The 56,813-nt window shown below is 39.7% G+C and carries 62 protein-coding genes (1 of these 62 running past the window's edge); 55 read left to right on the forward strand and 7 right to left on the reverse strand.

What is annotated here, in order from left to right; all coding sequences use genetic code 11:
• The first annotated feature begins 395 nt into the window (after positions 1 to 395).
• From D0T50_RS07945 to D0T50_RS07985, 9 genes are all read left to right on the forward strand, one after another.
• The gene (locus tag D0T50_RS07945) at positions 396 to 776 is read left to right on the forward strand and encodes a hypothetical protein (RefSeq protein ID WP_163222993.1); all 381 of its coding nucleotides are present in this window, start codon (positions 396 to 398) and stop codon (positions 774 to 776) included.
• A 142-nt stretch (positions 777 to 918) separates the two neighbouring features.
• On the forward strand, positions 919 to 1,299 hold the full coding sequence (locus D0T50_RS07950) for a hypothetical protein (protein ID WP_203558210.1): 381 nt from the start codon (positions 919 to 921) through the stop codon (positions 1,297 to 1,299).
• 154 nt (positions 1,300 to 1,453) lie between these two features.
• Positions 1,454 to 1,834, forward strand: coding sequence for a hypothetical protein (locus tag D0T50_RS07955; RefSeq protein ID WP_163222995.1), 381 nt, complete (start codon positions 1,454 to 1,456; stop codon positions 1,832 to 1,834).
• Positions 1,835 to 1,905: 71 nt separating this feature from the next.
• Positions 1,906 to 2,358 carry a hypothetical protein gene (locus D0T50_RS07960; protein WP_163222996.1) on the forward strand — a complete coding sequence of 151 codons (453 nt, stop codon included), beginning with the start codon at positions 1,906 to 1,908 and terminating at the stop codon, positions 2,356 to 2,358.
• A gap of 40 nt (positions 2,359 to 2,398) precedes the next feature.
• On the forward strand, positions 2,399 to 2,938 hold the full coding sequence (locus tag D0T50_RS07965) for a DUF5043 domain-containing protein (protein WP_163222997.1): 540 nt from the start codon (positions 2,399 to 2,401) through the stop codon (positions 2,936 to 2,938).
• Positions 2,939 to 3,208: 270 nt separating this feature from the next.
• Complete coding sequence (locus tag D0T50_RS07970; protein ID WP_163222998.1) at positions 3,209 to 6,262, forward strand: TonB-dependent receptor; 3,054 nt, start codon at positions 3,209 to 3,211, stop codon at positions 6,260 to 6,262.
• An 11-nt stretch (positions 6,263 to 6,273) separates the two neighbouring features.
• Positions 6,274 to 8,166 (forward strand): RagB/SusD family nutrient uptake outer membrane protein, encoded by a 1,893-nt coding sequence (locus D0T50_RS07975; protein ID WP_163222999.1) that lies wholly within the window; start codon positions 6,274 to 6,276, stop codon positions 8,164 to 8,166.
• A gap of 196 nt (positions 8,167 to 8,362) precedes the next feature.
• The gene (locus D0T50_RS07980) at positions 8,363 to 9,808 is read left to right on the forward strand and encodes an alpha-L-fucosidase (RefSeq protein ID WP_163223000.1); all 1,446 of its coding nucleotides are present in this window, start codon (positions 8,363 to 8,365) and stop codon (positions 9,806 to 9,808) included.
• A gap of 12 nt (positions 9,809 to 9,820) precedes the next feature.
• On the forward strand, positions 9,821 to 10,735 hold the full coding sequence (locus tag D0T50_RS07985) for a hypothetical protein (protein WP_163223001.1): 915 nt from the start codon (positions 9,821 to 9,823) through the stop codon (positions 10,733 to 10,735).
• Here D0T50_RS07985 and D0T50_RS07990 read toward each other — a convergent pair whose 3' ends face one another.
• From D0T50_RS07990 to D0T50_RS08005, 4 genes are read right to left on the reverse strand one after another with little or no spacing between them, the layout of a single operon-like run.
• Positions 10,736 to 15,055 carry a hybrid sensor histidine kinase/response regulator transcription factor gene (locus tag D0T50_RS07990; RefSeq protein ID WP_163223002.1) on the reverse strand — a complete coding sequence of 1,440 codons (4,320 nt, stop codon included), beginning with the start codon at positions 15,053 to 15,055 and terminating at the stop codon, positions 10,736 to 10,738.
• Between the two features lie 54 nt (positions 15,056 to 15,109).
• A complete protein-coding gene (locus D0T50_RS07995) occupies positions 15,110 to 16,468 on the reverse strand; it encodes an efflux transporter outer membrane subunit (RefSeq protein ID WP_163223003.1) in 1,359 nt (452 codons plus the stop codon).
• Positions 16,465 to 19,659 (reverse strand): efflux RND transporter permease subunit, encoded by a 3,195-nt coding sequence (locus D0T50_RS08000; RefSeq protein ID WP_163223004.1) that lies wholly within the window; start codon positions 19,657 to 19,659, stop codon positions 16,465 to 16,467. Before D0T50_RS08000 ends, D0T50_RS07995 begins: the two co-directional genes overlap by 4 nt.
• A 13-nt stretch (positions 19,660 to 19,672) precedes the next feature.
• Complete coding sequence (locus tag D0T50_RS08005; protein ID WP_163223005.1) at positions 19,673 to 20,776, reverse strand: efflux RND transporter periplasmic adaptor subunit; 1,104 nt, start codon at positions 20,774 to 20,776, stop codon at positions 19,673 to 19,675.
• 174 nt (positions 20,777 to 20,950) lie between these two features.
• Between D0T50_RS08005 and D0T50_RS08010 the strand changes: the two genes are divergently transcribed.
• Positions 20,951 to 21,790 (forward strand): AraC family transcriptional regulator, encoded by an 840-nt coding sequence (locus tag D0T50_RS08010; protein WP_163223006.1) that lies wholly within the window; start codon positions 20,951 to 20,953, stop codon positions 21,788 to 21,790.
• A 98-nt stretch (positions 21,791 to 21,888) separates the two neighbouring features.
• Here the strand turns inward: D0T50_RS08010 and rd are convergent, their stop codons facing one another.
• Positions 21,889 to 22,053: a rubredoxin gene (gene rd, locus D0T50_RS08015; protein ID WP_163223067.1), complete on the reverse strand. Its 165-nt coding sequence runs from the start codon at positions 22,051 to 22,053 to the stop codon at positions 21,889 to 21,891.
• Positions 22,054 to 22,092: 39 nt separating this feature from the next.
• On the opposite strand from rd, the gene D0T50_RS08020 reads away from it, so the two are divergent.
• From D0T50_RS08020 to D0T50_RS08035, 4 genes are read left to right on the forward strand one after another with little or no spacing between them, the layout of a single operon-like run.
• Complete coding sequence (locus tag D0T50_RS08020; protein ID WP_163223007.1) at positions 22,093 to 24,180, forward strand: ATP-binding protein; 2,088 nt, start codon at positions 22,093 to 22,095, stop codon at positions 24,178 to 24,180.
• Positions 24,181 to 24,188: 8 nt separating this feature from the next.
• Positions 24,189 to 26,879 carry a calcium-translocating P-type ATPase, PMCA-type gene (locus D0T50_RS08025; RefSeq protein WP_163223008.1) on the forward strand — a complete coding sequence of 897 codons (2,691 nt, stop codon included), beginning with the start codon at positions 24,189 to 24,191 and terminating at the stop codon, positions 26,877 to 26,879.
• A complete protein-coding gene (locus tag D0T50_RS08030; protein ID WP_163223009.1) occupies positions 26,876 to 27,511 on the forward strand; it encodes an HAD family phosphatase in 636 nt (211 codons plus the stop codon). The genes D0T50_RS08025 and D0T50_RS08030 overlap by 4 nt, the downstream gene beginning before the upstream one ends.
• Positions 27,508 to 28,431: a bifunctional riboflavin kinase/FAD synthetase gene (locus D0T50_RS08035; protein ID WP_163223010.1), complete on the forward strand. Its 924-nt coding sequence runs from the start codon at positions 27,508 to 27,510 to the stop codon at positions 28,429 to 28,431. Before D0T50_RS08030 ends, D0T50_RS08035 begins: the two co-directional genes overlap by 4 nt.
• Before the next feature lie 380 nt (positions 28,432 to 28,811).
• On the opposite strand, the gene D0T50_RS08040 is transcribed toward D0T50_RS08035, so the two are convergent.
• Positions 28,812 to 29,753, reverse strand: coding sequence for a HEAT repeat domain-containing protein (locus tag D0T50_RS08040; RefSeq protein WP_163223011.1), 942 nt, complete (start codon positions 29,751 to 29,753; stop codon positions 28,812 to 28,814).
• 129 nt (positions 29,754 to 29,882) lie between these two features.
• On the opposite strand from D0T50_RS08040, the gene D0T50_RS08045 reads away from it, so the two are divergent.
• The 36 genes from D0T50_RS08045 to D0T50_RS08220 all read left to right on the forward strand — a co-directional run bounded on the left by D0T50_RS08045 (position 29,883) and on the right by D0T50_RS08220 (position 49,469).
• Complete coding sequence (locus D0T50_RS08045; protein WP_163223012.1) at positions 29,883 to 30,191, forward strand: DUF3467 domain-containing protein; 309 nt, start codon at positions 29,883 to 29,885, stop codon at positions 30,189 to 30,191.
• A 119-nt stretch (positions 30,192 to 30,310) separates the two neighbouring features.
• Positions 30,311 to 30,721, forward strand: coding sequence for a 30S ribosomal protein S12 (gene rpsL, locus D0T50_RS08050; RefSeq protein WP_163223013.1), 411 nt, complete (start codon positions 30,311 to 30,313; stop codon positions 30,719 to 30,721).
• A gap of 143 nt (positions 30,722 to 30,864) precedes the next feature.
• Positions 30,865 to 31,341, forward strand: a complete 477-nt coding sequence (gene rpsG, locus D0T50_RS08055; protein WP_163223014.1) for a 30S ribosomal protein S7 — start codon at positions 30,865 to 30,867, stop codon at positions 31,339 to 31,341.
• Between the two features lie 45 nt (positions 31,342 to 31,386).
• On the forward strand, positions 31,387 to 33,504 hold the full coding sequence (fusA, locus tag D0T50_RS08060) for an elongation factor G (RefSeq protein ID WP_163223015.1): 2,118 nt from the start codon (positions 31,387 to 31,389) through the stop codon (positions 33,502 to 33,504).
• A gap of 77 nt (positions 33,505 to 33,581) precedes the next feature.
• The gene (gene rpsJ, locus D0T50_RS08065) at positions 33,582 to 33,887 is read left to right on the forward strand and encodes a 30S ribosomal protein S10 (protein WP_163223016.1); all 306 of its coding nucleotides are present in this window, start codon (positions 33,582 to 33,584) and stop codon (positions 33,885 to 33,887) included.
• Positions 33,888 to 33,908: 21 nt separating this feature from the next.
• Positions 33,909 to 34,526, forward strand: coding sequence for a 50S ribosomal protein L3 (gene rplC, locus D0T50_RS08070; protein ID WP_163223017.1), 618 nt, complete (start codon positions 33,909 to 33,911; stop codon positions 34,524 to 34,526).
• Complete coding sequence (gene rplD, locus D0T50_RS08075; RefSeq protein ID WP_163223018.1) at positions 34,526 to 35,164, forward strand: 50S ribosomal protein L4; 639 nt, start codon at positions 34,526 to 34,528, stop codon at positions 35,162 to 35,164. The genes rplC and rplD overlap by 1 nt, the downstream gene beginning before the upstream one ends.
• Positions 35,165 to 35,166: 2 nt before the next feature.
• Positions 35,167 to 35,457, forward strand: coding sequence for a 50S ribosomal protein L23 (gene rplW / locus D0T50_RS08080; RefSeq protein WP_163223019.1), 291 nt, complete (start codon positions 35,167 to 35,169; stop codon positions 35,455 to 35,457).
• 5 nt (positions 35,458 to 35,462) lie between these two features.
• Positions 35,463 to 36,287 (forward strand): 50S ribosomal protein L2, encoded by an 825-nt coding sequence (gene rplB, locus D0T50_RS08085; RefSeq protein WP_163223020.1) that lies wholly within the window; start codon positions 35,463 to 35,465, stop codon positions 36,285 to 36,287.
• Positions 36,288 to 36,307: 20 nt separating this feature from the next.
• Positions 36,308 to 36,577, forward strand: coding sequence for a 30S ribosomal protein S19 (rpsS, locus tag D0T50_RS08090; protein ID WP_163223021.1), 270 nt, complete (start codon positions 36,308 to 36,310; stop codon positions 36,575 to 36,577).
• Positions 36,578 to 36,614: 37 nt separating this feature from the next.
• A complete protein-coding gene (gene rplV / locus D0T50_RS08095; RefSeq protein WP_163223022.1) occupies positions 36,615 to 37,019 on the forward strand; it encodes a 50S ribosomal protein L22 in 405 nt (134 codons plus the stop codon).
• A gap of 6 nt (positions 37,020 to 37,025) precedes the next feature.
• Positions 37,026 to 37,748, forward strand: a complete 723-nt coding sequence (rpsC, locus tag D0T50_RS08100) for a 30S ribosomal protein S3 (RefSeq protein WP_163223023.1) — start codon at positions 37,026 to 37,028, stop codon at positions 37,746 to 37,748.
• 22 nt (positions 37,749 to 37,770) lie between these two features.
• A complete protein-coding gene (gene rplP, locus D0T50_RS08105) occupies positions 37,771 to 38,205 on the forward strand; it encodes a 50S ribosomal protein L16 (protein ID WP_163223024.1) in 435 nt (144 codons plus the stop codon).
• A gap of 6 nt (positions 38,206 to 38,211) precedes the next feature.
• Positions 38,212 to 38,409 carry a 50S ribosomal protein L29 gene (rpmC, locus tag D0T50_RS08110; protein ID WP_163223025.1) on the forward strand — a complete coding sequence of 66 codons (198 nt, stop codon included), beginning with the start codon at positions 38,212 to 38,214 and terminating at the stop codon, positions 38,407 to 38,409.
• Complete coding sequence (rpsQ, locus tag D0T50_RS08115) at positions 38,406 to 38,675, forward strand: 30S ribosomal protein S17 (protein ID WP_203558212.1); 270 nt, start codon at positions 38,406 to 38,408, stop codon at positions 38,673 to 38,675. Before rpmC ends, rpsQ begins: the two co-directional genes overlap by 4 nt.
• 2 nt (positions 38,676 to 38,677) lie before the next feature.
• On the forward strand, positions 38,678 to 39,043 hold the full coding sequence (gene rplN, locus D0T50_RS08120; protein ID WP_163223026.1) for a 50S ribosomal protein L14: 366 nt from the start codon (positions 38,678 to 38,680) through the stop codon (positions 39,041 to 39,043).
• 19 nt (positions 39,044 to 39,062) lie between these two features.
• Positions 39,063 to 39,383 (forward strand): 50S ribosomal protein L24, encoded by a 321-nt coding sequence (gene rplX / locus D0T50_RS08125; protein WP_163223027.1) that lies wholly within the window; start codon positions 39,063 to 39,065, stop codon positions 39,381 to 39,383.
• Positions 39,383 to 39,940: a 50S ribosomal protein L5 gene (gene rplE / locus D0T50_RS08130; protein WP_163223028.1), complete on the forward strand. Its 558-nt coding sequence runs from the start codon at positions 39,383 to 39,385 to the stop codon at positions 39,938 to 39,940. Before rplX ends, rplE begins: the two co-directional genes overlap by 1 nt.
• A gap of 3 nt (positions 39,941 to 39,943) precedes the next feature.
• Entirely contained in the window at positions 39,944 to 40,213 is a 270-nt protein-coding gene (gene rpsN / locus D0T50_RS08135; RefSeq protein ID WP_163223029.1) for a 30S ribosomal protein S14, read from the forward strand.
• Between the two features lie 55 nt (positions 40,214 to 40,268).
• Positions 40,269 to 40,664: a 30S ribosomal protein S8 gene (gene rpsH, locus D0T50_RS08140; RefSeq protein WP_163223030.1), complete on the forward strand. Its 396-nt coding sequence runs from the start codon at positions 40,269 to 40,271 to the stop codon at positions 40,662 to 40,664.
• 17 nt (positions 40,665 to 40,681) lie between these two features.
• The gene (gene rplF / locus D0T50_RS08145; RefSeq protein WP_163223031.1) at positions 40,682 to 41,236 is read left to right on the forward strand and encodes a 50S ribosomal protein L6; all 555 of its coding nucleotides are present in this window, start codon (positions 40,682 to 40,684) and stop codon (positions 41,234 to 41,236) included.
• A 23-nt stretch (positions 41,237 to 41,259) separates the two neighbouring features.
• Complete coding sequence (rplR, locus tag D0T50_RS08150; RefSeq protein ID WP_163223032.1) at positions 41,260 to 41,604, forward strand: 50S ribosomal protein L18; 345 nt, start codon at positions 41,260 to 41,262, stop codon at positions 41,602 to 41,604.
• Between the two features lie 5 nt (positions 41,605 to 41,609).
• Positions 41,610 to 42,125 carry a 30S ribosomal protein S5 gene (gene rpsE / locus D0T50_RS08155; RefSeq protein ID WP_163223033.1) on the forward strand — a complete coding sequence of 172 codons (516 nt, stop codon included), beginning with the start codon at positions 41,610 to 41,612 and terminating at the stop codon, positions 42,123 to 42,125.
• A gap of 9 nt (positions 42,126 to 42,134) precedes the next feature.
• Positions 42,135 to 42,311 carry a 50S ribosomal protein L30 gene (gene rpmD, locus D0T50_RS08160; RefSeq protein WP_163223034.1) on the forward strand — a complete coding sequence of 59 codons (177 nt, stop codon included), beginning with the start codon at positions 42,135 to 42,137 and terminating at the stop codon, positions 42,309 to 42,311.
• Positions 42,312 to 42,341: 30 nt separating this feature from the next.
• The gene (rplO, locus tag D0T50_RS08165) at positions 42,342 to 42,788 is read left to right on the forward strand and encodes a 50S ribosomal protein L15 (RefSeq protein WP_163223035.1); all 447 of its coding nucleotides are present in this window, start codon (positions 42,342 to 42,344) and stop codon (positions 42,786 to 42,788) included.
• A gap of 4 nt (positions 42,789 to 42,792) precedes the next feature.
• Positions 42,793 to 44,148, forward strand: coding sequence for a preprotein translocase subunit SecY (secY, locus tag D0T50_RS08170; protein WP_163223036.1), 1,356 nt, complete (start codon positions 42,793 to 42,795; stop codon positions 44,146 to 44,148).
• A 12-nt stretch (positions 44,149 to 44,160) separates the two neighbouring features.
• Positions 44,161 to 44,961: a type I methionyl aminopeptidase gene (gene map / locus D0T50_RS08175; protein WP_163223037.1), complete on the forward strand. Its 801-nt coding sequence runs from the start codon at positions 44,161 to 44,163 to the stop codon at positions 44,959 to 44,961.
• 1 nt (position 44,962) lies between these two features.
• The gene (gene infA, locus D0T50_RS08180) at positions 44,963 to 45,181 is read left to right on the forward strand and encodes a translation initiation factor IF-1 (RefSeq protein WP_163223038.1); all 219 of its coding nucleotides are present in this window, start codon (positions 44,963 to 44,965) and stop codon (positions 45,179 to 45,181) included.
• An 8-nt stretch (positions 45,182 to 45,189) separates the two neighbouring features.
• Complete coding sequence (ykgO, locus tag D0T50_RS08185; protein WP_002558051.1) at positions 45,190 to 45,306, forward strand: type B 50S ribosomal protein L36; 117 nt, start codon at positions 45,190 to 45,192, stop codon at positions 45,304 to 45,306.
• 35 nt (positions 45,307 to 45,341) lie between these two features.
• Positions 45,342 to 45,722 (forward strand): 30S ribosomal protein S13, encoded by a 381-nt coding sequence (gene rpsM / locus D0T50_RS08190; RefSeq protein ID WP_163223039.1) that lies wholly within the window; start codon positions 45,342 to 45,344, stop codon positions 45,720 to 45,722.
• A gap of 11 nt (positions 45,723 to 45,733) precedes the next feature.
• Positions 45,734 to 46,123 carry a 30S ribosomal protein S11 gene (gene rpsK / locus D0T50_RS08195; RefSeq protein WP_007212088.1) on the forward strand — a complete coding sequence of 130 codons (390 nt, stop codon included), beginning with the start codon at positions 45,734 to 45,736 and terminating at the stop codon, positions 46,121 to 46,123.
• Between the two features lie 113 nt (positions 46,124 to 46,236).
• A complete protein-coding gene (gene rpsD / locus D0T50_RS08200) occupies positions 46,237 to 46,842 on the forward strand; it encodes a 30S ribosomal protein S4 (RefSeq protein WP_163223040.1) in 606 nt (201 codons plus the stop codon).
• Between the two features lie 11 nt (positions 46,843 to 46,853).
• Positions 46,854 to 47,846, forward strand: a complete 993-nt coding sequence (locus tag D0T50_RS08205) for a DNA-directed RNA polymerase subunit alpha (RefSeq protein ID WP_163223041.1) — start codon at positions 46,854 to 46,856, stop codon at positions 47,844 to 47,846.
• Position 47,847: 1 nt separating this feature from the next.
• Entirely contained in the window at positions 47,848 to 48,333 is a 486-nt protein-coding gene (gene rplQ, locus D0T50_RS08210) for a 50S ribosomal protein L17 (protein ID WP_163223042.1), read from the forward strand.
• Between the two features lie 105 nt (positions 48,334 to 48,438).
• A complete protein-coding gene (locus D0T50_RS08215; RefSeq protein ID WP_163223043.1) occupies positions 48,439 to 48,858 on the forward strand; it encodes a hypothetical protein in 420 nt (139 codons plus the stop codon).
• 77 nt (positions 48,859 to 48,935) lie between these two features.
• Positions 48,936 to 49,469: a DUF4159 domain-containing protein gene (locus D0T50_RS08220; protein WP_163223044.1), complete on the forward strand. Its 534-nt coding sequence runs from the start codon at positions 48,936 to 48,938 to the stop codon at positions 49,467 to 49,469.
• 52 nt (positions 49,470 to 49,521) lie between these two features.
• Here D0T50_RS08220 and D0T50_RS08225 read toward each other — a convergent pair whose 3' ends face one another.
• Entirely contained in the window at positions 49,522 to 51,336 is a 1,815-nt protein-coding gene (locus tag D0T50_RS08225; protein ID WP_163223045.1) for a MutS family DNA mismatch repair protein, read from the reverse strand.
• 114 nt (positions 51,337 to 51,450) lie between these two features.
• Between D0T50_RS08225 and D0T50_RS08230 the strand changes: the two genes are divergently transcribed.
• The 5 genes from D0T50_RS08230 to D0T50_RS08250 form a co-directional block, all read left to right on the forward strand.
• Entirely contained in the window at positions 51,451 to 52,083 is a 633-nt protein-coding gene (locus D0T50_RS08230; RefSeq protein WP_163223046.1) for a DUF6563 family protein, read from the forward strand.
• A gap of 117 nt (positions 52,084 to 52,200) precedes the next feature.
• Positions 52,201 to 54,189: a urocanate hydratase gene (locus D0T50_RS08235; protein ID WP_163223068.1), complete on the forward strand. Its 1,989-nt coding sequence runs from the start codon at positions 52,201 to 52,203 to the stop codon at positions 54,187 to 54,189.
• 13 nt (positions 54,190 to 54,202) lie between these two features.
• Complete coding sequence (gene ftcD, locus D0T50_RS08240) at positions 54,203 to 55,105, forward strand: glutamate formimidoyltransferase (RefSeq protein ID WP_163223047.1); 903 nt, start codon at positions 54,203 to 54,205, stop codon at positions 55,103 to 55,105.
• Positions 55,106 to 55,114: 9 nt separating this feature from the next.
• Positions 55,115 to 56,371, forward strand: coding sequence for an imidazolonepropionase (gene hutI, locus D0T50_RS08245; RefSeq protein ID WP_163223048.1), 1,257 nt, complete (start codon positions 55,115 to 55,117; stop codon positions 56,369 to 56,371).
• A 32-nt stretch (positions 56,372 to 56,403) separates the two neighbouring features.
• Positions 56,404 to 56,813 carry the 5' portion of a cyclodeaminase/cyclohydrolase family protein gene (locus tag D0T50_RS08250; protein ID WP_163223049.1) on the forward strand. It continues 220 nt past the right edge of the window, so 410 of the gene's 630 nt are visible here — the first part of the coding sequence; it begins with the start codon at positions 56,404 to 56,406; its stop codon lies off the right edge, out of view.

A 56,813-nucleotide genomic window follows, 5' to 3' on the forward strand; every position in this document is an offset into this window, starting at 1 on the left:
GCTCACTGTAGGAACGATGTACTGATTTTTGCATAAACAATTAAATATTATGCAGAAAAAACGTGTAAACCTAATCCCGTATAAGACATTAACGTTTTTAGTTGACTACTTTCAGTCTTATTAATAGAGTTGGTTGACTCGGTTTATACTTAGTTATAAATAGGGTTGACCTTTTTCATTGCTTATTGATGAATGACTTTTGGTGATTAATCCTCCTTTTGTGACTTTTTTTGTCCTATTTAGATATATAATCTTCCTATTTTTGTTTCTTCATTATTCATAAAACTTTGTCTGGATAAAACACCCACTAAATGTAAATAGTCATGAAAACAATTATTATTTTATTTTTCACATTACTCTGCACTTACAATATAAATGCACAGAGTTATCGTTCTATGAACGAATTTGGAACTGATACTATCGCTTATATGCGACACAATTTTGTTGAGCGCAAAGCGCAATATATTAATCAGCCATTAAGCAAGCTTTTAAGCGATTATGAGTTGGGATTGGTCTTTGACCCAACGAGAACTTATCCTTATAAAACGACTGAAACAATCCGAATTGATGGAGCTATTTTACAATATCCCACTCCTCCTCAATATAAAGAACCATATGCTTTTTTGATAATCAATTTCAAAGCACCTCATTTACCTCGGGTAGAAACATACAATAATATGATAAACCCTGATGACAGTAATGAGTGGGCAGAGAAGTTGAAGAACTGTATTGTCTCGGATATTGAACTAGTTATTGGTCCGTTTGGTCCTAACTAATTTGTTATGATGAATGCACCTCAAGAGTTTATTTTTTTTGGGGTGCATTATCCACTAAATGTAAATAATCATGAGAACATTTTTTATTTTATTTTTCACATTACTCTGCACTTACAATATAAATGCACAGAGTTATCGTTCTATGAGCGAATTTGGTACTGATACTATCGCTTATATGCGATACAATTTTGTTGAGCGCAAAACGCAATATATTAATCAGCCATTAAGCAAGCTTTTAAGCGATTATGAGTTGGGGTTGGTTTTTGCCGCATCTGAAACTTTTCCTTATAAAACGACTGAGACAGTCCGAATTGATGGAGCTATATTACAATATCCCACTCCTCCTCAATACAAAGAACCATATGCTTTTTTGATAATCGATTTCAAAGCACCTCATCTGCCTTGGTGGAACACATACAATAATATGATAAACCCTGATGACAGTGATGAGTGGGCAGAGAAGTTGAAGAACTGTATTGTCTCGGATATTGAACTAGTTATTGGTCCATTCCACCCTAATTGATTATGTTGATAAGTTGCAATAGAAACTCCCCTGAAGTTTAGATGGGCTTTAGGGGTGCACTATCCACTAAATGTAAATAATCATGAGAACAATTTTTATTTTATTTTTCACATTACTCTGCACTTACAATATAAATGCACAGAGTTATCGTTCTATGAACGAATTTGGAACTGATGCTATTGCTTATATGCGATACAATTTTGTTGACCGTAAAGCGCAGTACATAAATCAACCATTAAGTAAACTTTTAGGAGATTATGAATTAGGATTAGTTTTTTATCCATCAGAAACTTATCCATACAAGACAACTGAGACTGTCCGAATTTATGGAGCTGTCCTAAAATATCCCACTCCTCCTCAGTATAAAGGACCGTATGGTGTCTTGATGATTTATTTCAAAACACCTCACCTGCCTTGGTGGGATACATTTAATAGTATGCTAGACACCGATGACGATGCAGAGTGGGCAGAGAAGTTAAAGAACTGCATTGTTTCGGATATAGAACTGGAAATTGGTCCCTTTGGCCCTAACTAATTTGTTATGATGAATGCACCTCAAGAGTTTATTTTTCTTTGGGGTGCATTATCTGTAAAATGTAAATAACAATGAGAAGTATAATTATTTTATTTTTCACATTACTCTGCACTTACAATATAAATGCACAGAGTTATCGTTCTATGAGCGAATTTGGTACTGATACTATCGCTTATATGCAATACAATTTCGTTGAGCGCAAAGCGCAATATATTAATCAGCCATTAAGCAAGCTTTTGGAGGATTATGAGTTGGGATTGGTCTTTAATCCATCGAAAACTTATCCCTATAGGACAACTGAAACAGCTCGTATTTACAGAGCCTTTGTAAAATATCCTATTCCTCCTCAATACAAAGAACCACATGGTGTATTAGCAGTTTATTTTAAGACTCCTCATTTAGCTTGGTTAGACATATACAATAATATGATAAACTCTGATGATAGTGATGAGTGGGCAGAAAAGTTGAAGGACTGTATTGTCTCGGATGTAGAGCTATATATTGCTCCGTTTGGACAAAACTAAGATGTAAAAGTGTAACACTATCTGCCAAATACAAATACTCATGAAAACAATTATTTTATTAATAAGTATCTTGTTCTGTGCGAATCATACATTTTCGCAGACGAATTATTACAGTACAACCAAGACTTTCTATGAGAGTGGTTATACTTATCAATGTGACCTGAATGCGTCTAAACAAGTTAAGTTATATAATAAAAATAACACCTTAACTTATGTTGACCAAGTTTATAAAGCTACAGGTAAGTTTTACACTGGATTAGGACATGACCCCTATCCACTTGAAGATGATACTTGGACAAAGCAAAGATGCCATTCTATTGTAAACAATGCTTTCTCGGTCGTAGAAAAGCAACGAGTAAAAGGATATTTATTAAGCATCGCTATGTATATCAGCCCTGATACAGGAAGAGTTATAGAAGTTGATTTTACATTTATTTCTATTCACCCCTTTGCTACAATCCCCATATCTGTATATAGAAATATTGAGAATGAAATAAAACAAAACATCTGGTTCACACCTACAGTTGAAGGAAAGAAGTTGAACTATATCTTGCGATCTTGGTTACAAGAAGTAGAGTGATGTTTTGTATTAACTGTAGTATTATTTGATGAGACAATTTCTTGTTATAATAATTAATGTGTTCTTCTGTGTGGGTATCTTCAACAGTAAACATTTCCTGTCTTTCCTAATTTCCCACTGGTAATAACTGATATTTGGCGATTAATCCTCCATTTGCGGTTTTTTTTGTCCTATTTAAGATATATAATCCTCCTATTTTTGCCTTACTCATTATTGATTTAATGAAAGCCAAGAAACCTCATTATTAATTAACTTTATAAATCAAAAAGTATGGCAAAACAATTGAAACTAATTTTCTTCTTCTGCTTACTTGGCATCTCAACGGTGTATGTCAATGCGCAACAAAACACGAAGAGAACAATTACAGGAACAATCCTCGATGACCTTGGGGATCCGCTCGTTGGAGCAACCGTAGCTGTGCCGGGTACCTCCATTGGTACAGCGGCAGATATTGACGGAAAGTTTACACTTTCGATACCTACAGAAACCAAAACTGTTAAGGTATCATTCGTTGGTTACGAAACACAAAACGTTTCGGTAACTAATAAGAGCACAATCAGTGTCACATTGGCTTCGAGCTATATGCTCGATGTGGTAGAGATTGTGGAAATTGGATATGGATCGGCAAAGCGAGGCGATTTAACCGGAGCAATTACCTCTGTTAGAGCCGGAGACATTACAGCCACTCCTACCAGTAATATTATGGAAGCTCTGCAAGGACGTATTGCCGGTGCCGATATTATGAAACCTTCGGGCGAAATTGGTAGCGGTGTGGATATTCTTCTGCGTGGTAATCGCTCTATTTATGGTAGTAACTCGCCGCTGTTTATTATCGACGGTGTGCAAGGTGCCGACTATAATCAGATAGACCCATATGACATTGAAACGATGGATGTGTTAAAGGATGCATCTTCTACTGCCATCTATGGTGCGGCAGGTGCCAATGGGGTAATTATTATTACGACTAAACGCGCTAAAGAAAGTAGAGTTAGAGTAAACCTCAATGCATATCATAGCTTCTCGGGCGAAGCCAATTTTATTCACGGTATGACCGGCAATGAATATTTGAAATATCAAAGAGAGTTCTATCGTACACGAAATGGCGAATACCCTGAAACAATGGAGCAACTGTTTTCAAATGAAGATAAGCGGGCAGCTATAGAGAATGGACAGTGGATTGACTGGGTTGATGAGGCAACCAAGGGCAATTCGTCAAAGGATTATCTTAGTCTATCAATCAATGGTGGTAGCGATCGTGCGAAGATTTATTCTTCTATTACCTATGAAGGGCAAAATGGATTGCTGCCCAATGAGAATCAAAACAGATACGGGTTCCGTTTGAATGGTGATTATAAGGTAAATAAGATGCTGAAAGTGGGTCTTACCTCTTCGGTTACTTATACTATTCGTAATAACAGAGGGAAAAACATCTTCACAAAAGCAATTGCTGCCGAACCATTAGGATTGGTTTATGATGAATATGGCAACCTCAATGAGTATGTGTATCCGGGTAGTGCTACTATAATGGGTGACTTTATGAAAGACCAATACTCGGACAATACACGTAGTACTTACGTTAACGCCAGTGGATATGCTGAATTTAAGCCTATCAAAGATTTAACGTTCCGTTCTCAAATAGCTACTGTTTTAAGCAATTCGCGCAACGGTAAGTACGTAGGTGCGCGTTCTCTACAAAATGTGGAAACAGGCTATATTACTCCTTATGCTTACATAAAAAACAACTACAGCTATGGCTATAGTTGGGAAAATGTGTTAACTTACAACAAAACCTTCCTCAAAAATCATAACGTAATACTAACAGGTATTACCTCTTGGAGTAAACATCAAGGAGATTGGAATGATATGCGTGCGCATAAATTCCCCTTGGATTCGTATCAATTCCATAACATGGCATCGAGCGAGAACCAAGCAATAAAATCGGGCTACACTCAAAAGCAAACCATGTCGTATGCACTTCGTTTTAATTACTCCTATAAAAGCAGGTACCTATTTACATTTACCACCCGTTGGGATGGTGCTTCGCACTTAGCAGAAGGTCATAAGTGGGATGCATTCCCCGCTGGAGCTATTGCTTGGCGTGTTTCCGATGAAGCTTTTATGGAAAGTACAGAAAGTTGGTTGGGCAACCTGAAATTACGTGCCAGTTACGGGGTTACCGGTAACTCGGGAGGTATGGGTGCTTACGCTTCGCAAACAGGTGTTACTACCTATCAAAAAGTATCGGCAGATGGTGAAGTGGTATCTAATTCACAAATGGTTTCTCCATATGCAAATCCGGCGATAGGTTGGGAAAAGTCATACACGTTAGACCTTGGTGTGGATATTAGCTTATTTAGAAATCGCATCAACCTGACTTTTGATTATTATAACACGGATACTAAAGACCTGCTCTTTCAGCGTAAGCTGCCTATAACTTCGGCACTGACCGCATGGGGTTCTCCGCTTAATACATGGCAGAATATCGGTGAAACAAACAACCGTGGTTTTGAAATAGAGTTGAAAACATCCAACATCAGAAATAAAGACTTCGAGTGGACTACCGCTCTTTCGTTCTCGAAGAATAAAGAGAAAATAGTAAGTCTGCCCGATGGCGATTTGCTTGATTCCAGATTGTTTGAAGGACAACCAATAAGGGTATTCTATGATTATAAATACTTAGGTGTTTGGTCTGAAGCAGAAGCAGAAGAAGCTGCAAAATACGGTGTACGTCCGGGAGCTGTAAAGATTCAAACAATCCCTCACGTTACAATTGATGCCGATGGTAATGAAGTCAGCGACAATGGTGTTCATAATTATAGCTCTAACTACGACAAACAAATCTTAGGATCCAGAACTCCCGATGGAATTGTTGGTTTCAATAATACTTTCCATTACAAGAATTTTGATTTAAGCATCTACGCCGTACTTCGTTGGGGGCAAATGATTGAGAGTAAAGCTTTGGGTTGGTTCTCTGCAGGAAGTGACAATCAACCTGCCGGTACTAAGTATTGGACTCCCGAGAATCAAAATACTTACTTCCCACGCCCGGGAGTTTACGCTGGTATTGCTTCTACCGGTATTGAGTCCTTGAAATTTATAGATGGATCGTATGCGAAGATTAAAAACATCACGTTGGGATATACTGTTCCAAGGAAATGGCTAAAAAAAATAGGTGTAGAAAAACTACGTGTGTATGGAACAGCATATAATTCGCTCATTCTTCCTTTCAAGAGTGAACTAAAGAAAACCGACCCTGAGAATAACGGTTCAGATACGTTCCCACTGTATAAGGAATATGTTATTGGTGTTAATGTATCATTTTAATCTGTACAATTATGAAATTCAATATAACAAAAAAGATATTACCATTGCTCCTGCTTGGAGCAAGCATGAGCTACACATCGTGTACGCTGGATGAAACAAACCCGTCGGGCTCTACACTCGAAACCGTATCAGCCTCTACCATTACAGGTTATGAGGGTATTCTGAATAATATTTACTTTGGTATGCAACGCCGTATGTACGGCTATGGAGAATGGACAACCTTCACCGAAGCCGGAACGGATCTTTGGACTCCTCCTCGCGGATTTGCCAGCAACTATTTCAATTACGGCATGGGTGGTGGATGGAATACCAATATGATGCTGAACTTCTTGAATCCGGCATACGACGGTGTCGGTAGTTGTAACGTAGCTATTAAGTATGCTCCGTTAGCTCCTTATGCCACCGATGCGGAAAGAAATGCGAAAGTAGCCGAAGCTCACTTTATGCGGGCTATCTATTATTACAATTTGGTGGAACAGTTTGGTGGTATTACATTACACCTTGAACCAGCAACCAAAGTAGACCTGCATCCGTCGAAGAACGAGCCTATGGAGATTTACGAAAAATGTATTATCCCGGACTTAGAGTTTGCTGCGGAGTGGCTTCCAACAGAAGAATGTACCACACGTCCATCGAAGAAATCGGCTATGGGATTCCTTTGTAGAGCGTATCTGCAAACAAGAGAGTATGGTGACCACCCGGAATATATGAATAAAGCGCTTGAACTTGCTAAACGTATGATAGCAGATTGCGAAGGTGGTGGTAGCCAATATGGTGTGCAAATGTATGCAAATCTGGAAGATGTTTTCTCGCAGGAAAACAACTATGGCAATACAGAAGCTCTATGGAAACATCGCTTCGTAAGTGGTGGTAGTAGCAACAATGCGTGGATACTTAACGAAAACAATAAATTGTTTAACTGTTTAGCTAAACAATTTGGTGTGGCCATGCAAATGTCGAAGAATGAACACTCGGGAAACAGACTGGCAGGAAAAACCGACCATGAGATATGGGGTACTCAATACGACGGTGGATTTATGCCTAGCGGGCATCTACTTAAATTGTATGTGCAAGCAGATGGCACACTAGACCCTCGTTACTATGGTTATTTCCAAACAAGTTGGTACTCTAACAAGGACAAAGGTGGTGGATGGAGTGATAGTTATATTAAGACGTATGATAAAGATAAAACGTCAGAAGGTATCTATTACCCCTATACAGACCCAACAACCGGTGTTGTTACCTATAAATATACACGTATAGAATTTGATGAACTTGCCATTAGATTTATACATCCATCTGAACCCGATTATGCAGAGATGCTGGCAAACAAAGATGGTGCTACAATCTTAATTGTGGATTATAATGATGTGTATGCAGCAGATGGCTATGTAAAACAGGAATATACGCGCAAAAATGATGGCGAAACAGTGGTTAATCCTTGGGCGTACTTCTACCCGGGAATGACTAAATTCAATAGTAATAATTTTATAAGAACCAATAGTTCGAAATTAGAGCGCGTAGGTAATTTGAATAGTACCTTTATGATGCGTACTCCTGAAGTTTACCTGATTGCTGCCGAAGCAGATATCTATGTGAATGGTGGAGCTAATGCGATGGGTTATATCAACAAAGTACGTGCACGTGCAGGAGCCAAAGCATTGACTGGAACTGCCGATATTCAAACGGTTCTTGACGAACGCGCCCGTGAGTTATGCGGTGAATATGTTCGCTTCTACGACCTTAAACGCACCAAGAAACTTACCAAAGCTTATTTGTTGCAAACCAATCCGGGAGTAGGGCAATACTTTGATGATAGTAAGCACATGCTTCGCGAATTCCCATCAGGATTCCTCGAAACCTTACAAGAGGGCGGATGGTACTATCAAAATCCGAATTATTAAGCAAAGTGTGATATATAAATGGGTTTAAAGATTAGTTTTTAAGATAAACAAGTAAATAGGTGTTAGCGTTTTCTTAATAGATTAGATTTCGGAAGGTTAGTCCTTGTTTGAAAGGATTGACCTTCCATTTTTATAGTACAAAAACAATAGATATTCGTTATTCTTATATAAGTGATAAACAATACAATAATATACCATGAAACTAACAACAGTTCAAAAATGTGTGGCGGCATTTGCCGTTAGCTTGCTAACTTCTTCCTGTTTTTTGTTTGCACAGCAAACAAATCCCTACACACCCGATTGGGCTTCGCTCTCCAGGCACACTCCGGTGCCCGAATGGGTGCGCGATGCCAAGTTTGGTATCTATTGCCACTGGGGAGTTTACTCTGTACCCGCCTATGGTAATGAACAGTATTATCGCTATATGCACTGTGATTCTACCTCTTCGCAAACATTGATGAATGGACACATTCGCCATGCCGAGCTCTATGGACCACTTACGGAGTTTGGTTATCATGATTTTATCCCTATGTTCAAAGCCGAAAAATTTGATGCTGCCGAGTGGGCTACACTCTTCAGGGAGAGTGGTGCGCGCTTTGCCGGCACTGTTGCAGAGCATCACGACGGGTTCTCGATGTGGGATAGCAAGTACACCCCTTTCAATGCCAAGAACATGGGGCCTAAACGCGATGTGATTGGCGAGTTGGGTAAAGCCATTAAAGCACGTGGCATGAAGTTTTTTACTTCGCTGCATCACGAAAATAATTATACGTATATAAAAGTTAAACCCGAATGGGCTGCCAATAATCCGAAATATGCCAAGATGTATGGTTGTCTCATGCCTCATGGCGAGTGGCTACAAATGTGGTTGGATAAATGCAATGAGGTAGTTACCAAATACAGTCCTGATATTGTGTACTTCGATGCGTGGATGGACGAAATACCCGAACAATACAAACTCGATTTCCTGGCTACCTACTTTAACCATGCGGCAAAGACGGGGCAGGAGGTTATCTTTACCTATAAGTATAAAGAATTTCCGCGTAGCATCGGTATGCTCGACCATGAAATGAGCAATCCGAATCAAATAGATAGTATCCCGTGGTTGTGCGATTATACCATCGGCACCGGTTATCACTATTCGTGGGGGTATGTAAAAGGAATGGAGTATCGCTCGCACAAAGACATTATTCACAAACTGATAGAGGTGGTGAGTTGCAATGGACAGTTTTTGTTGAATCTTTCGCCGATGGCCGACGGGTCGTTTCCGCAAGAGCAAAAAGACATCGTGGCTAATGTAGGTGTATGGATGTGGTCGTATGGCGAATCTATTTATGGAACACGTCCTTATGTGGCAGCAGGCGAGATAACTGCAGGTGGTAAACGGGTACATTATACCACAAAAGATAAAACTATTTACGCCATCTTCTTGGACTGGCCCGAAAGACTAACACCTACATTGCTAACGAAACTTACGCCCGAAAACATGAAAGGAGAAGTAAAGAAAGCCACGCTGCTGAGTGTGAAGAAGGACTATGACTGCTCGTTTGTGCAAACAAAAGACGGACTTGTACTTACACTGCCGAAGAATGCGCGTTTATCGTCGGATGTGGCGCAAGTGGTGAAATTGGAACTGGAATAAAATTATTAAATTATGAGAACATCATTTATTGTTACACTGCTGATTGGGTTTTTGACGTTACCGTATATTTCTGTAAAAGCACAAGAAAGAGAGCCCGAACTGAAAGTTACGTCGGCATGGGAAGGAGTCGGCGAAAGCAAAACCCTCAATATAAAAGCTACGCTTCTTAAACCTGGTATATATAGTATTTTGTTCAACTTTACGGAACTCAATAACATAATGCAAGCACCCCAAGAATTGCGTGTTGTAAAGGGAACAGGTATAATATTTACTCTACGAGGCACTGACCCCCAAGAACGGTTCGGCTGCAAATACAACTGTTACTATGCCTTAGGGTACGAGTCTTCTCGGATGGATAGTAACTTTGTTTATCGTTTGCCCTACAGTACACATCGTACAGAACCTGTACGCGGGCAAAGTAACTATGTAATTGGTAAGCACGTTTTAGGAGGAGGCATTGTGTCAGACCGAATAGATATAAATTTTCATTTAGAGCAAGGAGATACCATATTTGCTATGCGTAAGGGTGAGGTGGTGCGTGTGAAGAATGAGTCAACGAAAATATATTCATTGACCATTTTGCAAGGTGATGGAACTGTGTGTACCTATAGCGTCTTTAATAAGGGAGAATTTTTGGTAAAGGAGGGAGATGTTGTTTACCCCGGCACGCCTTTGCGGATAAATGAAAATGAGGCTCAAAGAAACGAAAACTACCTATTAAGGGTTAATGTTTATTATCCGGTAGTAAACCCGGATTTCGGAGAAAAGAAACGGGCTATTGCCTTTTTGCAACACCACTACAACCCGGTTTTTGCTACTGATAAAGGTAATATGAAAATAGAGGGGCACATGGAACTTCGGGCTACTTCTACACCGGAATTGATACAGAAGGAGATGACGAAAAAAGAAAAGAAGCGGACGAAATAGTTATTCGCCCTTATCTTGCTCCCTATACTGTACCGGTGTCATTCCGGTTTGTTTCTTAAAACAGCGGCTAAAATACTTAGGGTCGTCAAAACCTACGGCGTACGCTATTTGTGCGATATTTCGTTCACCATTATTGATAAGTTGTATAGCCCGCTTGATGCGAATTTCATTGATAAATTCTATCGGCGAAACTCCAAGAAGTGACTTCACCTTGGTATAGAATGAAGTCCTTCCCAATGCAAACTCTTTGGCAAAATCTTCTACACTGAGTGCTGAGTTGTCAATATTCTCTTCCATAAATGCCATAAGTTGCTTAATGAAGAGTTGGTCGTGTGGAACGATTTGTGGCTCCGTAGGCGAAATATCCGGACGGGTAGTGGCAACTTCGCCCGATAATAGCTTATTCCTATATGCCTCTTGCAGCAACTTGCGTGTTTTGATGAGTGAAGCGATGCGAGCTTTCAGGTAGTCGGTGCTGAAAGGTTTGGTGATGTAATCGTCTATGCCATATTCCAATCCGTTGATACGATCATCCAGCGAAGACTTGGCGGAGAGTAAAACAATAGGGATGTGGCAGATGTCTTTGTCCTCTTTGATAGCTTTCACCATATCAAGCCCATCCATAACAGGCATCATAACATCGCTGATGATGAAATCGGGAATAAGTTCTTTCGCTTTGTTATACCCTCCTTCTCCATTGGCTGCTTCTATTATATTATATTCTGAGCTAAGGATGCTGCACAGGAAGTTGCGTAAGGAATCGTTATCCTCTACAATAAGGATGGTTGTTTTCTCTCTTGTATCTTCATGAATAGTGGTGTCTATGGGACCTGTTTTGTTTTTCCAAACTTCTTCACTTTGGCTGTCGGATAAGGTAAACTCGGTGTGTTCTTTGTTTACAAAGTGGTCTTTGCCCATAGGTATGGAGATTGTAAAGCAACTACCCACTCCAAGCTTACTGCTTACGCTGATTGTGCCGTCGTGCATCTCTACCAGCTCTCTTGTCAGCGAGAGCCCGATGCCCGAAGAATTTCCAAAAGCATTTCCGTTTATGATTGTCTCGAAACGTTGGAAAATGGAGTCCATTTTATCAGCACTGATACCAATTCCTTCGTCTATGATAGAGATATTAACCACGTCTTCTTGTGCATCTATTTCTAGCGTAATGGATTTCCCGTCGGGTGTATACTTAAAGGCATTGGATAGGAGGTTGAATATAACTTTCTCTATCTTGTCGCTGTCTATCCATAACCAGAGTGGGGAAGTAGGTGCTACAAGCCGAAGACTAATCTCCCGACTCTTGGTTTGCAACTCAAAATGTTCCATGATTGTGCTTGCAAACTGAATGATGTCAACCTCTTCTATCAGTAGTTTCATTTTATGGTTCTGTATCTTTCGGAAATCGAGTATCTGGTTTACCAATCGCAGCATACGGTCAATATTTTTCTGCATTAATCCCAGGTATTCTTTGCTCTTTATGGGTAAATCTTCTTTTAGCAATTCGGATACAGGACCTGCAATAAGCGTGAGCGGTGTGCGTAGCTCGTGCGAAATGTTGGTAAAGAAACGCAGTTTAATATCGGTAATTTGTTGCTCGGTATCTACTTGGTGGCGCAAACGATAGATATAGAACAAGATATACACCGTTGCAACAATAAGTGTGATGAGTAGCAAGAACATAAGTGACCAAAACCAACCGGTTTCTGTAAATTTGGGAAGTACATTGATAGAGAGGGTGTACTCGTTGTCTACCCAAACGCCATCGCTATTGGTAGACCTGATGGCAAGTGTGTATTTTCCGCGCGGAATATTAATATAGCTAACGGAACGCTTACGACTAGCATGATTCCAATCGCTGTCTACTCCGGTTAATTTATAGGTGTAGTTAATATTGCTGGGGTTGGCATAGTCTAAGGCGGCAAACTCAATGGTGATATTTCGCTGATCGGGTGTTAAGGATATTTCGGGATGCTTGTCGGTTGGTATAGGAATTTCTTCGTTCAACACGCGGATACTGGTAAGCACAATGGAGGGTACGTACTGACTTTTGTACATTTCTTGCACAGACAGATTGATGTAACCTTTATTTGTTCCTAACAATAGCGAGTTGTTGTAGATAGTTGGTCGTCCTTCTGAGTAAAACATATCGGCCCGCAACAGATTCCACCTGAAGCCTTCGAATGTGTTATCTTTTAAAGATAGTTTTGATATCAGATTCTCGGAAACAAACCACAAGTTACTTTCTCTATCTTCTGTAATGGATGCAATCCACTCGGAAGCTAACCCAGATTGTCGGCTGTACGACTGAAAAGAGAGTTCTTCGGGTTTATTCCCTTTGTGTACGATCTTATTTATACCACCTCCAAAAGTAGAGAGGTAAGTTTCTTTTTGTGTGGTGATGCAAATATCGCTGACGTTGTTGTTGCTCAGGCTCAGCGTATCGTTCGGATTGTGTGTATAGGTATGGAACCGAATGCGCTGTGGCTCGGTAAAGAGCGAAGAGAAGGTAACTAGTCCGCCTGTTGTACCTATCAATAAGATACCATTCGGGGTTTCGGCTATGCAACGAACCTTTGCAAATTGATTTTGTGGGTAATGTTTCAGTGAGTTATTGCTGTTGGCAAACCGTAACTCGTGTGATGGTGTGTAGTACACCCAGTTGATTCCACCGCCGAAAGTACCAATCCATACACGCTTGTTGCTATCTTGGAAAATAGAGAAAATAGCATTGTCACTTAAACTCAGTGAGTCGGTAGGGTGGTGCTGGAAATTGCGCACACTGAAACGGTTGGGATGGTTGTGCGTTTCTTTAAGGATATACAGTCCTTGGCTACGACTGCCAAGCCAAAGTTCATCGCCTATTTTGGTTATGCTGTAGATGTTATCATGAAATAAGCATTCCTGTTTAACAATTTCTCCCTTGGGATTAAGGAAACCAATCAATTCTTTATCCCGATTGTATATGCGCACTTTTTTATCTCGTGTGGCTATCCATAGCCTTCCCTTGTTGTCTTGATATAAGGTACGCGCTTCGGATCCTAAACTATGTGTGACAAGCGGGGCATGATAGAAACTTATCTTTTTTAGGCTTCGGTTGGCTGTATTAATCCACAAGTTTCCTTGTTTGTCAAAGAAGCGCGAATGTATCGATGAACTTAGCAACGAGTTAGGGTTGTTTGGGTCGTTCTGAAAATAAAGTATCTTATTGTTTTTTCGGTCGTAAAAGTTTAGACAGCCTCCTCTGGGGTTTATCCACAACTCTCCGTTGGCATCTTCCTGAATAAAGTAATAGTTCTTATATTTATCTTCGGCATGGATGGAGGGTAGTGGCGGAAAATAATGCACTACTTGCCGCTCTTGATCCCATTGTGTTATTCCGGGTGATGGAGTAAATATCCATAATAGATTATAGCTATCTACATACATACTCTCTATTGAATTGAAAGGCTGTTGTGGTGTACGCACATCGACTATCTGAAATGTTTGCTCCGCAAGGTGATATAAGATCAGACCATTTTCTGTAGTACCAATGGAGAGTAGTTGGTTATCAATAACATTTAGCCCGGTAATTGTAACGTTGGCTATGGGCAGATGGATATGTGTTACATCGCCCGTTTGTTTATTGTATTTACCAACTCTTCCATCATTGGTTGCTAACCAGATAGTATCGTTTACTTCCAGAAAAAACTGGAAAGGCATTGTGTCGTGAATCTCTTTCTGACCGATAATCTTAACCCCTCCACCTGTAAGTATCCACTCGTCTTCTTCACTGTCTTGAAGGATCTCGTAAATGACATTACTGTTCAGGTTGCCATGATGTACACTGTAGCTGTCGAAGCGCGGGTCTGTTTTATACGTCCGTTCATCAAACCTGTAGCAGTATCCGTCTTCGCAAATAAACCATACAACACCCTTACTCAGTATGTTCAGGCGCTTGCTCATAGCTTGTTCGGGTGGAATGGTTTTCAGAACATTGGTAAATCGTTTGGTGTCGGGGTCGAACAGGTAACTCTTTTCATCGTACGTCCGACACCAAATTTGATCGAACTTTCCGTGATTCATAAATTCTATTCGGTTATTCTCCAATTCGCTTCCTTCTTCAGTGCGATTATTGAACGTCTCGAATGTATAGCCATCAAATTTGTTTAACCCATTCCAGGAAGCAAACCACATGCAACCTTTACTGTCCTGCACATAGCTCATGATTATACCTTGTGCCAGTCCGTCGTTAATTGAATAACGATCGATGTGGCATAGCGGTTGTGCGCATACGGATAATGCTATCCAGAGAAAGAGAAAAAACAATGATGTGCTCTTCATTTTTTTCGTGTCTTTCTATGAAAGACGAACACACTCTTGTACCGTACTCAACCTTTACTCTACTCCTCCGCCCAGTGCCTGATACAGGTTGATAACTCCTTGTATCATTTCAAATCTGTCTTGTGCTTGCGATGTTTGTGCCTGCAATAGCGATTGTTGTGCTGTAAGTACGTCCAAGTAGGTAGTAGAGGAGTGTTGCATCAATAGCTCGGTGTGGCTTACCGCGTTTTGAAGCGCCTCTACCTGTAGTGTACGCCATTCACTTTTAGCCTGCGCTGTTTGGTATTGTGTAAGGGCGTTGTTTACTTCGCCTCCTGCATTGAGCAAGGCTTGCTGGAAGGATAATTTGGCTTGCTCTTGCTGTGCTTTAGCTATTTTTACTTTACCACGGAGCGAACCCGCGTTGAATATGGGTTGTGATAACGTGCCGGCTGCTGTCAATAACAGTTTACCGGGGTTAACAATAAGTGACCCAAGAGAGTTGGTCCACCCTGCTGTACCACTCAATGTGATAGAGGGGTAGAGCGAAGCTCGGGCTATATTTGTGGCGTAGTGTGCTTGTACTAAGGATTGTTCCGCCGCGCGGATGTCAGGGCGGTGGGCTAGTAACTGTAACGGAACACCAACTTTCAGTTCGGTAGGGAAGCTGATACTTTCCAAATTGCCACGTTCAATGTGGTGTGGCGAGGCGCACAAAGTGGCACTCAGGGAATTCTCTATTTCGTTGATAGAGCGTTTGATGTCTTCCAGTGCCGACACAACGGAATAATAAGCCCCCTCTATTTGCGAGATTCCCACTTCGTTTGCCATGCCGGCTTGCTTCATTAGCTTCATTATAGCAACACTTTGTTTGAACTTTTCGGCTGTCTCGGTAGAGAGCTTAAGTTGCTCGTCGAGCAAGAGTAGTGTGTAGTATTGTGTAGCAATACCTGCTATAAGTCCGGTTTGTACCGCCTGGCGATAGTCTTCACTCATCAGCAACAAAGACTTAGCTTGTCGTTTGGCATTGGTAATCTTGGCAAAGATATCAAGTTCCCAGCTTGCTACGACAGGAGTTGCGTATGTCCATGAGGCTTTGGATTTGTCAAAACTACTTACGCCACCATTGGGTGCGAAGTTAAACGAAGGTAAGTAGGAGAGGCGTGCAGTGGCAAGCACTGCTTTAGCTTCTTCTACACGCCACCAAGCGGCTTGTAAATCGGTGTTGTTTTCCAACCCTTGTGCAATCAGCGCTTGTAGATGAGGGTCGGTAAAGAGTTCTCGCCACTTTATGGAAGCGAGTGTTGTGGTGTCTGTGGTTACATACTCCGTTCCGTAAAGTGTGTCGGTTTGTAAGTCGGGTCTATGGTATGTTTTGTAGATGCCGCAGCTCGAAAGCAGCAACATCATACTTATCAATAATGTCAATTTCATTTCTTTTCTTCTTTTAAACGTTTTAGTTCCTTTACTTCTTCTATCTCTGCTTCAATACTCCAGTCGGGCTTCTCGTATTCTACCGGGCGCACCTTTTCCTCTATCCATTGAAATATGATAAAGAGTGCGGGCATAAAGAAAAGCAGTACAAGTGTACCTACCAACATACCACCCACGGCACCTGTTCCCAAGGAAGAGTTTCCGTTGGCACCTACACCTGTGGAAAACATGAGCGGGAGCATCCCGAAAATCATTGTAAGCGCTGTCATCAAAATAGGGCGAAGACGTACTTTGGCAGCGCCAATAGCAGCTTGTGTAAGACTCATACCTGCCTTTCTGCGTTTGGTGGCGTACTCGGTAAGTAGGATAGCAGTCTTCGCCAACAAGCCGATAAGCATAATAATACCCGTTTGCAGGTAGATGTTATTCTCCAGCCCAAAGATCTTGGCGAACAAGAAGCTACCCATAAGTCCGCATGGCACAGCTATAATAATAGCCAACGGAATGAATAGACTTTCGTAGAACGCGCATAAGATAAGGTATATCAATAGCAAACAGATGCCGAATATAATAATGGCATTGTTGGACGTGCTGTTTTCTTCACGCGTAATACCTGAAAAATCGTAACTATATCCTCTTGGAAGTGTTTCGGCAACCTCGTTAATAGCCCGGATGGCATCTCCCGAAGAATAGCCATCGGTAGCTGCACCGTTCATAGCGATAGAGTTGTACATGTTGAAACGATTCAAGCTTTGTGGTCCGTATACTTTGCTGAGTGAGATATACTCACTCAATGGCGACATTTCTCCGTTGTTCATACGCACGTAAGTGCGATCGAGCGACGAAGGGTCTACTCGAAATTCGGGTGCGGCTTGCAACATCACTCTATATACATGGGCAAAACGATTAATATTCGACACATACACCCCACCATAGAAACCTGCTACCGTAGAGAGTACCGTGGCAGGCGAAACTCCTGCACGTTTACACTTTGCCGCATCGACATCTACCATATATTGTGGGAAGTTAGGATTGAACGAGGTGTATGCCATGGCTATCTCGGGTCGTGCATTGAGCTTTCCTAAGAACTCTTGTGCAATGCTGAAGAAATTGTTGATATCTCCATCGTTCTTGTCCTGCAAATGCATTTCGAACCCATTGGACACTCCGTATCCCGAAATCATCGGGGGCGAAAAGGCGAAAATTTGTGCGTCTTTGATATCGGCAGTGCGACGCTGTACCTCTGCCATAATAGCGTTTACAGCATCTTCTTTGTCGGTACGTTCGCTCCAGTTTTTCAAGCTGAGGATAAGCATCCCATAAGAAGCTCCTTCCCCGGCAATCATACCATAACCAGCTACGCTGGCGCGGAGTTTTACTTGCTCCATATCTTCTAGACGGGTATTAATATCTTTCATGATACGATCGGTATTTTCGAGCGAGCTACCCGCAGGCATCGTAACATTGACCATTACCGTTCCCATATCTTCGTCGGGTACAAGTCCTGTTTTTGTGGTCGACATCAAAACAATTAATATGGCAACGCATGCCCCAATGCTGCTCCATACCAGCCATTTGCGGCGAATAAAGAACAATACACCATATTTGTAACGGTTTATCATTGCATTGAATGAGGTGTTGAAAGCCTTACGGAAACGTGCCGAGAAGTTGTCTTTTTGCTCGCCGTTGACATCCATATATGGTTTTAATAATAAAGCGCATAGAGCCGGAGCAAGCGTTAGTGAATTAATAGCAGAAATACCTACGGCTACTGCCATCGTAATACCGAATTGTGTATAGAAGATACCTGATGTACCACCCATCATTGAAACGGGAATAAACACCGCCATGAATACCAATGTAGAAGTGATAATAGCAGTACTGATACCACCCATTGCATCATTGGTAGCATGGTGAGAAGAGAGATACCCAACTTCAAAACGTGCTTGAACGGCTTCGATTACCACAATGGCATTGTCTACTACCGTACCGATGGCAAGTACTAAAGCAAAGAGTGTCAGTAGGTTTATTGTAAACCCTGCCACTGCCATGAAGGCAAAAGTACCAATGAGCGAAACGATAATAGAGATGGAAGGTATTAACGTGGAGCGAAGGTCTTGCAAGAAAACATACACCACCAAAAGAACCAATACGAATGCTACAAGCAATGTGATAACCACCTCTTTCATTGATGCGTAGAGGAAGTCGTTTACACTCATCAATGAGTCTATTTCTACATCTTTGGGCAAATCTTTACGCGCTTCCTCAATGAAAGCGTCGATGTCGTTTACAACCTCAGTTGCATTAGAGCCTGCTGTTTGGAAAATAAGCGCCTGTGCTCCAGGGTGGCTATTCAGCGTAGAAATATATCCGTAAGATTCTGTACCCAACTCGATTGTTGCTACTTCTTTCAGACGAAGTACCTCGCCATTTGGCAAAGCTTTGATTACAATTTCACCAAATTCTTCGGGAGTCATCAGGCGTCCGCGATATTTCATCGTGTACTCGAAGGTAGCACCCGAACTTTCGCCAAAAGAGCCGGTAGCCGATTCAATGTTTTGTTCTGCCAGCGCTCCTGCTATGTCGTCGGGGATAAGGCTATATTGCTTCATGGAGTTGGGGTTGAGCCATACGCGCATATTATAACTGTCGGAAAGGAGAATCATATCTCCTACGCCCTGAATACGTTTGATTTGTGGTTCTATGTTCAGCTTCATGTAGTTAGCAAGAAACTTCTGGTCGTAGCTGCCGTTCGGACTATGGATGGCAACCACCTTTAACATAGAGGTTTGGCGTTTTATCACCGTTACCCCGATGCGGGTAACTTCGGCAGGTAGCGAACCAGTGGCTTGTGATACGCGGTTTTGCACGTTTACTGCTGCCATATCGGGGTCTGTTCCCTGGCGGAAGTAAATAGTAATCGTTGCCGAACCATTATTGGATGAGGTGGATTGCATATAGTCCATGTTTTCTACCCCATTAATAGACTCCTCGAGAGGAGCAATGACAGATTTTTGTACAGTTTCGGCACTAGCCCCCGGATAGGAAGTCATTACCATAACGGTGGGTGGCGCAATATCGGGATACTGCTCAACGGGTAAAGTTGTCAGCCCAATAATACCTCCCAAGAGGATAATAACGGAGATTACGCCGGCGAGAACGGGACGGTCAATAAATATCTTTAAATTCATATGATTGTTCTTTTTAGTTTTTTATCGTGATAGATGTGCCTTCGCGAAGCATTCCAACACCCTCGACTACTACTACATCGTCTGTATTCAAACCTGAGGAGACAATATATTCTTTTCCATCATTTGTGGGAATAACTGTCAATTGTGTTGATGTTGCTATGCCATTCACTACCTTGTATGCAAAAACTTTGTCTTGCAGTTCGTAGGTGGCGACAATAGGGATAGTCAAGCAATTATTCATCGTGTTAGGCAGGATGATACTACCCGATGCACCACTGTGCAAGATGCCTCCTTTGTTAGGAAACACGGCACGCATGGAAACACTTCCGGTGGTAGCATCGATGACCCCACTAATGGTTTCGATAAATCCTTCTTCGGGATAGATTGTGTTGTTGCTCAATGCTAACTGCACCCGTGGGAGTGAAGCAAGTACTTCGGTCATAGAGCCATACGTGCTGGTTAAGTCGAGGAAGTTGTTTTGCGTAATAGAAAAGTAAATATACATCTCCGAATTATCCGAAACAATGGTGAGCGGCTGCGGAATAGAAGGGGCTACCAATGTTCCTTCGCGAAAAGGGAGTGTACCCACTACACCGTCTGCCGGACTTTGCACGGTAGTGTAATTAAAATTGTTGCGTGCTGTAACCTCTTGTGCTTGTGCCTGTAATAGCTGCGCTTTGGCTGTAAGTAATTGATTTTTTGCAGTAAGCAGGTCAAACTCCGAAATTACTTTTCCGTTGTAGAGTGTTTGTTTACTATCGTATACTAATTGTGCTGTAGCAACACTTGCGGAAGCTGCTTCTACATTGGCCTCTGCCATTTGTAGAGCGGCCTTATACGGTATTTGGTCAATGATGAAAAGTGATTGCCCTTTGCGAACGTGTTCACCTTCTTTTACGCAAACACGCGAAATAGTTCCCGATACCTGTGGGTAAATGGCAATGTCTTGTCGCCCCTGAATCGTAGCAGGATAGCTACTTGATAGCTGACGATTCACCGGTTTAAGGGTTATAACTGCATACGAAACCTCTTCTTGTTGGTGAGGTGCTTCCTTACATGCGGAAAATAAAAAACAGCAAGCCATTATGGCTGCTGCAAGTGTTAGATTCTTCTTCATTTGTTTGATATAATTTTCGGCTGCAAAGGTATGGATTTGAAATGGAAGAGGCTGTTTCAAAAAATGATGTAGTATGTTCAAAACGAGAATAGCTTGAAAGACTAAAATTGTTAAACCATAGTCAGATGCGTTTTGCTTTCACTATCTTTGCATTGAATATTTGTGGAGGAAAATATGAAAGAGAGAGTTATATCTGAAGAGAACCCTTTTATCATACGGGTTACTGACTTGAAATTACTTCATGGTCATCCTTTCCGATTGCAAGGTGGAGCCGTGATTTTTTGTAAAAATGGGAATGCGAAGTTAGTTGTCGATACAGAATCTTATCCACTTAATACAGATATGGAAGTGATACTAATGCCCGATGTAACTATCATGCTAACCGAAGTTAGTATTGATTTTGAGGTGATTTTTTTCTATTTTACCCGCAAATTATTTCTTGAGGCTCACTGGCAGTTTGATCCCTCTTTCTTTCAACACCTAAGGATGTATCCTGTGTATCAACACTCTGTGGAAAGTGCTAAACTGCCGAAGCAGTTTGCCGCACTTATTCTATCTGCATACGTAGATGTAAATAATCGCTACCGAACGATTATTGTAACCAATTTCCTACGTAATATATTATTGAATATTTACGATAAAATACAACGCTCTATCGCGCACGAGCAACTTCTTGGGAATAACCTTCGTAAGGAGGAGTTATTCCATAAATTCATGGAATTAATCCTTGTGCATTGTTGTAGCCATAGAGATGTGGCTTTTTATGCTGATAAATTGTGTATATCCAAACGATATTTAGCTGCTGTTACAGCAGAGGTGGCAGGTGAAATGCCAAAGCAGACTATAGATATTCATGTAGTGCAAGAGATAAAGATTTTGCTTTCTTATTCGGAGATGACTTTGCAACAGATAGCAGACTATCTGCATTTCCCAGATCAGTCATATCTCGGACGATATTTCAGGCATCACGAAGGACAGTCACCGCTTGCTTACCGTGCTAGAAACCGTTTCTAAAAAGAACATGAGAGTACGTTTTTATTGTGGGGGAGGAGTACGTTTTTTTGTGCATATAAAAAAGGAGTCAAACAAATCGTTTAACTCCTTAGAACTTTTTACTCTTTTACCGGTTCAAAGTCTTCTTTTCCAACTCCGCATACAGGACAAACCCAATCTTCAGGTATGTCTTCAAATGCTGTTCCCGGTTCTATTCCGCTATCGGAATCGCCCACTGCTGGGTCGTAAATAAATTCACAAACAGTGCAAATGTACTTCATAATCTTACTATTTTTCTTTCTATAACAAATTACAAGAATAAAATGTTCTTGACAAAGAACTTTTGTTGTATCTTTGTTCGTGAAATACGTACTTATATACCTATGATTATTGCGTTTGCTACTACCATATTATTGTTAATTGTATCTGTAATTGCCATACTTTTAGAGATGCAAAAGAGGAAGCGTTTGCAAGAACTGTTAAAGAAACGCGCAAAAAGGAATCAATTTTCCTCACAGTTATTTGACGCGGTCTTTCAAAACGTAAATGCGTATTTGTTTTTAATAGACAGGGATCTTGCTATAGTGAAATCAAATAGCATTGATAGCCAAAATGCACAACGAATAACATTGAATGATTTGTTGCGTTGTTCTGTTAATAGTCAGGATAAAGAAAAATGTAATTGTGGCAACTGTATCCTTAGCCGCAGAGTAACGCTTGCATTACTTGAGCAAAAAGAGTTCTCGCTAACCGAGAATATAATACTGAATCTCCCCAATAGTACTTTGCAGTTTGATGCTTTGATAACTGGTTCATATATCGATATTGACAATGAACGATTCATTGTGATAACACTCATCAATCTGGCAGAAACAAATGGCGGCAAAGAGAGCAAAGTATTAGCAGAAACTTTGCAAGTAGCTACAACAATCTCTTCGATAGGGGTTGCATCTATCAATCTGTCTACAGGAAAAGAGTTTGCAACTCCACTCTTTTATAAAAATCTATTCGTGGGCGATAAAGAATCTGTAAACGTTTTGCTTCAGAAATTGCCAAATGTGGAAAGCGAAGACAAAAAGGCCTTGCTTGCTTGTATTGAAAGTGTGCGAAAAGGGGATATGAATCGCATAGAATCCAGAGATGTGCAGATTGTGATTTCTGAAGAAAAAAGTACATGGGTTAGATTTATCTGCCAGAAGAGGGAAAGCACTGAAGAAAAGCAACCCGAATTGATTGTTTTGGTCATTGATGTAAATCAAGAGAAAAACAACGAACTCTTTTTGAAAGAAGAAAAAGAGAAGGCAGAAGATGCAGACCGCTCCAAATCGGCCTTCCTCGCTGATATGAGTCACGAGATACGTACGCCGCTTAATGCCATTGTAGGTTTCTCGGAATTGCTCGCGGCGGCCACTTCGGGTGAGGAAAAAGGAGAGTATCTCGGTATTATTAAAAATAGTTCGGATATGTTGTTGCAACTCATTAACGACATTCTGGATATGTCTAAGATAGAGGCGGGTGTTATTGAGTTTAATTACGGAAATGTGAATGTTAATTCGCTAATCGATGACTTGAGTAACACTTTCAGGCTACGACTAGCCCGCAATAAGCCCAATGTGAAGTACGTAAGCGAGCTGGGACTACCGGCATTGGTACTAAACACAGATAAAAACCGCTTGGGACAGGTGTTGTCTAATTTTGTGTCGAATGCAATAAAGTTTACTGAAAAAGGATCTATAACACTAGGATATAAAGTTCGTGAAGACGGAATCTATTTTTATGTTAAAGATACTGGCATGGGGATGGATGAAGAGGCGCGTAAAAAACTTTTTGGGCGATTCAATCGTTTTCATAAGACAATGAAAGGGAATGGACTCGGTTTAGCGATTAGTAAGACAATTATTGAGCGATTAAATGGAACAATCGGTGCTGACTCTGTCCAGGGTGAAGGTTCTACTTTTTGGTTTGTGTTACCGCTCGATGCGATGGTTGATGTGCAAACAGTAGCTCGCACGTTGCAAGTAGAAAAAAAAGAATCTACCGGTAGTGAGATTGTAAATAATAAAAAGCCATTGATATTGATTGCCGAATACAGTGATGAGTGTCGTCGTTTTGAAGCTGTTTTGGCGGAAGATTATCAGGTGATTTGGGCACAGACTGGTGAAGAGGCTGTAACCAAGTTTTTAGTAGAGCAACCAGAACTTACATTGTTAAATTTAGTACTGCCCGACGTGAATGGCTTTCAGGTAATGGAGGCAATTGCACAAATGTCTGCAGGTTCGCCCATAATTGCCATTGGCGAAAAGGAAGAAGAAAAAGAACCTGCTTTGCAAAGTGGCTTTGTTGATTTTATCTTAAAGCCGATATCGGGTGATACGCTGATAGATAAAGTGGCAAGTTATATTAAAAAGTAAATGTAAGGATGAGTTTAGCATCTGGCGATAATCGTCGCCTTGGTCTTTCAGAAGAAGAAGTAACCCGGAGTAGAGAAAAGAACGGTGTTAATCTTCTTACACCTCCCAAACGACCCTCTCTTTGGAAACTGTATTTTGAGAAGTTTCAAGATCCGGTTATTCGTGTACTGCTTGTAGCAGTGGTTTTCTCTTTTGTTATTTCTGTTATCGAAAATGAATATGCGGAGACTATTGGGATAGTGATTGCTATCCTATTGGCTACGGGTATCGGCTTCTTTTTTGAATACGACGCTAATAAAAAATTTGACTTGCTGAATGTAGTAAACGAAGAGACAGCAGTAAAGGTTATGCGTGGTGGGCGGATACATGAAATCCCTCGCAAAGAGGTGGTAGTCGGTGATATAATCCTCCTGGAAACAGGCGAAGAGATACCTGCTGATGGAGAACTACTCGAAGCAATCTCTATGCAAGTAAATGAATCCAATCTTACAGGAGAACCGGTTGTTTCTAAAGCTACTAATCCTGTCGATTTTGATGATGAGGCTACTTATGCCTCGAATAGGGTGATGCGTGGGACTACCATAGTAGATGGTCATGGCATGATGCAGGTGCTTCAAGTGGGTGATGCTACTGAGATAGGGAGAGTTGCCCGATTGAGTACCGAACAATCTCTTGAACCAACCCCTCTAAATCTTCAGCTGACCAAACTTGCTGGCTTAATAGGTAGAATAGGTATTACTGTAGCGGTGGCAACTTTTGCCATATTTGTTGTTAAAGACTTATATCACTATTTTGGTGAAACTACCCTTACCGGATGGGATAACTACATAGCTATAGCGCGCATTCTTCTGAAATACTTTATGATGGCAGTAACATTAATCGTTGTTGCTGTACCCGAGGGATTGCCTATGAGTATTACGCTAAGTCTTGCGCTGAATATGCGTAGAATGCTAGCCACTAATAATCTTGTTCGCAAAATGCACGCTAGTGAAACGATGGGTGCTATTAATGTAATTTGTACAGATAAAACGGGTACGCTAACTCAAAACCAAATGCAGGTGCATGAGGTATGTTTCTACGCGCTGAAAAAAGGAATAGTAGAGGCTAGTGAAACGACTAGTCAATTAGTACTCGAGGGGATTAGTGCAAACACTACCGCATTTCTTGAAGAAATATCACCGGGAGCGAAGCTAAAAGGGGTGGGGAATCCTACTGAAGCGGCTTTGTTGTTGTGGCTGAATAACTGCGGATATGATTATCTCTCTATTAGAAAAGAGGCAGTGATACTTGAACAGCTGACATTCTCTACGGAGCGGAAGTATATGGCTACCTTGGTTCATTCTCCACTCCTGAATAAAAAAGTACTCTATCTGAAAGGTGCTCCTGAGATAGTCTTGAGTAAGTGTGCGGAAATTGTACTGGCTGATAAAATCGCACAAAAAGAAGATTTTTATTCTGAAGTTGATAAACAACTTGCCGCCTATCAAAATAAGGCAATGCGTACATTGGGATTTGCTTACAGAATCATAGAAGAAGATGATGATAGAGATATCGCAGCCTTGATTGCAGCTAACAACTTATTATTTCTTGGTGTTGTCGCCATTTCTGACCCTATCCGTCCGGATGTTTCTGAAGCAATTGCCAAGTGTCATTCTGCTGGTATTGATGTAAAAATAGTAACTGGTGATACTCCTGGAACGGCTAAAGAAATAGCACGTCAGATAGGACTTTGGACTACTGCTGATACAGAAAATCGTCATATTACCGGTGCTGCTTTTGAACAATTAACCGATGAAGAGGCGTTGGGTAGAGTTGAAGAACTGAAAATTATGTCACGTGCTCGTCCTACCGATAAGCAACGTCTGGTGCAGCTACTTCAAAAGCGTGGTGCTGTGGTTGCTGTTACGGGCGATGGTACAAATGATGCTCCTGCGCTGAATCAGGCACAGGTAGGGCTCTCTATGGGTACAGGGACTTCGGTGGCTAAAGAAGCAAGCGACATTACGTTGCTCGATGACTCATTTAGTAGTATCGCTACTGCTGTTATGTGGGGGCGGTCGCTCTATAAAAATATTCAGCGATTCATTGTTTTTCAATTAACCATAAATTTTGTAGCACTGCTTATTGTGTTAATAGGCTCTTTCTTTAACACGGAACTGCCACTTACGGTTACACAAATGCTTTGGGTAAACTTAATAATGGATACCTTTGCTGCATTGGCGCTTGCTTCTATTCCCCCCAATGTAGATGTGATGAAAGAAAAACCGCGACGCAATACAGATTTCATTGTAAACAAGGAAATGGCATACAATATTATGGGTATTGGTTTACTCTTTTTGTTTTGCTTGTTAGGTATGATTGTCTACTATAATAGTTTGTCGGAGGGTATGACTGTTTATCGCCTAACTGTATTCTTTACGTTTTTTGTGATGCTTCAGTTCTGGAATTTATTTAATGTACGCGTGTTTGGAACAAATGATTCTGTCTTCAAGGGACTTGGGAAGTCATATGGTATGTTATTTGTCGCACTGTGTATTTTGATAGGACAATTTGCGATTGTTACATTTGGCGGGGTTGTTTTTCGTACCACGCCACTTGATGCATATACATGGGGTATGATTATGCTTACCTCCTCGCTAGTGCTATGGGGTGGTGAACTGTTTAGGCTAATACAGCGTATTCAAGCGAAAAGAAGATGAAAAAGGGAGAGATTAAGAATCTGATATTCGACTTTGGCGGAGTGTTGATAGATCTTCATAAGGAGCATTGCATAGAAAAGTTTCGGGCATTGGGTGTTACTGATGCCGAACGATTGATAGGTACTTTCTCTCAGCAAGGGGTCTTTAAGAAATTGGAATGTGGACAAATCTCTACTGTCGATTTTCGGAATGAGATTAGGCGAATGAGCCAAACGGTTTTGACAGATGAGCAGATAGATGATGCGTGGAATAATCTCTTAGGTGAAGTGCCAACTTATAAGCTGGATGCTTTGTTAGAACTCCGTCAGAAATATGCAGTTTATCTGTTGAGTAATACCAACGCAATACATTGGGATTGGTCGTGCAAGAATGTCTTTACTTATAAAGGGCATCAAGTAACCGATTACTTTGATGAGATTTTTCTTTCATATGAGATGAAACAGGCTAAGCCGGATGTTGCTATCTTTAAAATGGTTATTGAGAAGACTGCGGTCGTTCCGCATGAAACACTCTTTATTGACGACTCGCTCGAGAACTGCAAGGCTGCCGATTCGCTTGGAATGGTTACTTATAATGTAAAACCAAATGATAGCTGGTTACACATATTAAATAATATTGAGTTAGAGAAATGATTGTTTTTCGTCATATACCATCTGCTTTACCCGAGGCTTGTGTTGCTACCATTGGATTTTTTGATGGTGTGCATCAAGGACATGAATATTTAATTGAACAAGTAAAGGAACTTGCAGCGCAGAAAAAAATGAAATCGGCAGTGGTTACTTTTCCCGTACATCCACGCAAAGTAATGAATGCTATTTACAAACCCGAACTCCTTACAAACTACGATGAAAAAATAACATTGTTGGAGCAAAAAGGCATTGATTATTGTTTCGTGCTTGATTTTGCTCCAGCTATTGCTGCACTTTCTGCCGAAACGTTTATGCGTACCATCTTAAAGGAGCAATTGAATGTACAAGGAATGGTTATTGGTCATGATCATCGTTTTGGGCACAATCGTTCCAATGATTTTGAGGACTATTGTCAATTTGGTGCTGAAATAGGTATATATATAGTACAGGCGCGCGCGCGTACTATTAATAATACAACAGTTAGCTCTTCGGCAATCCGTAGGCTGCTCAACGCTGGTGATGTGGATTTAGCTTCGAAGTTTCTGGGCTATGATTATTCTTTGTGTGGTACGGTTGTCGGTGGTCATCGTATAGGGCGAACAATAGGATTTCCTACTGCCAACATTGCGGTGAACGATTCGGAAAAACTTATTCCTGCTGATGGCGTATACGCAGTTAGAGTAACAGTGGAGGGTAAATCTTACATTGGAATGCTTAATATAGGACATCGTCCAACGATCAATAATGGTTTGGATCGTAGTATCGAAGTGCATATACTTGAATTTAACGCTGATATTTATAATTTTTCTATTCGTGTATCTTTCCTCGAACGCATACGGACGGAAATGAAGTTTTCAAATAGAGAAGAACTCATAGAGCAACTGATTAAAGATGCAAAGATAGTGAAGTCGTTATTGAAGTGATGTTCTGTTCTGTAACTTCATATACACTCCAGATGTAGTTTTTAAGAATAGGTCTTCACATTCACAAAATGCTATAACCAAATGACAGTGAGCGAGTTGCCTGTGAAGACCCCCTCTTTTTGCCTTCACAGGGTCTTCACGCCTAATTTTCGTTGATTTTTTGACTGGTTTTTAGTTGGGAAAGCAGTCAGAAATAGTTCGAAAAACAGTGAGAAGTGAAACAAAAAGCAGTCGCAAAACTGCACTGCCTAGAGCTCTTGTTTCCTTCGCTCCGTCTGCCATAGTCTCGTGCCCTGTCTTCCATAGTCTCGTGCTCTGTCATCCATAGGCACACGATCACTCAGCCATAGGCGCGCAATCACTCAGCCATAAGCAAAAAATCACTGAATTGAAGAAAGAACTATTTCTGCTTCCTTTCTTGTCTCCTGGTTGCGACTGTTCATCCCTTCTTTGATTATTTTGATAGCTTGTTCGGTTCCTGTTTTTGCTAATGGGATGTAGTAAAGATGTTTCTTTTCCTCGTCGGTTTGCCTCATTCTCCGTATAATTGTATTTGTTTGCTCATCTGCTGATTGTGAGGAAATGGCGGTAATAATTGCTTCCTGTAGTGGAGATACTACTTCCTTCTCTGCTATTTCTAACATGCCACATAAACGTACAAAGTCGTTTTCGCCAACTACATCCTTGAGTGCTTTGTAGGCAGTAGTTTTGACTTTTTCGGAAAGAGAACGTGTTTCGTTAAAAATGGCATTGTTGTTTGCTTTGGCTTTTCGTGTAGCGAGTAACTCGATTCCTGCTATTTTTCCTATATCTCCGGCTTTTGGTATAGCCTTGGCTACCGATTCCTCTATTCCTCCAGTGAAATAAACAAGTGCTTGACCTGTAAAAACGACCATTTCTTGGTCAGAAGAGAGTAGTAAATTGACCAGTGCACTTATTGTTCTTGAATCGCTGATGTGAACTAAAGACTTTACAGTTGCTTTTCGTACTTCTATATCTTTGTCTTCCAATAACTTGACGAGTACTTGTCTTCCTGGAACTTCGAATCGTACCTCAAATTCTCGGAGTATTTCTTTCTTTTCAGAGTCCTTTGCCTCATTGCTAATCCAGTTGAGAATATCAATTTTGGCTTCAGAAGTACTTTTGGGGAGTATTTTATAGATGCTTTGATATGTCTGTACATCTGCATAGGAGGAGGCTGCATTAAGTTCGTTTAGACGATACTCGCGGTTTTTACTTTTTATAGCATTGAGTAGTTGCCTGTTTTGGGCATCTATTTGAACGGTGCAGAGTATGCATATAACAAGAAGTATTTCTCTCATTGCCTTTTGTGGGTTAATAATCATTATTCTTCTACTACAAAAATAGAAAAGAAAAATAAGAATTGAGTTTTCGTTAAATACTTTTGCGGATTTCTGCTATTTTTGTAACATTCTTAAAAAAATAAATATATGGAACATCAAAATCAAGACAATCAGCTACAAATAGAATTAAATAATGAAGTAGCGCAGGGTACGTATGCCAACCTGGCAATTATTACACATTCCAGTTCGGAGTTTATTCTGGATTTTATTCGTGTTATGCCTGGTTTGCCCAAAGCTGCTGTGCAATCACGGGTAATTTTAGCTCCCGAACACGCTAAGCGTTTGTTGAATGCGCTTGAGGATAATATAGCAAAATACGAACAGGTTTTTGGTAATATCCGCCTTCCCGAAAAACAATTTATACCTCCTATGCCAAATTTACAAGGCGAAGCTTAATGGAAAAATAAAAAGGCATTTGATTGATTATTAAAATATTATTTGTAACTTTGCAGCCCAAATTGTATTGTTGCGAAAATAAATAATATCAAATATATAATAACTAAAAACAATTAAAAATGCCTACAATTCAGCAATTAGTAAGAAAAGGACGTGCTGTACTGACGGAGAAAAGTAAGTCTCCCGCTCTGGATTCGTGTCCTCAAAGACGTGGCGTTTGCGTGAGAGTTTATACAACAACTCCAAAAAAACCAAACTCAGCTATGCGTAAAGTAGCTCGTGTACGTTTGACAAACTCTAAGGAAGTAAACTCTTACATCCCGGGTGAAGGACATAACTTGCAAGAGCACTCAATCGTGTTGGTACGTGGTGGTCGTGTAAAAGACCTACCGGGGGTACGTTATCACATCGTTCGCGGTACGTTAGATACAGCAGGTGTTGCCGGACGTACACAAAGACGTTCTAAATATGGTGCTAAGCGTCCAAAACCAGGACAAGCAGCTGCAGCCGCTACTAAGAAAAAGAAATAATACGGATGTGATTATCCGAATTGAAAAATTTAATAAATAACTTTCGTTTTAGTTTGTTGGACTTGGTATAGGTTGAGTAAATACTCCGGTGGGGGATTGAAGACACATTACAGCCAGAAACAAAAACATAATTGTTCAAACAAATGAGAAAATCAAAACCGAAAAAACGCATTATCCTTCCGGATCCTGTGTTTAATGATCAAAAGGTTTCTAAATTCGTAAACCACTTGATGTATGATGGCAAAAAGAATATTTCTTATGAAATTTTCTATGCAGCATTAGAATTAGTATCAAAAAAACTTCCTAACGAAGAAAAATCAGCGCTTGAAATTTGGAAGAAAGCACTTGATAATGTAACCCCACAAGTGGAGGTTAAATCTCGTCGTGTAGGTGGTGCTACATTTCAAGTGCCAACCGAAATTCGTCCAGACCGCAAAGAGTCAGTTTCAATGAAAAATTTGATTCTGTATGCTCGTAAGAGAGGTGGAAAAACAATGGCTGATAAACTTGCTGCTGAGATCATAGATGCTTTTAATGAGCAAGGTGGTTCATACAAACGTAAGGAAGATATGCACAGAATGGCTGAGGCCAACAGAGCATTTGCACATTTTAGATTCTAATACTGAGAAACATTAATTATTAAAGGTAAGCGAAAGAATTAAAAAATGGCAAAACAAGATTTACATTTAACTCGTAATATCGGTATCATGGCTCACATTGATGCCGGAAAAACAACTACTTCTGAGCGTATCCTGTTTTATACCGGATTAACTCATAAGATTGGTGAAACTCACGATGGTACTGCTACCATGGACTGGATGGCTCAAGAGCAGGAACGTGGTATCACTATTACATCGGCTGCTACAACCACTCGTTGGAAATATGACGGCGATACTTATAAGATCAATTTGATTGACACTCCGGGACACGTTGACTTTACTGTGGAAGTAGAGCGTTCATTGCGTGTTCTTGATGGTGCTGTTGCTACTTACTGTGCTGTAGGTGGCGTTGAACCACAATCGGAAACAGTATGGCGTCAAGCTGATAAATACAATGTTCCACGTATTGGTTACGTGAACAAAATGGACCGTTCGGGAGCTGATTTCTTCGAAGTGGTTCGCCAAATGAAAGATGTATTGGGTGCTAACCCATGTCCTATAGTTGTTCCAATCGGTGCAGAAGAAACTTTCAAAGGTGTTGTTGACCTTATTAAAATGAAAGCTATTCTTTGGCATGATGAAACAATGGGTGCTGACTACTCTGTTGAAGATATACCAGCTGATTTATTAGCTGAATGTGAAGAATGGAGAGATAAAATGCTTGAATCAGTAGCTGATTATGATGACTCATTGATGGAGAAATATTTTGATGATCCTTCAACAATCACTGAAGAAGAAATTCTGCGTGCGCTTCGTAATGCTACTATTCAAATGGCTATTGTACCGATGTTGTGCGGTTCTTCATTCAAGAATAAAGGTGTGCAAACATTGTTAGACTATGCTTGTGCATTCTTGCCTTCTCCTTTGGATACTGGTAGTGTAACTGGAACAAATCCAAATACAGGCGAAGAGGTTGTAAGACAACCGGATGAAGAAGACAAGACATCTGCTTTAGCATTTAAAATTGCTACAGACCCTTATGTTGGTCGCTTAACTTTCTTCCGTGTATATTCAGGTAAAATTGATGCCGGTTCATACGTATTCAATGCTCGTTCAGGTAAAAAGGAACGTGTGTCGCGTATTTTCCAGATGCATTCAAATAAACAAAATCCGGTTGAAGTAATTGGTGCAGGTGATATTGGTGCAGGTGTTGGTTTTAAGGATATTCGTACAGGTGATACGCTTTGTGACGAATCAGCTCCAATCATTTTGGAATCTATTGATTTCCCAGAAACTGTGATTGGTATTGCTGTTGAGCCAAAAACTCAAAAAGATATGGACAAGCTTGCTAATGGTTTGGCGAAACTTGCTGAAGAAGACCCAACCTTTACTGTTAAAACAGACGAGCAATCAGGTCAAACTATTATATCTGGAATGGGTGAGCTTCACTTGGATATTATTATCGACCGTTTGAGACGTGAATTTAAGGTTGAATGTAACCAAGGACGTCCTCAAGTAAACTACAAAGAAGCTATTACTAAGACTGTTAATTTACGCGAAGTTTATAAGAAGCAGTCAGGTGGTCGTGGTAAGTTTGCTGACATTATAGTAAATATCGGTCCTATTGATCCTGATTTTGAACAAGGAGGATTGCAATTTATTGATGAAGTGAAGGGTGGTAATATTCCAAAAGAATTTATTCCTTCGGTTCAAAAAGGTTTCACTTCAGCGATGAAGAACGGTGTTCTTGCTGGATTCCCTCTTGATTCACTGAAAGTGACACTGATTGATGGTTCTTTCCATCCGGTTGACTCTGACCAACTTTCATTTGAAATCTGTGCTATCCAAGCTTACAAAAATGCTTGCGCAAAAGCAGGTCCTGTATTGATGGAGCCTATTATGAAATTGGAAGTTGTAACTCCGGAAGAAAATATGGGTGATGTGATTGGTGACTTGAACAAACGCCGCGGACAAGTGGAAGGTATGGAATCAAGTAGATCGGGTGCGCGTATCGTAAAAGCATTGGTGCCACTGGGCGAAATGTTTGGTTATGTAACAGCATTACGTACCATTACATCAGGTCGTGCAACATCCTCAATGACTTACTCGCACCATGCACAAGTTTCTCAATCTATTGCCAAAGCAGTACTTGAAGAAGTGAAAGGTAGAGTAGATTTGATCTAAAATAAACAAGCAGCAGGTTAGCGAATGACTCTTAACCTGCCGCTTTTATTAGTATAATATATAATTAAAAAAAGACCATGAGTCAGAAAATTAGAATTAAATTGAAATCTTATGATCACAACTTGGTTGACAAATCAGCTGAGAAGATTGTAAAGACAGTGAAGGCTACAGGTGCTATTGTTAGCGGTCCTATTCCATTGCCAACACACAAACGTATTTTTACAGTGAACCGTTCAACGTTCGTGAATAAAAAATCAAGAGAACAGTTTGAACTTTGTTCGTACAAAAGACTGATTGATATCTATAGCTCAACAGCAAAGACTGTAGATGCGTTGATGAAGCTTGAACTACCTAGTGGTGTAGAAGTTGAAATCAAAGTTTGATAATTATAATAAATAAGTGAAATGCCAGGATTATTAGGAAAAAAAATCGGAATGACATCCGTATTCAGTGCCGATGGTAAAAACGTACCATGCACTGTTATCGAAGTAGGTCCTTGTGTTGTTACTCAAGTAAAAACAGCAGAAAAAGATGGCTATGAGGCGGTACAGTTGGGTTTCCAAGATAAAAAGGAAAAACACACTACAAAACCTCTTCTTGGTCACTTTAAGAGAGCAGGAGTAACACCAAAGAGACACTTGGCCGAGTTCAAAGAATTTGAAAACGAACTTAACTTGGGTGATACCCTTACTGTTGAATTGTTTAATGATGTTGACTTTGTTGACGTTGTTGGTACTTCAAAAGGTAAAGGTTTTCAAGGGGTTGTTAAAAGACATGGATTTGGTGGTGTGGGTCAAACTACACACGGTCAACACAATCGTGCTCGTAAACCGGGTGCTATTGGTGCTTGTTCATACCCTGCAAAGGTATTCAAAGGAATGCGCATGGGTGGACAAATGGGTGGTGACAGAGTTACTGTACAAAACCTTAAAGTATTAAAAGTAATTTCGGAGCACAACCTTCTTTTGATTAAGGGTTCTATACCGGGTTGCAAAGGTTCAATCGTTTTAATAGAGAAATAATGGAAGTTAACGTATATAACATTAAAGGTGAGGACACTGGGAGAAAGATTGCGTTAAACGAATCTATCTTCGGAATTGAGCCGAATGACCACGCTATCTATTTGGATGTGAAACAATACATGGCCAATAAGCGTCAAGGTACACACAAATCAAAAGAAAGAAGTGAAATGAGCGGTTCAACCCGTAAACTTGGTCGCCAAAAAGGTGGTGGTGGTGCACGTCGTGGTGATGTGAACTCTCCAGTTTTAGTGGGTGGTGCTCGTGTGTTTGGTCCTAAACCAAGAGATTACTCTTTTAAGCTGAATAAAAAAGTAAAAGCTTTAGCTAGAAAATCAGCTTTATCTTATAAGGCTAAAGGAAATGCAATTGTTGTGATTGAAGACTTCAATTATGAAGCTCCAAAGACCAAAGATTTTGTTGCAATGACAAAAAACTTGAAAGTAAATGACAAAAAGCTTCTTGTAGTTTTATCAGAATCAAATAAAAACGTATATTTGTCGGCTAGAAATTTACAGAAGGCTCATGTGCAAACTGTTTCAGGTCTAAATACTTATAGAGTTTTAGATGCTGGAGTTCTTGTGCTTACAGAAAGCGCTCTGTCAGCTATTGACAATGTCTTAAGTAAAAAGGAGGCTTAATAATGGGAATTATAATAAAACCGTTAGTTACAGAAAAAATGACAAACATAACCGAAAAGTTAAATCGTTTCGGATTTATTGTGCGTCCTGATGCTAACAAACTTGAAATTAAAAAAGAAATTGAAGCCTTGTACAATGTTACAGTGATTGATGTAAATACTGCTAAATATGCCGGCAAAAGTAAACGCCGTTATACAAGAGGTGGTATTGTTGATGGGAGAACTAACGCCTATAAAAAGGCAATAGTAACATTGAAAGAAGGAGATTCTATTGATTTTTATAGCAACATTTAAGAAAAATGGCAGTACGTAAATTTAAGCCCACAACACCGGGGCAACGACATAAGATTATTGGTACTTCAGAGGATATTACTGCACGGGTACCAGAGAAATCTCTTGTTTATGGTAAAAAGTCATCTGGTGGCCGCAATAACCAAGGAAAAATGACCATGCGTTATATTGGCGGTGGACACAGAAAAATGGTTCGTATCATTGACTTCAAGAGAAATAAGGACGGTGTTCCAGCAGTAGTAAAAACAATCGAATACGATCCGAATCGTTCGTCTCGTATCGCTTTGTTGTATTATGCAGATGGAGAGAAAAGATATATTATTGCTCCCAATGGATTGCAAGTAGGAACGACTTTGTTGTCGGGTGCAGAAGCAGCGCCAGAGATTGGTAATGCACTGCCTCTACAAAATATACCTGTAGGTACTGTAGTTCATAATATTGAATTACGTCCTGGTCAAGGTGCAGCCTTGGTTAGGTCAGCAGGTAATTTTGCTCAGTTGACTTCTAGAGATGGAAAGTATTGTGTAATTAAGTTGCCTTCGGGTGAACTTAGACAAATACTTGGAACTTGTAAAGCTACTATCGGTAGTGTAGGTAACTCGGATCATGGATTGGAAAAATCAGGTAAAGCTGGTCGTACTCGTTGGTTCGGTCGTCGTCCTAGAAACCGTGGGGTTGTTATGAACCCGGTTGATCACCCAATGGGTGGTGGTGAAGGACGTGCTTCAGGAGGACATCCAAGATCACGTAAGGGATTGTACGCTAAGGGACTTAAAACAAGAGCTCCTAAGAAACAGTCTAGCAAGTACATTATTGAGAGAAGAAAAAAGTAATCTGATTAATTGAGTAAATTATGAGTCGTTCATTAAAAAAAGGTCCATATATCAATGTAAAGCTTGAAAAAAAGATTCTTACCATGAATGAAGCTGGTAAGAAAAACGTTGTTAAGACTTGGGCCAGAGCTTCAATGATTTCGCCTGATTTCGTAGGGCATACAGTTGCAGTTCATAACGGAAATAAATTTATTCCTGTTTATGTTACCGAAAATATGGTAGGTCACAAGTTGGGCGAATTTGCACCAACTCGTACCTTCAGAGGACATGCTGGTAACAAGAAAAAATAAGGAAATTTTGCTGAAATAATAAAAGTAATAAATAATAATGGGAGCAAGAAAAAAAATATCGGCTGACAAAAGAAAAGAAGCCCTTAAGACCATGTATTTCGCGAAATTGCGAAATGTTCCTACTTCCCCCCGCAAAATGCGTCTTGTGGCTGACATGATTCGCGGAATGGAAGTAAATAGAGCACTTGGTGTTTTGAAGTTCTCTTCGAAAGAAGCTTCTGCAAGAGTGGAAAAGTTATTGCGCTCTGCTATTGCTAATTGGGAACAGAAAAACGAACGCAAGGCTGAAAGTGGTGAATTGTTTGTGACTACGATTTATGTTGATGGTGGAGCAATGCTTAAAAGAATGAGACCTGCACCACAAGGGAGAGGATATAGAATTCGCAAACGTTCAAACCATGTGACTTTGTTTGTTGGTGCAAAAAGTAATAATGAAGAATAATTAGGTATGGGACAAAAAGTAAATCCAATAAGTAACCGTTTAGGAATCATTAGAGGTTGGGATTCTAACTGGTATGGTGGAAACGATTATGGCGATGCATTGCTGGAAGATAGTAAAATTCGTAAATATCTGAATGCACGTTTAGCTAAAGCAAGCATATCCAGAATTGTCATTGAACGTACCTTGAAGCTTGTAACTATTACTGTTTGCACAGCTCGACCTGGTATCATTATCGGTAAAGGTGGACAAGAAGTTGACAAACTGAAGGAAGAGTTGAAAAAAATTACGGATAAAGATATTCAAATCAATATCTTTGAAGTAAAAAGACCTGAATTGGATGCAGTAATTGTAGCAACAAATATTGCTCGTCAGGTTGAAGGAAAGATCGCTTATCGCCGTGCCATTAAAATGGCTATCGCAAATACTATGCGTATGGGTGCTGAGGGTATTAAAGTGCAAATTTCAGGACGTTTAAATGGGGCTGAAATGGCTCGTTCTGAAATGTATAAAGAAGGAAGAACTCCATTGCATACTTTTAGAGCTGATATTGACTATTGCCATGCAGAAGCATTGACAAAAGTGGGCCTTTTAGGTGTAAAGGTTTGGATCTGTCGCGGTGAGATATTTGGAAAGAGAGAACTTGCTCCAAACTTTACACAAAGTAAAGACAATGCTCGTGGTGGAAACAGCGGAGGCAAAAGCTTCAAAAGAAAGAAAAATAATCGCTAAACGAATTTGAGTTTTAGGAATCATGTTACAACCGAAAAAGACAAAATTCAGAAGGCAACAGAAAGGACGTATGAAAGGGAATGCTCAACGGGGCAATCAACTTGCATTTGGTTCTTTTGGTATTAAAGCCTTGCAAAGTAAATGGATTACCGGTAGACAAATCGAAGCAGCACGTATTGCTGTGACAAGATATATGCAACGTCAGGGACAAATTTGGATCCGTATTTTCCCGGACAAACCAATTACAAAGAAGCCAGCGGAAGTACGTATGGGTAAAGGTAAAGGTTCTCCGGAAGGATTTGTTGCTCCAATTACGCCGGGAAGAATTATTATTGAAGTAGAAGGGGTATCTTTCGAAATCGCAAAAGAAGCATTGCGCCTTGCAGCACAAAAGCTTCCTGTTACAACTAAGTTTGTTGTAAGACGCGACTATGATATTCAAAATCAAAATGCGTAACGTATTATGAAAATAGCAGAAATAAAAGAAATGTCTACTAGTGACTTGGTAGAGAGAATTGAAACAGAAGCGGTTAATTATAACCATATGATTTTAAATCATTCTATTTCTCCTTTAGATAATCCTGCTGTAATTAAACAATTACGCAGAACTATTGCACGCATGAAAACAGAATTGCGTGAAAGAGAACTTAATAATAAATGATTGGCTTGATGGAAGCAAGAAATTTAAGAAAAGAAAGAACTGGGGTTGTTCTAAGCAATAAAATGGAAAAAACCATTACTGTTGCCTCTAAATTTAAAGAGAAACACCCTATATATGGTAAGTTCGTTAGTAAAACGAAAAAATACCATGCTCACGACGAAAAGAATGAGTGTAATATTGGTGATACTGTGCGTATTATGGAAACTCGTCCGTTGAGCAAAACAAAAAGATGGAGATTAGTCGAAATAATCGAAAGAGCTAAGTAATTATGATACAAGTAGAATCTAGACTCACAGTATGTGATAATAGTGGAGCTAAAGAAGCTTTGTGTATCCGCGTATTAGGTGGTACAAGACGTCGTTATGCTTCAGTAGGGGATGTAATTGTCGTTTCTGTAAAGAACGTAATCCCTGCAGGTGATATAAAGAAAGGTACAGTGTCAAAAGCTTTGGTCGTACGTACTAAGAAAGAGATCCGTCGTGCTGATGGTTCTTATATTCGTTTTGATGATAACGCTTGTGTGTTGTTAAACAATGCAGGCGAAATAAGAGGAAGTCGTATCTTCGGCCCTGTAGCAAGAGAACTTCGTGCTACAAACATGAAAGTGGTATCACTTGCCCCAGAGGTGCTTTAATTTGTAAAAGATTTGAGTAATGAGTAAATTACATATTAAAAAAGGCGATACAGTTTGCGTAAATGCTGGTGAAGATAAAGGTAAGACTGGTCGTGTATTAAAGGTTCTCGTTAAAGAGAAACGTGCAATTGTAGAGGGTGTGAATATGGTGTCTAAAAGCACTAAGCCTAATGCAAAAAACCCACAAGGTGGTATTGTAAAGCAAGAAGCATCTGTGCACTTGTCAAACTTGAACCCGCTTGATCCTAAAACAGGAAAAGCAACGCGAATTGGTAGAAAAGAAAGTTCTGATGGAACTTTAGTACGCTATTCTAAAAAGTCAGGAGAGGAGATTAAGTAATGAGTAATACTGCAAGCCTTAAAAAAGAATATGCAGAACGTATCGTTCCTGCATTGAAATCGCAATTTGAATATTCTTCATCTATGCAAGTGCCTGTACTTAAAAAGATTGTTATCAATCAAGGTTTAGGTATGGCTACAGCTGATAAAAAAATCATTGAAATTGCTATTAATGAGATGACAGCTATTACTGGTCAAAAAGCAGTAGCTACAATCTCTAAAAAGGATATCTCGAACTTTAAGTTACGTAAGAAAATGCCTATTGGTGTTATGGTAACATTACGTCGGGAGAGAATGTATGAGTTTTTAGAGAAGCTAGTACGTGTGGCATTACCTCGTATTCGTGACTTTAAAGGTATCGAAAGCAAGTTTGATGGTAGAGGTAATTATACACTTGGTATTCAGGAGCAAATCATATTTCCTGAAATAAATATTGATAGTATTACTAAAATCTTAGGAATGAATATTACCTTTGTAACTTCTGCGCAAACAGATGAAGAAGGATATGCATTGTTGAAAGAGTTTGGTTTACCTTTTAAAAATGCAAAAAAAGATTGATATATGGCAAAAGAATCAATGAAAGCTCGGGAAGTAAAAAGAGCTAAGTTAGTGGCCAAATATGCTGAAAAAAGAGCAAAACTGAAAAAAGAAGGTGATTATGACGCATTGCAAGCATTGCCTAAAAATGCGTCACCTGTGCGTTTGCACAATCGCTGTAGTTTGACTGGTCGTCCGAAAGGATATATCCGTCAATTCGGTATTTCAAGAATTCAGTTTCGTGAAATGGCATCAAATGGTCTTATCCCGGGCGTAAAAAAAGCAAGCTGGTAAGATATTTTGTTAAATATTGTCAGGGTAGTCCTGATTAATTTATTTTTTTTATTTTATGACTGATCCAATAGCAGATTATTTGACTCGGTTACGGAATGCTATCAACGCAAAACATAGAGTTGTAGAAATTCCGGCCTCAAATTTGAAAAAAGAAATCACAAAGATTCTTTTTGACAAGGGCTACATTCTTAATTATAAGTTTGTAGAAGATGGTCCACAAGGAACTATCAAAGTAGCTTTGAAGTATGATGCCGTTAATAAGGTTAACGCTATCAAGAAGCTTCAAAGAGTCTCTTCACCAGGTTTACGTCAGTATACTGGGTATAAGGATATGCCGCGAGTAATTAATGGTTTGGGTATTGCAATAATATCTACTTCCAAAGGTGTAATGACAGACAAAGAAGCCTCTGAATTGAAAATCGGTGGTGAGGTATTGTGCTATGTCTATTAATTTTAGGAGGAAAAGCAATGTCAAGAATTGGGAAATTACCTATAAGTATTCCGGCAGGTGTTACTGTAGACCTGAATGATAATTTTATCAAAGTAAAAGGACCAAAAGGTGAATTAATGCAATATGTTAATCCACTAATTAGTGTTGAAATTGAAAACGGGCAAATTACATTGAACCGTAATAGTGATGAAAAACAAGAACGTGCATTTCACGGATTGTATCGCTCACTTATTAACAATATGGTAGTAGGTGTGTCTGAAGGGTATAAGAAAGAACTTGAATTAGTTGGTGTAGGTTATCGTGCTTCTAATAATGGTAACATTATCGAACTTTCTTTAGGCTACACACATGCTATATTTATTCAATTGCCACCAGAAATAAAAGTTGAAACAAAATCAGAAAGAAATAAGAACCCTCTTATCCTTTTGGAATCATGCGATAAGCAGTTGCTAGGTCAAGTTTGTTCTAAAATACGCTCTTTCCGTAAACCTGAACCATATAAAGGTAAAGGTGTTAAATTTGTTGGCGAAGTTATTCGTAGAAAGTCTGGTAAATCGGCCGGTGCTAAGTAAATAATGATGTAAAAAGTATTATTATGACAACAAAAATCGAAAGACGAATTAAGATCAAATATAGAGTACGCAATAAAATTTCAGGAACAACTGAATGTCCGCGTATGAGTGTTTTTAGGAGCAATAAGCAAATTTATGTACAGATAATTGATGACCTAACAGGAAAAACATTAGCTGCTGCATCATCTTTGTCTTTAGAAGGCAAGATGCCTAAAAAGGAACAAGCTTCTAAAGTAGGTGAGATGATTGCTAAGAAGGCACAGGAAGCAGGTGTTACTACCGTTGTTTTTGACCGTAATGGCTATCTTTATCATGGGAGAGTAAAAGAAGTTGCTGATGCAGCTCGTAATGGAGGACTTAAATTTTAATCATTATGGCAGTTAACAATAAAGTAAAGATTACTAACGATTTAGAACTTAAAGATAGATTAGTTGCTATTAATCGTGTAACTAAAGTAACCAAAGGAGGTAGAACCTTTAGTTTCTCTGCTATTGTAGTTGTTGGTAATGAAGATGGTATCATTGGTTGGGGCTTAGGTAAAGCAGGTGAAGTAACTGCGGCTATTGCTAAAGGAGTAGAATCTGCAAAGAAAAACCTAATTAAAGTTCCTGTATTAAAAGGTACTGTTCCTCACGAACAAATTGCACGATTTGGTGGTGCTGAAGTATTTATAAAACCAGCATCTCATGGTACTGGTGTGGTAGCAGGTGGTGCTATGCGTGCTGTTTTGGAAAGTGTTGGTATTACCGATGTTTTGGCAAAATCAAAAGGTTCTTCAAATCCACACAACTTGGTTAAGGCTACAATCCTAGCTTTAGGCGAGATGCGTGATGCAAGAATGGTTGCTCAAAATAGAGGAATTAGTATTGAAAAAGTATTTAGAGGATAAGGAGGAATTATGTCGACTATAAAGATTAAGCAAACAAAAAGTAGAATTGGTGCTCCGGCTGATCAAAAAAGAACACTTGATGCACTAGGACTTCGCAAAATGAATCGCGTGGTTGAGCATGACGCAAATCCTGCTATTCTTGGGATGGTAAATAAAGTTAAGCACTTAGTTACCATTGTAGAGTAATTATTTGTTGAATATTAAATGAATTACAATATGAATTTAAGTAATTTAAAACCTGCAAATGGGTCTACTAAAACAAAGAAAAGGATTGGACGTGGTGCTGGATCTGGATTAGGAGGAACTTCTACCAGAGGACATAAGGGTGCTAAATCCAGATCTGGTTATTCTAAAAAAATCGGTTTTGAAGGTGGACAAATGCCGTTGCAGCGTCGCGTTCCTAAATTTGGTTTCAAAAATATCAACCGGGTTGAATATAGAGCTATCAATTTGGATGTTATTCAAAAAATGGCTGAAGCAAATGGGTTAGATAAGATAGGTCTGAATGATTTTATTGAGGCAGGTTTTATCTCTCCAAAGCAATTGGTTAAGATCTTGGGTAATGGCGCTTTAACAGCAAAAGTAGAAGTACAAGCACATGCATTCTCAAAAACATCAATTGCTGCTATTGAAGCTGCGGGTGGAAATGCAGTAAAACTATAACTCAATGAAGAAAGCAATTGAAACATTAAAGAATATATGGAAGATTGAGGATCTAAGACAAAGGATCCTCATCACCGTGTTGTTTGTAGCAATATATCGTTTTGGTTCGTTTATTGTGCTGCCGGGTATTAATCCTGCAATGTTGTCACAACTGCACGAACAAACGAGTGAAGGTCTTCTTGCCCTACTGAATATGTTCTCGGGTGGGGCATTCTCGAATGCATCTATTTTTGCTTTGGGAATTATGCCTTACATTTCTGCATCCATTGTAATTCAGTTATTAGCTATAGCAGTTCCTTATTTCCAGAAGTTACAGCGTGAAGGTGAAAGTGGCAGAAGGAAGATTAATCAGTATACTCGCTATTTAACAATTGCGATTTTGATTGTTCAAGGTCCTTCTTACCTAATAAATCTAAAAATGCAGGCAGGGTTAGCTCTGAATCCTGTGTTGGACTGGACTACATTTATGGTAACCTCTACTATTATTCTTGCTGCAGGCAGTATGTTTGTTCTGTGGTTAGGTGAGAGAATTACTGATAAAGGAATTGGGAATGGTATCTCTTTTATTATCTTAATTGGTATTATTGCACGCTTTCCTCAAGCTTTGGTACAAGAATTTTCTTCTCGTGTTATTGAAAGAGGTGGCGGTGGTCTGATTATGTTTTTAGTTGAGATTATTGTCTTGTTACTAGTTATTGCAGCTGCAATATTGCTAGTGCAAGGTACAAGAAAGATACCTGTGCAGTATGCTAAAAAGCTTGTAGGAAATAAACAATATGGGGGCGCAAGACAGTATATCCCATTAAAGGTAAATGCAGCTGGAGTTATGCCTATCATTTTTGCTCAAGCAATTATGTTCATTCCAATTGCTTTCATGGGTTATTCTGATCCTAACTCAACAAGCGTTTTTTTATCAATAGCACGTGCTATGAGTGACTTCACTGGTTTTTGGTATAATTTTGTGTTTGCTGTTATGATTATATTATTTACATATTTTTATACGGCAATAACTATTAATCCAAACCAAATGGCTGAAGACATGAAAAGAAACAATGGCTTTATTCCTGGTATTAAACCAGGAAAGAAGACAGCGGAGTATATTGACGATATTATGTCACGTATTACTTTGCCTGGTTCATTCTTTTTGGCATTAGTTGCTATAGCTCCTGCCTTTGCAGGTGTGTTTGGAATACAAACTGAATTTGCTCAATTTTTTGGCGGAACTTCTTTGTTGATTCTTGTTGGGGTTGTGCTTGATACATTGCAACAAGTAGAAAGCCATCTGTTAATGAGACATTATGATGGTTTACTTAAGTCTGGACGTATCAAAGGACGTGCAGGTAATGTATCTGCCTATTAAATTACTTGAAGAATGATATTTCTTAAAACAGATGATGAAATAGAATTGCTTCGCCAAAGTAATATTTTGGTGGGAAAAGCATTGGCTGAAATAGCTAAATTGATCAAACCAGGTATTACAACGGCACAATTAGACAAGGTTGCTGAGGAATTCATAAGGGATAATGGTGCTATACCAACATTCAAGGGCTTTCCTAACCAATATGGTGAACCTTTCCCTGCATCTATTTGCACTTCGGTTAATGAACAAGTTGTTCATGGTATACCAAGTACTAAAGTTGTGTTGAAAGAAGGAGATATTGTTTCCATTGATTGTGGCACATATATGAATGGTTTTTGTGGAGATTCTGCATATACCTTTTGTGTAGGTGAGGTGTCAAAAGAGGTTTTTGAACTTCTTAAAGTCACTAAGGAGGCTTTATATATTGGTATACAGCAAGCTGTCCAAGGTAAAAGAATTGGTGATATAGGAAATGTCATACAAACACATTGCGAATCTAATTCTTATGGAGTTGTGCGCGAATTTGTAGGACATGGAATAGGAAAAGAAATGCATGAAGACCCACAAGTTCCAAATTATGGCAAAAGAGGCTATGGGACACAATTGAAAAGTGGACTCTGTATTGCTATTGAGCCAATGATTACTTTGGGAAGTCGTCAAATTGTAATGGATAAAGATGGTTGGACTGTTTCTACAAAAGACCATAAGTATGCAGCGCATTTTGAACATACTGTAGCTGTAAAGGCTGGGAAAGCAGATATTTTATCATCATTTGAATTCATTGAAGAAGTTTTAGGAAATAAAGCAATTTAATATGGCAAAGCAGTCCGCAATTGAACAAGATGGAACAATCATTGAAGCATTGTCTAATGCAATGTTTCGGGTTGAGTTAGAAAATGGACATGAGATTACTGCGCATATATCCGGTAAGATGCGTATGCATTATATAAAAATTTTGCCGGGAGATAAGGTAAGAGTCGAAATGTCGCCTTATGATCTTTCAAAAGGAAGAATTGTATTTAGATATAAATAAATTAAGATATGAAAGTAAGAGCATCATTAAAGAAACGTACGCCAGAATGTAAAATTGTAAGACGTAATGGCCGTTTGTATGTTATTAACAAGAAGAATCCTAAGTATAAACAACGTCAAGGATAATTCGTTATTTTTGCAAGAAAAATAAAAATTGATATATGGCTATAAGAATAGTTGGTGTAGATTTACCTCAAAATAAGAGAGGTGAGATTGCGTTAACCTATATTTATGGGATTGGACGCAGTAGTGCAGCTAAAATATTAGACAAGGCTGGAATTGATAGAGATATTAAAGTAAAGGACTGGACTGATGATCAGGCGGCTAAAATACGTGAAGTAATTGGCGAAGATCATAAAGTGGAAGGTGATTTACGCTCTGAGGTGCAATTGAACATTAAGCGATTAATGGATATTGGCTGCTATCGTGGAATTCGTCATCGTATCGGTTTGCCGGTAAGAGGTCAAAGCACAAAGAACAATGCGCGTACACGTAAGGGTAGAAAGAAAACGGTTGCAAATAAGAAAAAAGCTACTAAATAATAATTGTTGATATGGCAAAAAAAACAGTCGCAGCAAAGAAGAGAAATGTTAAGGTAGATGCAAACGGACAATTACATGTTCATTCATCTTTCAACAATATTATTGTTTCTCTGGCTAATAGTGAAGGACAGATCATTTCATGGTCTTCTGCAGGTAAAATGGGATTTAGAGGTTCTAAGAAGAACACTCCTTATGCAGCGCAAATGGCTGCTCAAGATTGTGCTAAAATTGCATTTGATCTTGGCTTGAGAAAGGTAAAAGCATACGTAAAAGGACCTGGTAATGGACGTGAGTCTGCTATTAGAACAATTCATGGTGCTGGTATTGAAGTAACAGAAATAGTTGATGTAACTCCACTACCACATAATGGTTGTCGTCCTCCTAAAAGACGTAGAGTATAATCTGAATTAAAACGATGTAACTTGAATTTGTTTTAGGATTGCATTAATTTCTCTCTGCAATCGCGGCTGCAACAAACGCAAGTTCATGATTAAACAATTTAATAAAAAAAGAAATGGCAAGATATACTGGACCTAAGTCAAGGATTGCGAGAAAGTTTGGTGAAGCAATTTTCGGACCGGATAAAGTTCTTTCAAAGAAAAATTATCCTCCCGGGCAACATGGAAATTCACGGAAAAGAAAAACTTCTGAGTACGGAATTCAACTTCGCGAAAAACAAAAAGCAAAATATACTTATGGTGTATTAGAAAAACAATTCCGCAACTTGTTTGACAAGGCTGCAACTAAAAAAGGTATTACAGGTGAAATCCTTCTTCAAATGCTTGAAGGACGTCTTGATAATATCGTATTCCGTTTGGGAATTGCTCCTACTCGATCGGCTGCTCGTCAGTTGGTTTCTCACCGTCATATTACTGTAGATGGAAAGGTTGTAAACGTTCCTTCTTATGCGGTAAAACCAGGTCAACTTGTTGGTGTACGGGAGAGATCGAAGTCGTTAGAAGTTATCGCTAACTCTTTGGCTGGTTTCAACCATAGCAAGTATGCTTGGTTGGAATGGGACGAAACCTCAAAAGTAGGCAAATTATTGCATATTCCTGAGCGTGCAGACATCCCCGAAAACATAAAAGAACATTTGATTGTAGAATTGTACTCTAAATAATAATTAATTTCATGGCGATATTAGCATTTCAAAAACCTGATAAAGTATTAATGTTGGATGCGGATTCAAAATTCGGAAAATTTGAATTTCGTCCGTTGGAGCCTGGCTTTGGTATTACAGTAGGTAATGCGTTGCGCCGTATTTTACTTTCTTCATTAGAAGGGTACGCTATCACTACTATTAAGATAGAAGGTGTTGAGCATGAATTTGCAAGCATACCAGGAGTAAGAGAGGACGTGACTAACATTATCTTAAACCTGAAACAAGTTAGATTCAAACAAGTAGTTGAAGAATTTGAGAGTGAGCGAGTAAGTATCACTATAGAGAATTCGAGTGAATTTAAGGCAGGTGACATTGGCAAGTATTTGACTGGATTTGAAGTGTTAAATCCTGAATTAGTTATTTGTCATTTAGAGGCACAAGCGTCTATACAGATTGACATTACTATCAACAAAGGTCGTGGATATGTACCTGCTGAGGAAAACCGCGAGTACTGTACTGATGTAAATGTCATTCCAATTGATTCGATTTATACACCGATCCGTAATGTAAAATACTTGGTTGAAAATTTCCGTGTAGAACAAAAAACCGACTACGAGAAACTTGTTCTGGAGATTACAACTGATGGTTCCATACATCCGAAAGAAGCACTGAAAGAAGCAGCTAAAATCCTTATTTATCATTTCATGCTGTTCTCAGACGAAAAAATTACGCTTGAGACTGCTGATATTGATGGTAATGAAGAGTTTGATGAGGAGGTTCTTCATATGCGTCAATTATTGAAAACAAAACTTACCGATATGGATTTATCAGTACGTGCCCTCAATTGCTTGAAGGCTGCTGATGTTGAAACATTGGGAGACTTAGTGCAATTCAATAAAACTGATCTGCTAAAATTCAGAAACTTTGGGAAGAAATCGCTTACCGAGCTTGATGATTTGCTGGAAAGTCTGAATCTGTCGTTTGGAACCGATATTAGTAAATATAAATTAGATAAAGAATAAGATGAGACATAATAAAAAGTTTAATCACTTAGGTCGTACTGCTTCTCATAGAAGTGCTATGTTGTCGAATATGGCATGTTCTTTGATTAAGCACAAAAGAATCACTACGACTGTAGCAAAGGCTAAAGCGTTGAAAAAATTTGTTGAGCCTTTGATCACTAAATCAAAAGATGATACAACCAATTCTCGCCGTGTTGTATTTAGCAACTTGCAAGATAAATATGTTGTAACAGAACTTTTCAAGGAAATATCAGTAAAAATTGGTGATCGCCCGGGTGGATATACTCGTATTATCAAAACTGGTAATCGTTTAGGTGACAACGCAGAAATGTGTTTTATTGAGCTTGTTGACTACAACGAAAACATGTTGAAGGAAAAAGCTACAAAGAAAGCAGGACGTACTCGTCGCTCTAAGAAAGCAGCAACCGAAGCTCCTGTGCAAGCAGTTGAAGCTCCTACTACTGAAGAAGCACCAGCAGCAGAATAATTTATTAGCATATATCAAGAAAAGCTATCCTAATAGGGTAGCTTTTTTTGTATATTATTATCTCACTGAGTTTTATCTCAAAATTCACGGAGAAAAAATTATAGAATGAACATTTCTTACCCTGGTTTGTTCTCAATTAATAAAGTAAAGAAAATAATGCCATTTGTACGATTCATATTATTGAGCACTTTAATGATGCTGTTTTGTAGTACTGTTAATGCAGCACCACAAAACAAATATGCTATTGCCGAAAATGTGTCTGCTTTAGATGAATGGCAAGGTGTCTCGCTTGAGGCAGAGTTTGGCGGTATTTCTTTGTTTAATAGTTCTATTTCTTTTATACAAGTGCGCTGTATAAGAGCTGAGGATACAATACATAGCCATCGCATAATGTTGCGACAAATTTCAAATCGTCAAACTAGTCTCTCAAAACAGCAAAAATCTATTGACTGTAATTTACTACAAGCGCTTGTACACCCGCACAGTGAATTTACGTTATTTACTTTGCGGCATCTTATCATTTAGCATTTAGTTGTTATGTATTGCACTGTCTTTTTGATAGTGAGCTTAAATTATTACAAACAATTAAATCAAACAAAATTATGTCATCAAAAATAATGGATGCAACTTTGGTTACATCTGCACCAACTGATATTACAAATCGCATCAATACTTTTACACTTGTTCAAGCACTTGCTATTATTTTTGCAGGTGTAGTTATGCTAATTAGCGCGAATAAAATAGATGAAAATGCCTTTATATTGAAGGCGGTTTTAGAGATTGCCGGACTACTTATAATTCTTCTCGGTGCTGTCCGATTTATGAGTAAGCCAATGATAAAAGTTTACCTGCCTACCGGAAGTGCGGCTCAGGAGTTATCTCTCTTTTTTGACTTGAGACATGCCGATGAACTGAAAAAATGTATTAATAGCGGCATTTTTCCAACTAACGGGATGTCTGGGAACGACGAAAATGGTAATTTGCGTATGGATATTATACTTTCTAAGGATGGACAGTTTGCAGCCGTCCAACTCTTCCAGTTTATTCCTTATGCATATAAACCTATTACAGAACTACAGCGTTTCACGAGTGAAGAAGCAGAAAAGCTCAATTCCTTTTTGCAGTTTATTCGTTAACAAAAAACATTTCTTCAAAGAACGGGGAAACAGAAGCTAATATAAAGTGGGGTTAGTCATCGATAACGGCTATCCCCATTTTTTTCATCAAGAAACAGGCATTCATATTTTGAACGACTCCCGGTTTCATGCGGTAGGGAAAGTGCAGTTCGTTCTCTTTAATTTCGGCTTCAAAGCAAAAATTGTTGATATTATTAGGAAAGTCTTCTACAAGTTTACCCAGTTGAATGTCGTGTGTTGCAATGATGCCGTTGGTTCGAAGGGCTAATAGCTGACTGATGAGGGCAAGGGATCCTTTTTGTTTATCAAGCGAATTTGTTCCTTTTAATATTTCGTCGAGGATGATGAAGAGTTTTTCGCCAGCTTGTAATTTTTCAATGATTAGTTTCAGGCGTTTTAACTCAGCAAAAAAATAAGACTCATTATCATTGAGCGAATCGGTTGTTCGTAAGCTAGTAACAAGTTGAGTAGGACAGAGGGTCATTTGCTTGGCAAATACGGGCGCCCCTATGCAACCTAGGAGAAAATTCACGCCTACAGTACGTAGGTAGGTGCTTTTGCCTGCCATGTTTGCACCTGTTATAATGATAAAGAAGGGTCGTTTGCTTATTTCAATATCATTCTGTATGCATTTATCTAACTTCATTAATGGGTGTCCCAGTTGTTTAGCTTGTAATATAAAGTTTTCTTCCACTATTTGGGGATAAGTATAGGATGGGTTGTTATAGGCAAAGGTTGATAGCGAACAGAGTGCATCAATTTGCTTGATAGCTTCAAACCAATGGGGGAGATCTTTGGCGGATTTTTCTTTCCAATTTTCAATGCGGATGATTTGACGGAGCTCCCAAAGAAACAATCCGTTCAAGAGGAAATTCATCAGTAGATTGTTACGTTGATCAAGTGTGTGCATCAAACCAGCCAGCTCCTTAACCGTTGCCGAAGCTGTTTTATTCTCATTGGCTACAAGAGATTTCGCTTGATTCAGTAAAGACGATCGCATCTCTCTTTGCTCAATTAGATGAATTAACTTGGCATATGTTCCTATGATTTGCAATTTCTTTCCAAATTTACTTTGAATTCGTCCAATCTTTTTGGACAACAAGATACTTAGGAAGAAAAAACCAATGAAGACGCTACTAAAGACACTGAGCGAAACTATATTTGCTAACATCAGGCCGGCTAGTGCTGCATTTATTGTAAATGCCAGCGTTGGTAACACTCGGAAAATGCTCCTGTTCTTATAGATTTTCGGCTCATTTGCCCATTCTATAATTTCTTCCTCATCGGTTGTTTCGTCTTTATAGATTAATCCTAATATCCGGAATTTTTGTCTGAATTGTATATCAGTACTTAATTCCTGAACAGCCTTTTGTCTTTCTTCAATCTCTTTCTTGTTGGTCGAGTGGTTAGCAAGCCATTCTGCCAATCTTCTTTTTCCTACTTCAGTACAGGTTCTGTTAATAAGCTGAAAGAGTGAATGCTCTCCAAATAAATCCAGATCCAGTGAATAGAGATGCTCCGTATCGAGAAATTCTTTTCCGTCCTCAAAATCTGAAAAATCATGATTTAAAGCACGAATTTCTTGTTCGTTTATGGCAATTTTAGTTTCCAGATATTCCTTCTTATAGAACAATTTATTGTGTTTAACTACCAATAGAAGAAAAGGAATAATTGTAGCGACAATGATTAACGATATAATTGATATTCCCATTCCCCAAAAATGAATAACCCCACAAACTCCTGCTATGACTAAGACTAAACGGATGGTTCCTATACGATAAATCTCTTTTTGTACTTTGCTGAGCTTTTGTCGACTTTTGTCAGCAATGTTTTCGTATATTGCTTTGATGTTGTTAATTTGTTCCATTTTTGATCATTTAAAGTACAAATATACGATTTAGCATAAGCTTTTTCGTCAAAAACTTGGTCAAGTGCATGAAAGTTTCTAACTTTCCAAAGCAATTTCAAGACAACGTTTCAAATGAAAAAGTATAGTTTATTAATGTTGCTAAGTTTGCTCGTTTTTACTGGGAGTGCCCAAACGATTGCATATAGTACACGTAAAGACCTAGCCGCTAAAAAGGGAGATACCATAGCTGCTGCACGCGAAGTTATGGTTGTGAAACGTTCAAAGGCTCAGATGATGATGAAAAGTGGTGGCGATTTTAAGATAACCTCCGTTAAGGAATCGCTAAATAGGTCATTTCGTACTCGTTATCACGCTGTGTGGGTAGATGGTATTTTTTATGTAAACTGCCGGAAGCTTAAAATGAACAAACTGTGGTTTGGTAATTTTTATGCACAGGCTATGTGGGTTGGCGATAAGATATATTTTTCAGCATACCCATTAGGCGCTGCTTCTCGAAGTCTATCAAAAGATGATGAGATACAAATGGGCGAATTTGGTGATGCTATCAATAAATCAACTTATGCAGCTAAACGCGTTGTCTATGAACTCGATCCACATACTGGTGTTGTTACATTTGTAGGTCGGGAAAAAATGCGTTCAATGTTAGAACCTTATCCGTTGTTGCAAGAATCTTTCGCTAAAGAAAACTCTGAGGAGTTTCATGTCATAGGAAAGTATCTTCGGGAAATAAACAAAGAGTTCTGACTTTTTGTTAATCTTCTACCCTTTTCTTGCGTATTTGTCTTTTTGTTTTTATCTTGCAAGCAGTTTATTTCTGCTTTCTTCTGACAGTTTGTCTTTTTAGACCCAAAAGAATCTATGATGAAAACAACGCTTGAAAACAAAATGCCTACATATCCTTCTTTTGTTAAGGGTATTCGGCGTGCGCCCAGCCGGGGCTACACCTTAACACCTGCTCAAACCGAAATCGCGCTCAAAAATGCGCTTCGCTACATCCCCTTGGAATTGCACGAAGCTTTAGCTCCCGAATTTATGGAGGAGCTTCGTACACTTGGGCGGATTTATGGTTATCGTTTTCGACCACCCGGTGATCTGAAAGCAAAACCTATAGATGCTTACAAAGGTAATTGCCTTGAAGGTAAAGCCTTTCAGGTGATGATTGATAATAATTTGTGCTTTGATATTGCACTTTATCCCTATGAGTTGGTAACCTATGGTGAAACCGGACAAGTCTGTCAAAACTGGATGCAATATTTGCTTATTAAACAATACTTGGAACAGATGACTAGTGAACAAACACTTGTCATTGAATCGGGACATCCGTTGGGATTGTTTCAATCCAAGCCCGATGCACCGCGGGTTATCATTACAAACTCCATGATGATAGGGCAGTTTGATAACCAAAAGGACTGGCACATAGCTGCGCAAATGGGTGTGGCAAATTATGGGCAAATGACGGCAGGTGGCTGGATGTACATCGGACCACAGGGGATTGTTCACGGCACTTTCAATACTTTGTTGAATGCTGGACGAATGAAACTTGGTGTACCACAGGACAAAGATTTGCGTGGGCATTTGTTCGTTTCCTCTGGACTTGGAGGTATGAGTGGTGCGCAGCCCAAAGCTGCCGATATTGCTGGTGCCGCATCAATCATTGCCGAAGTTGACTATTCTCGTATTCAAACCCGTTATGAACAAGGATGGGTAGCGCATGTTGTTTCTGACAAGGGCAAAGCCTTCCATCTGGCGCAACAAGCAATGGAGGCCAAAGAGCCTTGCTCTATTGCTTATCATGGAAATATTATCGATTTACTTGAATATGCTCAGGAAGAGGATATTCATATTGACTTGCTCTCAGACCAAACTTCTTGTCATGCGGTCTATGAAGGTGGTTATTGTCCTGCCGGACTTACATTTGATGAGCGCACACAGTTGTTACGTACTTCTCCTGCTACTTTCCGTAAAATGGTAGATGAATCGCTTTGTCGGCACTTTGAAGTAATCAAGAAGCTAACTTCATGTGGTACTTATTTCTTTGATTACGGCAATTCTTTTATGAAAGCAATGTATGATGCCGGTATAAAAGAAATATCACGCAATGGTATTGATGAGAAAGATGGTTTTATCTGGCCTAGTTATGTAGAAGATATTATGGGTCCTGAGCTTTTTGATTATGGCTATGGTCCCTTCCGATGGGTGTGTTTAAGTGGCAAGCATGAAGATTTAATAAAGACCGACGAAGCTGCTATGGAGTGTATCGACCCGCATCGTCGCGGACAAGATATGGATAATTATATATGGATTCGCGATGCGGAAAAGAACCAATTAGTTGTTGGAACACAAGCCCGCATTCTTTACCAAGATGCCGTGGGGCGTATGACAATTGCTCTTCGTTTTAATGAAATGGTCAGAAAAGGCGAAGTAGGTCCTATTATGTTAGGCAGAGACCATCACGACGTGAGTGGTACCGATTCTCCTTTCCGCGAAACTTCTAATATAAAAGATGGTAGCAATGTTATGGCAGATATGGCTGTGCAATGTTTTGCTGGTAACTGTGCACGAGGCATGAGCCTTGTTGCATTACACAATGGTGGTGGTGTAGGCATCGGAAAATCTATCAATGGTGGCTTTGGCATGGTGTGCGATGGTAGCGAACGAGTAGACGAAATCTTACGTTCAGCGATGCTTTGGGATGTTATGGGCGGTGTAGCTCGTCGTTCATGGGCTCGAAATGACCATGCTATGCAGACGTGCGCGGAGTTTAATGTCTCTCACGGAACGCAATACCATATTACCATGCCGTTTGTGGCAGAAGAGGAGTTAATAAAGAGAGTAATAAAACAACAATAACAGAGCAATTACAATGAACCTGAAACAAATCATCGAATGCGTACCTAACTTTAGTGAAGGGCGCGACTTGGAAAAAATAGAAAAAATAGTAGCTTCGTTTCGTGCCAAAGCAGGTGTTAAACTTCTTGATTATAGTAATGATGAAGATCATAACCGATTGGTAGTAACTGTGGTAGGCGAACCTCAAGCGCTTGCCGATGCTGTTATCGAAGCTATTGGAACTGCGGTTGATCTGATAGACCTTACTCAACACCAAGGACAGCATCCGCGTATGGGAGCAGTTGATGTTGTGCCTTTCATTCCTATTAAGAATGTAACAATGGAAGAAGCCATCGCACTCTCGCGCAAAGTAGGCGAAGAAGTTGCCAAACGCTACAACCTTCCGGTGTTTTTGTATGAGAAGTCGGCAACAGCATCGCACCGCGAAAATCTAGCAGCTATTCGTAAAGGCGAATTTGAGGGCATGCTCGATAAGATAAAACAACCTGAGTGGAGACCCGATTTTGGTAATCCCGAACGCCATGCTACTGCCGGTAGTGTAGCAATTGGTGCACGTATGCCATTAGTTGCATACAATATAAACCTTGATACCAACAACTTAGACATTGCCACAAAAATAGCTAAGAACATCCGTTTCGTAAATGGCGGATTGCGTTTTGTTAAAGCAATGGGTGTGGAATTGAAGGAGAGAAATATTACACAGGTCTCTATTAATATGACCGATTTCTCGAAGACCGCCTTATATCGTGCTTTTGAACTTACTCGTATTGAAGCAAGACGTTACGGTGTTACTATTGTAGGAAGCGAAATTATTGGGCTTGTACCCATGGAAGCGCTTATTGATACTGCTTCGTATTACTTAGGGCTGGAGAATTTCTCTATGGAGCAAGTTTTGGAAGCTCGAATCATGGAATAAAAACAACAAATGGGAGAGAATCTAATTATTTTTAATGCACGGATTGCAACACCACACGGACACTCCGCCCGGAAAGGCAGTGAGATGTCTGAGCTGCACGTTATAGAAAACGGTACGGTAGAAGTTACCGACGGTATCATTACGTACGTGGGTGTTGCTCGTGGCAATGAAAGAGCTGGCTATCATCGTGGTTTCTACCAATACGATGCTAACGGTAGGTGTTTATTGCCCGGTTTTGTCGATTCGCATACCCACTTCGTTTTCGGTGGCGAGAGGAGTGAAGAGTTCTCTTGGCGGCTGAAGGGAGATAGTTATATGTCTATTATGGAACGTGGTGGAGGTATTGCCAGTACGGTAAAAGCTACCCGCAAGCAGTCGTTTGTGGAGTTGCGAAATCGTGGCAAGAAGTTCTTAAAGAAGATGACCACTATGGGAATTACTACCGTAGAAGGTAAGAGCGGCTACGGCTTGGACAAAGAAACTGAACTCCTGCAACTGGAAGTAATGGCAAGCTTAAATAGTGATGAGCACAAAGCTATCGATATTATATCTACTTATCTTGGTGCGCACGCGTTACCCAAAGAATATGCCGGAAGAGGTGATGAATATATTGAATACATCATTGCCGAAGTGCTTCCCGAAGTAAAGCGTCGTGAACTGGCGAGTTGCTGTGATATTTTTTGTGAGAAAGGTGTGTTTTCTGTAGAGCAATCGCGCCGTCTGCTTACTGCTGCTAAAGAAATGGGTTTTTCTTTAAAGCTTCATGCCGACGAGATTGTGACTTTGGGTGGTGCCGAATTGGCTGCCGAACTTGGTGCTTTATCTGCCGATCATTTGTTGCATGCCTCCGATGATGGGATTCGGGATATGGCAGCGACCAATGTGGTTGCTACATTGCTGCCCCTAACAGCTTTTTCTCTGAAAGAACCCTACGCCCGTGCCCGCGATATGATAAATGCCGGTTGTGCGGTAGCATTGGCTACCGACCTAAATCCGGGAAGCTGTTTTTCGGGCTCTGTTCCACTGACAATTGCTTTAGCATGTATCTATATGGGGCTTTCGGTGGAGGAAGCAATTACAGCTTTCACCCTCAACGGTGCTGCAGCTCTTGGCAGAGCAGATAAAATAGGCAGTATTGAAGTTGGTAAACAGGGTGATATGATTTTACTGAACTCTTCTAAATATGAAGTGCTGCCTTACTATGTGGGTATGAACTGCGTAGAAGTAACCATAAAAGGAGGGATACTTTATATCAATGAAGAATAATGCATTTTAATAAACAACCAAAAATAAAAAATATGTTAGTAGATTTAACCGTAAAGGATTTCTTGGAGAAAGTAGCGAGTAATGAACCAATTCCCGGAGGTGGAAGTGTAGCAGCGCTACATGGAGCAATAGCTTCTTCGCTAACTGCAATGGTTGGTGGTCTTACAATTGGCAAAAAAGGTTACGAAGAGCATACGGAGCTGATGGAACATATTGTTGAACAAGCCAGAGATTTTATGAATGCACTTCAACATGAAATAGACCGTGACGCGGAAGCATACGATAAAGTATTTGCATGCTTTAAAATGCCGAAAAGTACTGATGAAGAAAAAGCTGCTAGAAGTGCGGCTATCCAAGATGCGACCCGGTTTGCTGCGGCAGTGCCAATGGTGGTAGCCAGTAATGCCTGCGAATTAATGGATTTCATAATGGATGTTGTATT

This window comes from Bacteroides sp. 214 (genome assembly GCF_010501015.1).
GTDB lineage: Bacteria > Bacteroidota > Bacteroidia > Bacteroidales > Bacteroidaceae > Bacteroides.

Excerpts from the sequence above, each read along its gene's own strand:
- D0T50_RS07945 (WP_163222993.1), top strand. The coding sequence starts at position 396 with ATGAACGAATTTGGAACTGATACTATCGCTTATATGCGACACAATTTT.
- D0T50_RS07950 (WP_203558210.1), top strand. The coding sequence starts at position 919 with ATGAGCGAATTTGGTACTGATACTATCGCTTATATGCGATACAATTTT.
- D0T50_RS07955 (WP_163222995.1), top strand. The coding sequence starts at position 1,454 with ATGAACGAATTTGGAACTGATGCTATTGCTTATATGCGATACAATTTT.
- D0T50_RS07960 (WP_163222996.1), top strand. The coding sequence starts at position 1,906 with ATGAGAAGTATAATTATTTTATTTTTCACATTACTCTGCACTTACAAT.
- D0T50_RS07965 (WP_163222997.1), top strand. The coding sequence starts at position 2,399 with ATGAAAACAATTATTTTATTAATAAGTATCTTGTTCTGTGCGAATCAT.
- D0T50_RS07970 (WP_163222998.1), top strand. The coding sequence starts at position 3,209 with ATGGCAAAACAATTGAAACTAATTTTCTTCTTCTGCTTACTTGGCATC.
- D0T50_RS07975 (WP_163222999.1), top strand. The coding sequence starts at position 6,274 with ATGAAATTCAATATAACAAAAAAGATATTACCATTGCTCCTGCTTGGA.
- D0T50_RS07980 (WP_163223000.1), top strand. The coding sequence starts at position 8,363 with ATGAAACTAACAACAGTTCAAAAATGTGTGGCGGCATTTGCCGTTAGC.
- D0T50_RS07985 (WP_163223001.1), top strand. The coding sequence starts at position 9,821 with ATGAGAACATCATTTATTGTTACACTGCTGATTGGGTTTTTGACGTTA.
- D0T50_RS07990 (WP_163223002.1), bottom strand. The coding sequence starts at position 15,055 with ATGAAGAGCACATCATTGTTTTTTCTCTTTCTCTGGATAGCATTATCC.
- D0T50_RS07995 (WP_163223003.1), bottom strand. The coding sequence starts at position 16,468 with ATGAAATTGACATTATTGATAAGTATGATGTTGCTGCTTTCGAGCTGC.
- D0T50_RS08000 (WP_163223004.1), bottom strand. The coding sequence starts at position 19,659 with ATGAATTTAAAGATATTTATTGACCGTCCCGTTCTCGCCGGCGTAATC.
- D0T50_RS08005 (WP_163223005.1), bottom strand. The coding sequence starts at position 20,776 with ATGAAGAAGAATCTAACACTTGCAGCAGCCATAATGGCTTGCTGTTTT.
- D0T50_RS08010 (WP_163223006.1), top strand. The coding sequence starts at position 20,951 with ATGAAAGAGAGAGTTATATCTGAAGAGAACCCTTTTATCATACGGGTT.
- D0T50_RS08020 (WP_163223007.1), top strand. The coding sequence starts at position 22,093 with ATGTTCTTGACAAAGAACTTTTGTTGTATCTTTGTTCGTGAAATACGT.
- D0T50_RS08025 (WP_163223008.1), top strand. The coding sequence starts at position 24,189 with ATGAGTTTAGCATCTGGCGATAATCGTCGCCTTGGTCTTTCAGAAGAA.
- D0T50_RS08030 (WP_163223009.1), top strand. The coding sequence starts at position 26,876 with ATGAAAAAGGGAGAGATTAAGAATCTGATATTCGACTTTGGCGGAGTG.
- D0T50_RS08035 (WP_163223010.1), top strand. The coding sequence starts at position 27,508 with ATGATTGTTTTTCGTCATATACCATCTGCTTTACCCGAGGCTTGTGTT.
- D0T50_RS08040 (WP_163223011.1), bottom strand. The coding sequence starts at position 29,753 with ATGAGAGAAATACTTCTTGTTATATGCATACTCTGCACCGTTCAAATA.
- D0T50_RS08045 (WP_163223012.1), top strand. The coding sequence starts at position 29,883 with ATGGAACATCAAAATCAAGACAATCAGCTACAAATAGAATTAAATAAT.
- rpsL (WP_163223013.1), top strand. The coding sequence starts at position 30,311 with ATGCCTACAATTCAGCAATTAGTAAGAAAAGGACGTGCTGTACTGACG.
- rpsG (WP_163223014.1), top strand. The coding sequence starts at position 30,865 with ATGAGAAAATCAAAACCGAAAAAACGCATTATCCTTCCGGATCCTGTG.
- fusA (WP_163223015.1), top strand. The coding sequence starts at position 31,387 with ATGGCAAAACAAGATTTACATTTAACTCGTAATATCGGTATCATGGCT.
- rpsJ (WP_163223016.1), top strand. The coding sequence starts at position 33,582 with ATGAGTCAGAAAATTAGAATTAAATTGAAATCTTATGATCACAACTTG.
- rplC (WP_163223017.1), top strand. The coding sequence starts at position 33,909 with ATGCCAGGATTATTAGGAAAAAAAATCGGAATGACATCCGTATTCAGT.
- rplD (WP_163223018.1), top strand. The coding sequence starts at position 34,526 with ATGGAAGTTAACGTATATAACATTAAAGGTGAGGACACTGGGAGAAAG.
- rplW (WP_163223019.1), top strand. The coding sequence starts at position 35,167 with ATGGGAATTATAATAAAACCGTTAGTTACAGAAAAAATGACAAACATA.
- rplB (WP_163223020.1), top strand. The coding sequence starts at position 35,463 with ATGGCAGTACGTAAATTTAAGCCCACAACACCGGGGCAACGACATAAG.
- rpsS (WP_163223021.1), top strand. The coding sequence starts at position 36,308 with ATGAGTCGTTCATTAAAAAAAGGTCCATATATCAATGTAAAGCTTGAA.
- rplV (WP_163223022.1), top strand. The coding sequence starts at position 36,615 with ATGGGAGCAAGAAAAAAAATATCGGCTGACAAAAGAAAAGAAGCCCTT.
- rpsC (WP_163223023.1), top strand. The coding sequence starts at position 37,026 with ATGGGACAAAAAGTAAATCCAATAAGTAACCGTTTAGGAATCATTAGA.
- rplP (WP_163223024.1), top strand. The coding sequence starts at position 37,771 with ATGTTACAACCGAAAAAGACAAAATTCAGAAGGCAACAGAAAGGACGT.
- rpmC (WP_163223025.1), top strand. The coding sequence starts at position 38,212 with ATGAAAATAGCAGAAATAAAAGAAATGTCTACTAGTGACTTGGTAGAG.
- rpsQ (WP_203558212.1), top strand. The coding sequence starts at position 38,406 with ATGATTGGCTTGATGGAAGCAAGAAATTTAAGAAAAGAAAGAACTGGG.
- rplN (WP_163223026.1), top strand. The coding sequence starts at position 38,678 with ATGATACAAGTAGAATCTAGACTCACAGTATGTGATAATAGTGGAGCT.
- rplX (WP_163223027.1), top strand. The coding sequence starts at position 39,063 with ATGAGTAAATTACATATTAAAAAAGGCGATACAGTTTGCGTAAATGCT.
- rplE (WP_163223028.1), top strand. The coding sequence starts at position 39,383 with ATGAGTAATACTGCAAGCCTTAAAAAAGAATATGCAGAACGTATCGTT.
- rpsN (WP_163223029.1), top strand. The coding sequence starts at position 39,944 with ATGGCAAAAGAATCAATGAAAGCTCGGGAAGTAAAAAGAGCTAAGTTA.
- rpsH (WP_163223030.1), top strand. The coding sequence starts at position 40,269 with ATGACTGATCCAATAGCAGATTATTTGACTCGGTTACGGAATGCTATC.
- rplF (WP_163223031.1), top strand. The coding sequence starts at position 40,682 with ATGTCAAGAATTGGGAAATTACCTATAAGTATTCCGGCAGGTGTTACT.
- rplR (WP_163223032.1), top strand. The coding sequence starts at position 41,260 with ATGACAACAAAAATCGAAAGACGAATTAAGATCAAATATAGAGTACGC.
- rpsE (WP_163223033.1), top strand. The coding sequence starts at position 41,610 with ATGGCAGTTAACAATAAAGTAAAGATTACTAACGATTTAGAACTTAAA.
- rpmD (WP_163223034.1), top strand. The coding sequence starts at position 42,135 with ATGTCGACTATAAAGATTAAGCAAACAAAAAGTAGAATTGGTGCTCCG.
- rplO (WP_163223035.1), top strand. The coding sequence starts at position 42,342 with ATGAATTTAAGTAATTTAAAACCTGCAAATGGGTCTACTAAAACAAAG.
- secY (WP_163223036.1), top strand. The coding sequence starts at position 42,793 with ATGAAGAAAGCAATTGAAACATTAAAGAATATATGGAAGATTGAGGAT.
- map (WP_163223037.1), top strand. The coding sequence starts at position 44,161 with ATGATATTTCTTAAAACAGATGATGAAATAGAATTGCTTCGCCAAAGT.
- infA (WP_163223038.1), top strand. The coding sequence starts at position 44,963 with ATGGCAAAGCAGTCCGCAATTGAACAAGATGGAACAATCATTGAAGCA.
- ykgO (WP_002558051.1), top strand. The coding sequence starts at position 45,190 with ATGAAAGTAAGAGCATCATTAAAGAAACGTACGCCAGAATGTAAAATT.
- rpsM (WP_163223039.1), top strand. The coding sequence starts at position 45,342 with ATGGCTATAAGAATAGTTGGTGTAGATTTACCTCAAAATAAGAGAGGT.
- rpsK (WP_007212088.1), top strand. The coding sequence starts at position 45,734 with ATGGCAAAAAAAACAGTCGCAGCAAAGAAGAGAAATGTTAAGGTAGAT.
- rpsD (WP_163223040.1), top strand. The coding sequence starts at position 46,237 with ATGGCAAGATATACTGGACCTAAGTCAAGGATTGCGAGAAAGTTTGGT.
- D0T50_RS08205 (WP_163223041.1), top strand. The coding sequence starts at position 46,854 with ATGGCGATATTAGCATTTCAAAAACCTGATAAAGTATTAATGTTGGAT.
- rplQ (WP_163223042.1), top strand. The coding sequence starts at position 47,848 with ATGAGACATAATAAAAAGTTTAATCACTTAGGTCGTACTGCTTCTCAT.
- D0T50_RS08215 (WP_163223043.1), top strand. The coding sequence starts at position 48,439 with ATGAACATTTCTTACCCTGGTTTGTTCTCAATTAATAAAGTAAAGAAA.
- D0T50_RS08220 (WP_163223044.1), top strand. The coding sequence starts at position 48,936 with ATGTCATCAAAAATAATGGATGCAACTTTGGTTACATCTGCACCAACT.
- D0T50_RS08225 (WP_163223045.1), bottom strand. The coding sequence starts at position 51,336 with ATGGAACAAATTAACAACATCAAAGCAATATACGAAAACATTGCTGAC.
- D0T50_RS08230 (WP_163223046.1), top strand. The coding sequence starts at position 51,451 with ATGAAAAAGTATAGTTTATTAATGTTGCTAAGTTTGCTCGTTTTTACT.
- D0T50_RS08235 (WP_163223068.1), top strand. The coding sequence starts at position 52,201 with ATGAAAACAACGCTTGAAAACAAAATGCCTACATATCCTTCTTTTGTT.
- ftcD (WP_163223047.1), top strand. The coding sequence starts at position 54,203 with ATGAACCTGAAACAAATCATCGAATGCGTACCTAACTTTAGTGAAGGG.
- hutI (WP_163223048.1), top strand. The coding sequence starts at position 55,115 with ATGGGAGAGAATCTAATTATTTTTAATGCACGGATTGCAACACCACAC.